General features: G+C 52.9%; 62 protein-coding genes (1 of these 62 running past the window's edge). 50 read left to right on the top strand and 12 right to left on the bottom strand.

Annotated elements, in window-relative coordinates; genetic code table 11:
* From Q1K76_RS06400 to Q1K76_RS06375, 6 genes are all read left to right on the top strand, one after another.
* Positions 1-314, top strand: partial view of a tetratricopeptide repeat protein gene (locus Q1K76_RS06400; RefSeq protein WP_300131936.1) — the 3' end only. It extends 1438 nt beyond the left edge of the window; 314 of the gene's 1752 nt are visible here — the last part of the coding sequence; the start codon falls outside the window, past its left edge; its stop codon occupies positions 312-314.
* Complete coding sequence (locus Q1K76_RS06395) at positions 311-1141, top strand: DUF4292 domain-containing protein (protein ID WP_300131933.1); 831 nt, start codon at positions 311-313, stop codon at positions 1139-1141. Before Q1K76_RS06400 ends, Q1K76_RS06395 begins: the two co-directional genes overlap by 4 nt.
* Positions 1138-2379 (top strand): peptidoglycan DD-metalloendopeptidase family protein, encoded by a 1242-nt coding sequence (locus Q1K76_RS06390; protein ID WP_300131930.1) that lies wholly within the window; start codon positions 1138-1140, stop codon positions 2377-2379. Before Q1K76_RS06395 ends, Q1K76_RS06390 begins: the two co-directional genes overlap by 4 nt.
* 18 nt (positions 2380-2397) lie before the next feature.
* Positions 2398-3330 (top strand): GNAT family N-acetyltransferase, encoded by a 933-nt coding sequence (locus Q1K76_RS06385; protein ID WP_300131927.1) that lies wholly within the window; start codon positions 2398-2400, stop codon positions 3328-3330.
* Positions 3331-3336: 6 nt separating this feature from the next.
* Positions 3337-4776: an oligosaccharide flippase family protein gene (locus Q1K76_RS06380; RefSeq protein WP_300131925.1), complete on the top strand. Its 1440-nt coding sequence runs from the start codon at positions 3337-3339 to the stop codon at positions 4774-4776.
* 74 nt (positions 4777-4850) lie between these two features.
* Positions 4851-5960 (top strand): glycosyltransferase family 1 protein, encoded by a 1110-nt coding sequence (locus Q1K76_RS06375; RefSeq protein ID WP_300131922.1) that lies wholly within the window; start codon positions 4851-4853, stop codon positions 5958-5960.
* A 21-nt stretch (positions 5961-5981) separates the two neighbouring features.
* Here Q1K76_RS06375 and Q1K76_RS06370 read toward each other — a convergent pair whose 3' ends face one another.
* Together Q1K76_RS06370 and Q1K76_RS06365 are read right to left on the bottom strand one after the other, a co-directional pair.
* Positions 5982-7007 carry a glycosyltransferase gene (locus Q1K76_RS06370; protein ID WP_300131919.1) on the bottom strand — a complete coding sequence of 342 codons (1026 nt, stop codon included), beginning with the start codon at positions 7005-7007 and terminating at the stop codon, positions 5982-5984.
* Positions 7008-7163: 156 nt separating this feature from the next.
* Positions 7164-7958 carry an AraC family transcriptional regulator gene (locus Q1K76_RS06365; RefSeq protein WP_300131917.1) on the bottom strand — a complete coding sequence of 265 codons (795 nt, stop codon included), beginning with the start codon at positions 7956-7958 and terminating at the stop codon, positions 7164-7166.
* 297 nt (positions 7959-8255) lie between these two features.
* Here Q1K76_RS06365 and Q1K76_RS06360 point away from each other — a divergent pair, with 297 nt between their 5' ends.
* Genes Q1K76_RS06360 through Q1K76_RS06350 form a run of 3 tightly spaced genes read left to right on the top strand, consistent with a single transcriptional unit; the run spans position 8256 to position 13896 of the window.
* A complete protein-coding gene (locus Q1K76_RS06360) occupies positions 8256-9386 on the top strand; it encodes an efflux RND transporter periplasmic adaptor subunit (protein ID WP_300131914.1) in 1131 nt (376 codons plus the stop codon).
* A gap of 2 nt (positions 9387-9388) precedes the next feature.
* Positions 9389-12529: an efflux RND transporter permease subunit gene (locus Q1K76_RS06355; protein ID WP_300131912.1), complete on the top strand. Its 3141-nt coding sequence runs from the start codon at positions 9389-9391 to the stop codon at positions 12527-12529.
* Positions 12526-13896: an efflux transporter outer membrane subunit gene (locus Q1K76_RS06350; RefSeq protein ID WP_300131909.1), complete on the top strand. Its 1371-nt coding sequence runs from the start codon at positions 12526-12528 to the stop codon at positions 13894-13896. Before Q1K76_RS06355 ends, Q1K76_RS06350 begins: the two co-directional genes overlap by 4 nt.
* A 172-nt stretch (positions 13897-14068) precedes the next feature.
* On the opposite strand, the gene Q1K76_RS06345 is transcribed toward Q1K76_RS06350, so the two are convergent.
* The 4 genes from Q1K76_RS06345 to Q1K76_RS06330 all read right to left on the bottom strand — a co-directional run bounded on the left by Q1K76_RS06345 (position 14069) and on the right by Q1K76_RS06330 (position 17139).
* Complete coding sequence (locus Q1K76_RS06345) at positions 14069-14836, bottom strand: TIGR03915 family putative DNA repair protein (protein ID WP_300132008.1); 768 nt, start codon at positions 14834-14836, stop codon at positions 14069-14071.
* 18 nt (positions 14837-14854) lie between these two features.
* The gene (locus Q1K76_RS06340; RefSeq protein WP_300131906.1) at positions 14855-16120 is read right to left on the bottom strand and encodes a putative DNA modification/repair radical SAM protein; all 1266 of its coding nucleotides are present in this window, start codon (positions 16118-16120) and stop codon (positions 14855-14857) included.
* 337 nt (positions 16121-16457) lie between these two features.
* Complete coding sequence (locus Q1K76_RS06335) at positions 16458-16868, bottom strand: type II toxin-antitoxin system HicB family antitoxin (protein WP_258326822.1); 411 nt, start codon at positions 16866-16868, stop codon at positions 16458-16460.
* 85 nt (positions 16869-16953) lie between these two features.
* Complete coding sequence (locus tag Q1K76_RS06330) at positions 16954-17139, bottom strand: type II toxin-antitoxin system HicA family toxin (protein ID WP_258326821.1); 186 nt, start codon at positions 17137-17139, stop codon at positions 16954-16956.
* Positions 17140-17419: 280 nt separating this feature from the next.
* Here Q1K76_RS06330 and Q1K76_RS06325 point away from each other — a divergent pair, with 280 nt between their 5' ends.
* Positions 17420-18364 (top strand): glycosyltransferase family A protein, encoded by a 945-nt coding sequence (locus Q1K76_RS06325; RefSeq protein WP_300131902.1) that lies wholly within the window; start codon positions 17420-17422, stop codon positions 18362-18364.
* Here the strand turns inward: Q1K76_RS06325 and Q1K76_RS06320 are convergent.
* On the bottom strand, positions 18356-19438 hold the full coding sequence (locus Q1K76_RS06320; RefSeq protein ID WP_300131899.1) for a M20 family metallo-hydrolase: 1083 nt from the start codon (positions 19436-19438) through the stop codon (positions 18356-18358). The genes Q1K76_RS06325 and Q1K76_RS06320 overlap by 9 nt on opposite strands.
* Before the next feature lie 286 nt (positions 19439-19724).
* Here Q1K76_RS06320 and Q1K76_RS06315 point away from each other — a divergent pair, with 286 nt between their 5' ends.
* The 3 genes from Q1K76_RS06315 to argB all read left to right on the top strand — a co-directional run bounded on the left by Q1K76_RS06315 (position 19725) and on the right by argB (position 23523).
* Positions 19725-21533 (top strand): long-chain fatty acid--CoA ligase, encoded by a 1809-nt coding sequence (locus Q1K76_RS06315; protein WP_087408008.1) that lies wholly within the window; start codon positions 19725-19727, stop codon positions 21531-21533.
* Positions 21534-21620: 87 nt separating this feature from the next.
* Positions 21621-22743 (top strand): peptide chain release factor 2 gene (prfB, locus tag Q1K76_RS06310; protein WP_143240896.1). Its coding sequence is split into 2 segments (ribosomal slippage): positions 21621-21683 and positions 21685-22743, totalling 1122 coding nucleotides; the frame shifts between segments, so codons are not numbered across the junction.
* Positions 22744-22749: 6 nt separating this feature from the next.
* Positions 22750-23523, top strand: a complete 774-nt coding sequence (argB, locus tag Q1K76_RS06305) for an acetylglutamate kinase (RefSeq protein WP_300131897.1) — start codon at positions 22750-22752, stop codon at positions 23521-23523.
* Between the two features lie 105 nt (positions 23524-23628).
* On the opposite strand, the gene Q1K76_RS06300 is transcribed toward argB, so the two are convergent.
* The 4 genes from Q1K76_RS06300 to Q1K76_RS06285 form a co-directional block, all read right to left on the bottom strand.
* Positions 23629-24087 carry a hypothetical protein gene (locus tag Q1K76_RS06300; RefSeq protein ID WP_300131895.1) on the bottom strand — a complete coding sequence of 153 codons (459 nt, stop codon included), beginning with the start codon at positions 24085-24087 and terminating at the stop codon, positions 23629-23631.
* Positions 24088-24624: 537 nt separating this feature from the next.
* Positions 24625-26793, bottom strand: coding sequence for a choice-of-anchor J domain-containing protein (locus tag Q1K76_RS06295; RefSeq protein WP_300131893.1), 2169 nt, complete (start codon positions 26791-26793; stop codon positions 24625-24627).
* A gap of 160 nt (positions 26794-26953) precedes the next feature.
* Positions 26954-29482 carry a M6 family metalloprotease domain-containing protein gene (locus Q1K76_RS06290; protein WP_300131891.1) on the bottom strand — a complete coding sequence of 843 codons (2529 nt, stop codon included), beginning with the start codon at positions 29480-29482 and terminating at the stop codon, positions 26954-26956.
* Between the two features lie 97 nt (positions 29483-29579).
* Entirely contained in the window at positions 29580-30773 is a 1194-nt protein-coding gene (locus Q1K76_RS06285; protein ID WP_258326814.1) for a putative sugar nucleotidyl transferase, read from the bottom strand.
* A gap of 137 nt (positions 30774-30910) precedes the next feature.
* Between Q1K76_RS06285 and Q1K76_RS06280 the strand changes: the two genes are divergently transcribed.
* The 36 genes from Q1K76_RS06280 (at position 30911) to rplQ (ending at position 51782) form a co-directional block, all read left to right on the top strand.
* The gene (locus Q1K76_RS06280) at positions 30911-31156 is read left to right on the top strand and encodes an acyl carrier protein (protein WP_289540975.1); all 246 of its coding nucleotides are present in this window, start codon (positions 30911-30913) and stop codon (positions 31154-31156) included.
* A gap of 25 nt (positions 31157-31181) precedes the next feature.
* The gene (locus Q1K76_RS06275) at positions 31182-32870 is read left to right on the top strand and encodes an asparagine synthase-related protein (protein ID WP_300131886.1); all 1689 of its coding nucleotides are present in this window, start codon (positions 31182-31184) and stop codon (positions 32868-32870) included.
* Positions 32871-32988: 118 nt separating this feature from the next.
* Positions 32989-33537, top strand: coding sequence for a dTDP-4-dehydrorhamnose 3,5-epimerase (gene rfbC / locus Q1K76_RS06270; protein WP_087408016.1), 549 nt, complete (start codon positions 32989-32991; stop codon positions 33535-33537).
* Positions 33538-33786: 249 nt separating this feature from the next.
* Positions 33787-34191 carry a 30S ribosomal protein S12 gene (gene rpsL, locus Q1K76_RS06265; protein WP_008862863.1) on the top strand — a complete coding sequence of 135 codons (405 nt, stop codon included), beginning with the start codon at positions 33787-33789 and terminating at the stop codon, positions 34189-34191.
* 168 nt (positions 34192-34359) lie between these two features.
* On the top strand, positions 34360-34836 hold the full coding sequence (rpsG, locus tag Q1K76_RS06260; RefSeq protein WP_087408017.1) for a 30S ribosomal protein S7: 477 nt from the start codon (positions 34360-34362) through the stop codon (positions 34834-34836).
* Between the two features lie 25 nt (positions 34837-34861).
* Positions 34862-36982, top strand: a complete 2121-nt coding sequence (fusA, locus tag Q1K76_RS06255; protein WP_087408018.1) for an elongation factor G — start codon at positions 34862-34864, stop codon at positions 36980-36982.
* Between the two features lie 20 nt (positions 36983-37002).
* Complete coding sequence (rpsJ, locus tag Q1K76_RS06250; protein WP_008862860.1) at positions 37003-37308, top strand: 30S ribosomal protein S10; 306 nt, start codon at positions 37003-37005, stop codon at positions 37306-37308.
* A gap of 21 nt (positions 37309-37329) precedes the next feature.
* On the top strand, positions 37330-37944 hold the full coding sequence (gene rplC, locus Q1K76_RS06245) for a 50S ribosomal protein L3 (protein ID WP_025278737.1): 615 nt from the start codon (positions 37330-37332) through the stop codon (positions 37942-37944).
* A complete protein-coding gene (rplD, locus tag Q1K76_RS06240; RefSeq protein ID WP_087408019.1) occupies positions 37944-38564 on the top strand; it encodes a 50S ribosomal protein L4 in 621 nt (206 codons plus the stop codon). The genes rplC and rplD overlap by 1 nt, the downstream gene beginning before the upstream one ends.
* Positions 38565-38581: 17 nt before the next feature.
* The gene (gene rplW, locus Q1K76_RS06235; RefSeq protein ID WP_087408020.1) at positions 38582-38872 is read left to right on the top strand and encodes a 50S ribosomal protein L23; all 291 of its coding nucleotides are present in this window, start codon (positions 38582-38584) and stop codon (positions 38870-38872) included.
* 7 nt (positions 38873-38879) lie between these two features.
* A complete protein-coding gene (gene rplB / locus Q1K76_RS06230) occupies positions 38880-39704 on the top strand; it encodes a 50S ribosomal protein L2 (protein ID WP_087408021.1) in 825 nt (274 codons plus the stop codon).
* Positions 39705-39724: 20 nt separating this feature from the next.
* Positions 39725-39994: a 30S ribosomal protein S19 gene (gene rpsS, locus Q1K76_RS06225; protein WP_025278741.1), complete on the top strand. Its 270-nt coding sequence runs from the start codon at positions 39725-39727 to the stop codon at positions 39992-39994.
* A gap of 44 nt (positions 39995-40038) precedes the next feature.
* Positions 40039-40449 (top strand): 50S ribosomal protein L22, encoded by a 411-nt coding sequence (gene rplV / locus Q1K76_RS06220; protein WP_087408022.1) that lies wholly within the window; start codon positions 40039-40041, stop codon positions 40447-40449.
* 7 nt (positions 40450-40456) lie between these two features.
* Positions 40457-41182: a 30S ribosomal protein S3 gene (gene rpsC, locus Q1K76_RS06215; RefSeq protein WP_087408023.1), complete on the top strand. Its 726-nt coding sequence runs from the start codon at positions 40457-40459 to the stop codon at positions 41180-41182.
* Between the two features lie 14 nt (positions 41183-41196).
* Entirely contained in the window at positions 41197-41628 is a 432-nt protein-coding gene (rplP, locus tag Q1K76_RS06210; protein WP_087408024.1) for a 50S ribosomal protein L16, read from the top strand.
* A 3-nt stretch (positions 41629-41631) separates the two neighbouring features.
* The gene (gene rpmC / locus Q1K76_RS06205) at positions 41632-41829 is read left to right on the top strand and encodes a 50S ribosomal protein L29 (protein WP_087408025.1); all 198 of its coding nucleotides are present in this window, start codon (positions 41632-41634) and stop codon (positions 41827-41829) included.
* A gap of 17 nt (positions 41830-41846) precedes the next feature.
* Positions 41847-42104 (top strand): 30S ribosomal protein S17, encoded by a 258-nt coding sequence (gene rpsQ / locus Q1K76_RS06200; RefSeq protein ID WP_087408026.1) that lies wholly within the window; start codon positions 41847-41849, stop codon positions 42102-42104.
* 2 nt (positions 42105-42106) lie between these two features.
* Entirely contained in the window at positions 42107-42472 is a 366-nt protein-coding gene (gene rplN / locus Q1K76_RS06195) for a 50S ribosomal protein L14 (RefSeq protein WP_008862849.1), read from the top strand.
* 21 nt (positions 42473-42493) lie between these two features.
* Complete coding sequence (gene rplX, locus Q1K76_RS06190; RefSeq protein ID WP_025278746.1) at positions 42494-42814, top strand: 50S ribosomal protein L24; 321 nt, start codon at positions 42494-42496, stop codon at positions 42812-42814.
* Positions 42814-43371: a 50S ribosomal protein L5 gene (rplE, locus tag Q1K76_RS06185; protein WP_025278747.1), complete on the top strand. Its 558-nt coding sequence runs from the start codon at positions 42814-42816 to the stop codon at positions 43369-43371. The genes rplX and rplE overlap by 1 nt, the downstream gene beginning before the upstream one ends.
* Before the next feature lie 3 nt (positions 43372-43374).
* Positions 43375-43644, top strand: a complete 270-nt coding sequence (gene rpsN / locus Q1K76_RS06180; RefSeq protein WP_008862846.1) for a 30S ribosomal protein S14 — start codon at positions 43375-43377, stop codon at positions 43642-43644.
* A gap of 58 nt (positions 43645-43702) precedes the next feature.
* Positions 43703-44098 carry a 30S ribosomal protein S8 gene (rpsH, locus tag Q1K76_RS06175; protein ID WP_087408027.1) on the top strand — a complete coding sequence of 132 codons (396 nt, stop codon included), beginning with the start codon at positions 43703-43705 and terminating at the stop codon, positions 44096-44098.
* 19 nt (positions 44099-44117) lie between these two features.
* Complete coding sequence (gene rplF / locus Q1K76_RS06170) at positions 44118-44672, top strand: 50S ribosomal protein L6 (protein WP_025278749.1); 555 nt, start codon at positions 44118-44120, stop codon at positions 44670-44672.
* Between the two features lie 19 nt (positions 44673-44691).
* The gene (rplR, locus tag Q1K76_RS06165) at positions 44692-45033 is read left to right on the top strand and encodes a 50S ribosomal protein L18 (RefSeq protein ID WP_087408028.1); all 342 of its coding nucleotides are present in this window, start codon (positions 44692-44694) and stop codon (positions 45031-45033) included.
* Between the two features lie 5 nt (positions 45034-45038).
* Positions 45039-45557 carry a 30S ribosomal protein S5 gene (rpsE, locus tag Q1K76_RS06160; protein ID WP_025278751.1) on the top strand — a complete coding sequence of 173 codons (519 nt, stop codon included), beginning with the start codon at positions 45039-45041 and terminating at the stop codon, positions 45555-45557.
* Positions 45558-45572: 15 nt separating this feature from the next.
* Positions 45573-45749: a 50S ribosomal protein L30 gene (gene rpmD / locus Q1K76_RS06155; protein ID WP_025278752.1), complete on the top strand. Its 177-nt coding sequence runs from the start codon at positions 45573-45575 to the stop codon at positions 45747-45749.
* A 31-nt stretch (positions 45750-45780) separates the two neighbouring features.
* Complete coding sequence (rplO, locus tag Q1K76_RS06150) at positions 45781-46227, top strand: 50S ribosomal protein L15 (protein ID WP_087408029.1); 447 nt, start codon at positions 45781-45783, stop codon at positions 46225-46227.
* A gap of 4 nt (positions 46228-46231) precedes the next feature.
* Entirely contained in the window at positions 46232-47554 is a 1323-nt protein-coding gene (gene secY / locus Q1K76_RS06145; protein ID WP_087408030.1) for a preprotein translocase subunit SecY, read from the top strand.
* Between the two features lie 17 nt (positions 47555-47571).
* Positions 47572-48354: a type I methionyl aminopeptidase gene (gene map, locus Q1K76_RS06140; RefSeq protein ID WP_258326810.1), complete on the top strand. Its 783-nt coding sequence runs from the start codon at positions 47572-47574 to the stop codon at positions 48352-48354.
* A 9-nt stretch (positions 48355-48363) separates the two neighbouring features.
* Positions 48364-48582, top strand: coding sequence for a translation initiation factor IF-1 (infA, locus tag Q1K76_RS06135; RefSeq protein ID WP_025278756.1), 219 nt, complete (start codon positions 48364-48366; stop codon positions 48580-48582).
* An 11-nt stretch (positions 48583-48593) separates the two neighbouring features.
* Positions 48594-48710, top strand: a complete 117-nt coding sequence (gene ykgO / locus Q1K76_RS06130) for a type B 50S ribosomal protein L36 (protein WP_008862836.1) — start codon at positions 48594-48596, stop codon at positions 48708-48710.
* 38 nt (positions 48711-48748) lie between these two features.
* Positions 48749-49129 carry a 30S ribosomal protein S13 gene (gene rpsM, locus Q1K76_RS06125; protein ID WP_087408032.1) on the top strand — a complete coding sequence of 127 codons (381 nt, stop codon included), beginning with the start codon at positions 48749-48751 and terminating at the stop codon, positions 49127-49129.
* Positions 49130-49138: 9 nt separating this feature from the next.
* The gene (rpsK, locus tag Q1K76_RS06120; protein ID WP_087408033.1) at positions 49139-49528 is read left to right on the top strand and encodes a 30S ribosomal protein S11; all 390 of its coding nucleotides are present in this window, start codon (positions 49139-49141) and stop codon (positions 49526-49528) included.
* 121 nt (positions 49529-49649) lie between these two features.
* Positions 49650-50258, top strand: a complete 609-nt coding sequence (gene rpsD / locus Q1K76_RS06115) for a 30S ribosomal protein S4 (RefSeq protein WP_087408034.1) — start codon at positions 49650-49652, stop codon at positions 50256-50258.
* Positions 50259-50266: 8 nt separating this feature from the next.
* Entirely contained in the window at positions 50267-51259 is a 993-nt protein-coding gene (locus Q1K76_RS06110) for a DNA-directed RNA polymerase subunit alpha (protein WP_087408035.1), read from the top strand.
* Positions 51260-51263: 4 nt separating this feature from the next.
* The gene (rplQ, locus tag Q1K76_RS06105; RefSeq protein ID WP_087408036.1) at positions 51264-51782 is read left to right on the top strand and encodes a 50S ribosomal protein L17; all 519 of its coding nucleotides are present in this window, start codon (positions 51264-51266) and stop codon (positions 51780-51782) included.
* A gap of 336 nt (positions 51783-52118) precedes the next feature.
* Here the strand turns inward: rplQ and Q1K76_RS06100 are convergent, their stop codons facing one another.
* Entirely contained in the window at positions 52119-53984 is a 1866-nt protein-coding gene (locus Q1K76_RS06100; protein WP_300131867.1) for a choice-of-anchor J domain-containing protein, read from the bottom strand.
* A gap of 211 nt (positions 53985-54195) precedes the next feature.
* Between Q1K76_RS06100 and eno the strand changes: the two genes are divergently transcribed.
* On the top strand, positions 54196-55479 hold the full coding sequence (gene eno, locus Q1K76_RS06095; RefSeq protein ID WP_300131865.1) for a phosphopyruvate hydratase: 1284 nt from the start codon (positions 54196-54198) through the stop codon (positions 55477-55479).
* The last annotated feature ends 158 nt before the right edge of the window (positions 55480-55637 follow it).

The following is a 55637-nucleotide window of genomic DNA, read 5'->3' as shown; positions in this document are numbered from 1 at the left end:
ACCTCGACAAGGCCGAGCGTATGAGTGCCCAGACGGTGAAGGCCGAACCCGACAACGCCACTTACCTCGATACCTATGCGTGGATATTTTTCAAGAAGGGCGACTATTCGCTGGCCCGCCTCTATATGAAAAATGCCATCGACAAGAGCCCCGAACCCAGTGCCGAGCTGTATGAACACTACGGCGACATACTGGCCATGCTGGGCGAGCTGGACGAGGCGGTGACCTATTGGCAAAAGGCCCTCGACCTGGGGAGCGAGTCGGCCGATGTGTTGAAAGAGAAAATCGAGCAAAAGAAATATATTGAGAAATGAAACCTATATACGTAGCGGTCTGTATCGTGTTGCTGTCGATGCTGGCAGGCTGTAAGGGAGGAAAGGAGCTGGCCACCCGCCAGCCGGTGTCGCAAGAGGTGCGTAACAGTTTCGAGACCCTCATGGCATCGTATCCCGAGTGGACCACCTTCTCGGCGAAGGGGTCGGCCGATGTAGGGCTGGGCAAAGGGGGCTCGCTGAGTACAAGCACACAGGTGCGCATGGTACGCGGCGAGTCGTTGCAGATTTCGGTGCGTGTCTTTTTGGGCATCGAGGTGGCGCGGCTCTACATGACGCGCGACAGCCTCTTTGTCATCGACAAGATGCAACGCCGGTATGTGGCCGAGTCGCTGGCCTCGATAGGGGCACGGCTCTCGCAGGAGCTCTCGCTGGCCACGGTGCAGGATGCCCTGCTGGGGCGCATCTTCCTGCTGGGCAGTAGCTCGTCGGCCTGTCGTATCGACGACTTCGAGGTTGTCGAGTCGGGGTCGTCGCGGTGGTCGCTGCAGCCTCGCAGCCAGGATGCCCGTTTCGGCTACCGGTTCGACCTGAACGGCACGAAGCTGCTCTCGACGCAGTTGAGCTCGGCCGACGGCAGCAAGTCGATTGTGTGCCATTATGCCGACTTTGTCAAGCAGGGGACGAGCGACAATTTCCCCACCACCATGCAGTTGTCTCTCACGGGGCTGAACCTGCCGTTGTCGCTCAACCTGGGTTATGACGCCTCGTCGATTTCCTGGAACGGGAAGGTAAGCATCGAGAAGCTCGACCTGTCGAGGTATACACGTGTCACGGCTACGCAGTTGTTAAAGGAGTTGTCGATATGAAAAGGTGGTTAGTCTTATGTTGCATAATCGGGTTGGGGGCTTCGACTCTCTTCGCCCAAACCCTCGAGATGGAGAAGCTGCGCCGCAATCGGGAGCAGACGCTGAAGGAGCTGAACGAGACCAACAAAAAGCTCGACAAGACGCTGCGCAGCGCCAAGAGTTCGCTCAACGAGCTGAACAGCATCACGGCCGAAATCAAGCAGCAACGCAACCTGATAGCCAAGATCAACAAGGAGATTGCCGTCATCAACCGCAAGCAGCGGGCGGTAAAGGATACCATCTACCTGCTGCAAAAGGACCTGACGGCCAAGAAGCGCAGCTATGCCAGTGCCGTGAAGCGCATGGGACACCGGCGGTCGGAGTATGACGAGCTGATGTTCATCTTCTCGGCCTCGTCGTTGAGCGAGTCGTACAGGCGGGCTCGTTACCTGAAGGAGTATTCGGCCTGGCGCAAGCGGCAGGCCGCCGAGATAACCGAGCGCAAGCAGCAGCTCGAGGAGTTGCAGAAGGAGCTGGCCAAGAGCATGGCCGAGAAGAATGCCATACTCAAGGAACGTAGCGCCGAAGCCGAGGTGCTGAAGAAGCAGGAGGGGAGCAAGCGCAACCTGATTGCCGGCCTCAAGAAACAGGAGAAACAGTTGAAACGCGAGATAGACCGCAAGCGGAAACAGGCCGAGGCCCTGGACCGCAAGCTCGAACAACTCATTGCCGAGGAGGAGCGCAAGTCGTCGGACCGCGCCAACAAGGCCGACGGGCAGACCTCGACCGCCAAGCGCTCGACCAAGGGCTACAAGATGACCAAGGAGGAGCTGGCCCTCTCGGGCAGCTTCGAGAAGAACAAGGGCAAACTGCCCTTCCCCCTCTCGGGCAGCTACAAGATTGTGGCCCACTTCGGCCGTCAGCAGCACCCCGAACTGCGCTACGTGCAGACCGAAAACAGCGGTATCGACATCGAGACTACACCGGGCACCAAGGCACGGGCCGTCTTCAACGGGGTGGTGTCGCGCATCTTCGTTACCCCGGGATACAACAGCACCATCATCGTGCGGCACGGTAACTACCTGACCATCTACGCCAACCTGAGCGAGGTCTATGTACGGGCCGGCGAGAAGGTGAAGACCGGGCAGAACCTGGGGAAAATCTATTCCGACTCACAGGACGGCAACCGCACCATCCTCACCTTCCAGCTCTGGAAAGAGCGTAAGAAGCTGAACCCCGAGTCGTGGCTTAATCTGTAAAAACGAAAAGGCATGGGTATGGAGATACACCGGTATACGGCGGCTTATCACCGCGACTGGAACGATTTTGTCAACGAGTCGTCGAACGGGACCTTTCTGTTTCTGCGGGAATACATGGAGTATCATGCCGACCGCTTCAGCGACTATTCGCTGCTGGTCTACGACGATAACAGGCTGCTGGCCCTGTTGCCGGCCAACCGCCAGGGCGACGTGCTCTATTCGCACGCCGGCCTCACCTATGGCGGGCTCATCGTGACTACCCGCAACACTACGGTGCAGGTGCTCGAAATCATGCAGCTCATTGCCGACTTCCTGCGCAAGGAGCGTTTTGTCAAGTGGGTCTACAAGTGTGTGCCCCATATCTACCACCGTTATCCGTCGGAGGCCGACCTCTATGCCCTCTTCCGGCTCAATGCCCGGTGGGTGGGATGCAACATCTCGTCGACCGTGCAGCAGGATCGTCCGCTGCGCTTCCGGGCCGACCGCCGCAGCCGCATCAAGAAGGCCGAGCAGGCCGGACTGCAGGTGGTCGAGACGACCGACTTCGCCCCCTTCTGGGCCATTCTGGAGGCCAATCTGCAGGAGCGGTTCCACGTGAAGCCGGTCCACTCGCTGGCCGAAATCGAATTGCTGCACAGCCGTTTCCCCGACCGCATCCGTCACTTGGTGACGATGCGCGGCAACGAGGTGCTGGCCGGCAGTGTCATCTACGACACAGGTATCGTGGCACATGCCCAGTACACCTCGGCTTCGCATGAGGGGAAGAGCTCGGGAGCCCTCGACCTGCTTTATGGGAAAATCATCGGCGAGGTGTTTGCCGACCGCAAGTGGTTCGACTTCGGGCAGTCGACCGAGGATATGGGCCACTACCTCAACGAGGGGCTCATCACCCAGAAGGAGGGGTTCGGATGTCGGGCCATCGCCTATAACATTTACGAGATAATTTTATAACCAGCCATGAACAGCGGGGAGGACAAGAAGATATACCGCACCATCGTGAAGGCTACCGGCCTTTTCGGGGGGACGCAGGTGTTCACCATCCTCTGTTCGATTATCAAGACCAAACTGGTAGCCATCTGGCTGGGTGCCGAGGGGGTAGGCATTATCGGGTTGTATAGCAACACGGTTGACATGATTTCGGCCCTGACCCGGCTGGGCATCGGCACCAGTTCGGTGCGCGACCTGTCGCGGGCCTTCAAGTCGGGCGACCGTAACCGGTTTGCCAGCCTGGTGAAGGTGGTGCGCCGCTGGGTGTGGTTCACCGGTCTGCTGGGGGCGGTGCTTATGCTCACCTTTGCCCCGGTGCTGAGTCGCTACACCTTTGGCGACTCGCAACACATCTGGGGTTTTGTCTTCCTGTCGTGCACGCTGTTGTTTACCGCACTTACCGAGGGCGAGCGGGCCATCATTCAGGCCTCGAACCGCCTGCGGGTGCTGGCCCGTTGCTCGGTGCTGGGGTCGGTGCTGGCACTGCTGCTGTCGTTGCCGTTGTTCTACTTCTACGGCATCTCGGGCATCGTGCCCGCTATTGTCGCCCACACCTTTGCCATCGTTCTGGTGACGGTGCTGTTGGGCCGTCGCATGAAAATCGAGCCGGTTTCGATTGACTGGCGCGAGACCTACCGTCAGGGGCGGGGCATCGCCGCACTGGGCATCTACATGACGGTGAGCGGCTTCATCACCACGCTCTACTCCTATCTGTTCGTGGCCTGGCTCAACAGCCACAGCGGCACCGGCGAGGTGGGGTACTACCAGGCCGGTTACACGCTGGTGATGCAATATGTGGGGCTGGTTTTCACGGCCATGTCGATGGAGTATTACCCCCGGCTTTCGGTCGTTTGCGAAGACCGGGCTCTGCTCTCGGAGCATGTGTCGCGACAGGTCGAGACCTCGCTGCTGATACTGGTGCCCTTCATCTCGCTCTTTATCGTTTTGCAAACGCTGATTATACATATATTATATACGGCCGATTTCCTGGCAATCGGGGGGTACATCTCGTGGGCGGCCCTGGGCATGCTGTTCCGCGCCTTCTCGTGGAGCGTCAGTTTTGTGCTGCTGGCCAAGGGGGCAGGTCGCCTCTACCTCATTACCGAAGTGCTGGCCGACTCGCTGATGTTCGTTCTCTACCTGTTGGGATATACCCGGTGGGGACTGGTCGGGGTGGGGGTAGCCTATCTGCTGGCCTATCTCTGTTCAGGAACGGGTATCTACCTGCTGTGCCGTGTCAAGTACGGGTTGCGTGTGCCCCTGCGGGTATTCGGGCTGTTGGGGCTGAGTGTGGCCGGGTGTGCCGTCGTGCTGCTTTTGTGGCAGGGCGGTCAGGCGATTGGGGCCTGGGTAGCCACGGCGATGTGGGTGCTTCTGGCCGGCTGGCAGTTGAAACGGAGGCTGTTGTAGGTGCCATGCAATAAAGCGGGGCGAACAGGCGTTTTTCAAGTAAGAAGATAGTATTTCGAGGAGGGTATGAAAGCATGAAGATATTGTTGGCAGGCGATTACAGCAATTACCACCGGGCCCTGTCGCTGGCGTTGCGGCGCATGGGGCACGAAGTGACGGTGGCCTCCGACGGGTCGCGTTGGATGAATACGGCCCGCGACATCGACACCTCGCGTCCGTTCAGGAACAAGGTGGGCGGGCTGTTGTTGTGGGTCAAACTGAATACCCTGCTGCGGTCGCGGTTGGAGGGGTATGACATCGTACAAATCAATTCCCCCGGATTCGCCTCCTTGCAGCCTTGCCGGCTACGCCAGCTCTTCGACCGCCTGCTTGCCAGGAACGGGGCGGTCTATCTCACCGCCATGGGCACCGATACCTACTACATCGACTTTTGTCTGTCGGGCGCGTTGCGGTATACCGAGTGGCAGATAGGCGACCGGCCCTCGCCGCTTGCCCTGGCCCAGCCCGACGAGCTTCGGCGCTGGCAAGCTCCGGTACTGACCGACTATACCCGCTATGTGTATGAGCATGTGCGGGGGGTGGTGAGTGCCCTGTATGAATACAACGAGTCGTGCCGCCGGGTGGTCGACTCCTCGCGGTTGGCCTATGCCGGCATCCCCATCGATACCGATTCGTTCACGATGGCCCACGGCGACGAGATTCCCTCGCGGGTAAAGCTCTTTCTGGGGGTACACCGCGACCGCATGGTCGAGAAGGGTACCGACCGCATGTGGGCTGCCGCCCGAAGGGTGGCCGAGCGTCACCCCGACAAGTGCGAACTGGTCTTTGTCGAGAACCGTCCCTATCGCGAATATGTAGAGCTGATGCGGTCGTCGCATGTGGTGCTCGACCAGCTGTACAGCTACACGCCGGCTACTAACGCGCTGCTGGCGATGGCCCAGGGGCTGGTGGTGGTGAGCGGGGCCGAGCCCGAATATTACGATTTTATCGGGGAGAAGGAGAACCACCCGATTGTCAATGCCATCCCCGACGACGAAAAGCTGGAGGCACAGCTCGAGGAGCTGGTGCTTCACCCCGAGCGTCTGCCCGAGCAGGCGCGTCGCAGCCGCGAGTTTGTGGTGAAACACAATCGCGACGAGGTGGTAGCCCGGCGTTTTCTCGACTTTTGGGCCCGATGCCGATAGGGATGTTCTCCAACAAGTTTCTTAAAAATGTTTCTTGATCCACTCTTTCCCTCGCGAGAGGAGCAGCAGCGTGCCGTCGGTCCACGGCCGCCTTTTCCAGCGTAAAGCGATTTTCATCAATCGGAATATCAGCGGCAGCCGGGTAGCTGTCGTCACCATGTCGTAGTCGCAGCGGTAGACCTCCTCGATGAAGGCCCACCGTTCGTCGGCGGGGTAGTGCCCCTCGGCCGAGTAGAGGGCGTAAATCGACTGGTAGATGAGGTGCGCCCGCTCCTCCAGCAGGTAGCGGTCGTACTCCCGGTTGTCGATACCGAGCCGGGCAATGAGCTCTTGCCGCAGAGCGTAGGCCTCGCGGGCGTAGGCCGACAGTGCCTTGTAGGGGAGCAGCCGGTGGGTGAGCGATGCCGCCGTGGGGCGGTGAATATAGAGGTAGTCGGTGTGGGCGATTTGGGCTATCGAGTGGCAGTGCTTCACAAATTCCAGTACAAACAGGTGGTCTTCGCCATAGGAGTAGCGAGGGTCGAAACGAAGGTGGTGCTGCTCGATAATCTCACGTCTGAACAGTTTGTTGCAGGGCCCTTTGGTGGTGTCGTGTATCTCGGCATCGGCAAAGAGGAGGCCCCGTTCGCAGTCGGTCCGGGCCGAGCGGGTGCGGTCGAACCCGTGCGACTCTGTTCGTCCCGACGGCTCATGGAGCAGCGTTATGCCTGCGATGACCAGGTCGGCTGGAGTCGAGAGCAGGTGGGAGAGATAGGTGGGGGTCACACGGTCGTCGGCATCGACAAAGGCGATGTATTCGCCCCGTGCCTCGGTCAGTCCCCGGTTGCGGGCCGCCGATACCCCGGCGTTGCGCTGGTGAAGGGCCACGATGCGGGGCTCTCGGGCCGCATATCGGTCGATGAGGGCTGCCGAGCCGTCGGTCGAGCCGTCGTCGATAACCAGAATTTCGAACGACGGGTAGTCCTGGTGCAGCACGCTGTCGAGGCAGGCCGGCAGAAACTGCTCGGCATTGTAGACCGGTATGATGACAGAGATAAGCGGATTCATAAGCCTGTGGGTCCGTGGATATCACGCGGTACGGGCCCGAGACAAAAGTAACGATTTTTTTCAGAAAAACGAACTATCGACCGGAGGGCGTGTGCCGGGAACAGGCTTATTGGTCGTCACTCTTTTCCTTCGTCTTGGCGGGTAAGTCGTCGACCGTCACTCGATGCCCGTCTTGTTCTGCCGGCGGTAAGCCATGGGCGAAATCTGTTTCTGTTTCTTGAAAAACTTGCAGAAGGAGGCCTGGTCCGAGAAGTGAAGCCGCTCGGCAATCTGCCCGATGGAGATGCGGTCGTCTTCGAGCAAGGTCATGGCCTGGTGCGTAATTTCATCGCAGATGACGGCGTGAGGTGTTTTCCCCACCATCTCGCGCGCCACCCGGGTGAGGTGTTTGGTCGAGATGCAGAGAGCGTTGGCATAGAACTCGATGTGGTGCTCCTCGGCAAAATGTTTCGAGACAAGCGTCATGAAGTTGAGGGTGATAAAGTCGCGCTTGCTCACATAGGGCGGCATGTCGTTGGGGTTCTCCTGGTGCGAGAGCATGCAGTTGCCCAGCTCGAGGCTGAAGCTCTTGAAGTAGACACTGGCCAGTTCGCGGCGGTAGTAGTGCGAGGGGTTGGCGATAGTCTCTTTCAAAAGGTTGAGCTGAAGTTCGAGCCGGTCGATTTCGCTCGGCGAGAAGTGCCAGATGCGTATGTTGGGGTGCTCGAGCGAGTAGTGCAGGGGGCCGGGGCGCAGATTCTTGAGCGATTCGCTGGCAAACTCGAACGAGATGAAGAGGCACCATCCCCGCAGGTCGGACGAGGTCGAGTCGATGCGGGCCGTGGTGGTCTCCATGATGTCGAAATAGGAGTGGGCTCCAAGTTCGTAGGGGCGGTCGTTGAGGGTCAGGCTCATACTTCCCTGGCAGAGCATCATAAACATGCGGTTGCCCGTGATGGTGAGACCTTCCAATTTGTAAAACTGTTCGGGAGAAACAAGCAAAATCAGATTCCCTATCCGGCAACTCTCCGGGAAGAGGGAGGATAACACTTTTTGAGTCATGGTGCGATTGATATATACGATATTAAATCGTTACAAAAATAGGGCAAAATGTCTCTAAATTACAATTCTATACGTCAAATAGACATACGATTTCCTAATAAATTCTAATGGGGTGCTATTTGGACAAATCCTTGCGCCGATTGTCTAAGCAGTAGCCGGACAACACCATCTATTTTTACACCGGGAAATAACAAAATTAACTAAAAAATGAAGGTAAAAAGATTTTTAGTATGGGGTTTGTGCTGTGCCGGCATGTTGGCGGGATGTCAGCAAAAGGCCGGCATGCAGAGTAGCGGCGATACTTATCCGCTACTGACGGTAAAGCCGGAAGACCGACAACTCTCGGTGAAATACTCGGCTGTGATAGAAGGTAAACAAGATGTGGAGGTGCGCCCGCAGGTATCGGGCACCATCACCCGGGTGCTGGTCGAGGAGGGTGCCCATGTGCGCAAGGGCGAGGTGCTCTTTGTTATCGACCAGGTGCCCTATAAAGCCGCTTTGCAGAAGGCGGTCGCCGCAGTGGCTACGGCCGAGGCCAACGAGGCTACGGCCAAACAGACTCTGGAAGGGAAGGAGCTGCTCTTTGCCGACCGGGTGATTTCGAACTTTGAACTGCATACGGCCCAGAACGAGTACAAGAGTGCACAGGCTGCCTTGCAGCAGGCACAGGCCGAACTGACCGATGCGCAGAACAACCTCTCGTATACCGAGGTGAAGAGCCCCGTCGACGGCTATGCCGGCATGACCTCGTTTCGTATCGGGGCACTGGTGAGCTCGTCGATGACCGAGCCGCTCATCCGGGTATCGGACAATTCGCAGATGTATGTCTATTTCTCCCTCACCGAGAAACAGGTGCTCGCGCTCACGGCGCAATACGGGTCGCTCGACAAGGCCCTCGCCTCTTTCCCCGAGGTGTCGCTCGAGCTGAACGACGGCTCCGTGTACGGGACCAAGGGTCGGGTCGATGTCATCAGCGGCATGATCGACAAGACCACCGGCACGGTGAGCCTGCGGGCCGTATTCGACAACAAGGACAAACGGCTGTTGAGCGGCGGGTCGGCCAATGTGATTGTACCCTACGACCGCAAGCAGTGTATCGTCATACCGCAGGGCGGAACCTACGAGATACAGAACCGTGTGTTTGCCTACAAGGTGGTCGACGGGAAAGCGGTGTCGACTCCTATCGAGGTATTTGAGATAAACGACGGCACCGAGTATATCGTGGAGAGCGGTTTGCAATCGGGCGACGTGATTGTATCGGAGGGTGCGGGCCTGTTGAAAGAGGGTACCGTAGTCGACCCTGCGGCCGCCGCACAAGAGGTTAAAGAGGAGGATTGACCATGAAGCTGCAATATTTCATAGACCGGCCCATCTTGTCGATGGTGATTTCGGTCGTCATCCTCGTAGCAGGATTGATCGGGCTCTTTGCCCTGTCGGTGGAGCAATACCCCGACATCGCCCCGCCTACCATACGGGTATCGACCACCTATAGCGGCGCCAATGCCGAGGCGGTGCAGAAGAGTGTGATTGTGCCGCTCGAAGAGGCTATCAACGGCGTGGAGAACATGACCTACATGACCTCGACCGCCAGCAACACGGGCAGTGCCGAGATTACGGTCTACTTCAAACAGGGCAGCGACCCCGACATGGCGGCCGTGAACGTGCAGAACAAGGTCTCTACCGCCACCTCGCTGCTGCCGGCCGAGGTGACCAAGGTGGGCGTAACCACCATGAAGCGGCAGAGCAGCATGCTGAAGATTTTCGGCCTCTACAGTCCCAACGGCACCTACGACGAAGCGTTTCTCACCAACTACCTGAGCATCAATATCAAGCCGCAGATACAACGTATCTCGGGCGTAGGCGAGGTGAATGTGATGGGTGGCGACTATGCCATGCGTATCTGGCTGAAGCCCGACGTGATGGCCCAGTATGAGCTGGAGCCGAGCGACGTGGAGGCGGCCCTCGCGAGCCAGAACATCGAGGCCTCGACGGGAGCTATCGGCGAAGATTCGAAGAATGTCTATCAGTATACCCTCAAATACCGCGGACGTCTCGAGAAGGAGCAGGAGTTCGAGGAGATTGTCATCAAGGCCTTCGACGACGGCCGGGTGTTGCGGTTGAAAGATATTGCCACGGTCGAGCTGGGCTCGCAGAGCTACTCCTACACCGGCCGGGTGAACGGTGCGCCGGGTACGACCTGTATGATTAACCAGACGGCCGGAACCAATGCCAACGAAATCATCACCAACATCGACCAGTTGCTCGACGAGTTGCAGGAGAACCTGCCCGAGGATATGGAGATTGTGGAGCTGATGAGTACCAAGAACTTCCTCGACGCCTCGATCAACGAGGTAATCAAGACGCTGCTCGAGGCCATCGTGCTGGTGGTGCTGGTGGTTTACGTGTTCCTGCAGAACCCGCGGTCGACGCTTATCCCTACCGTCAGCATCTTCGTGTCGCTTATCGGTACCTTTGCCGTGCTCTATCTGGCCGGGTTCAGCATCAACCTGCTCACCCTCTTTGCCCTGGTGCTGGCCATCGGTACGATAGTCGACGATGCCATCATCGTAGTCGAGGCGGTGCAGGTGAAGTTCGACGAGGGGTATCGCTCGCCCTACAAGGCCTCGATCGATGCCATGAGCGGAATCTCGTCGGCCATCGTCACCTCTACGCTGGTGTTCATGGCGGTGTTTGTGCCGGTGTCGTTCATGGGGGGTACCTCGGGCGTGTTCTACACCCAGTTCGGTATCACCATGGCGGTAGCCGTGGGTATCTCGGCCATCAACGCCCTCTCCCTATCGCCGGCACTCTGTGCGCTGCTGTTGCGGCCCAACGAGATTCTGGTCGACGGGAAGAAGCCCGAGTTCTCGACCCGGTTCCGGCTGGCCTTCGATGCGATATTCAAACGCCTCGTGTTCAAGTATAAGGAGGGGGCCAAGTTCTTTATCAAGCACAAGTGGCTGGTGTGGACCTCGTTTGCCGCCTCGGTGGGGCTGCTGCTCTATCTGATGGCAACGACCAAGACCAGTCTGGTGCCCTCGGAAGATACCGGCTCCATCTTCGTGAGCCTCGATACCCCTGCCGGCAGCACGCTGGCCGAGACGGCGAGCATCATGGACAAGGTGGAGGCCGAGCTGAAGCAGATACCGCAAATCGACAACTTCAACAACGTGGCCGGTTTCGGTATGGGTACGGGCAGCGGCTCGTCGCACGGTATGTTTATCGTCAAGCTGAAACCTTGGGACGAGCGTCCCGGCAAGGAGAACAGCGTCGACGCTATCTCGGCCGAGATTTACCGGCGCACGGCCCATATCAAGAATGCCCGGTTGTTCGTCTTCTCGCCTCCCATGATTTCGGGTTACGGCACGGGAAACAGCTTCGAGCTCTATCTGCAGGACCGTTCGGGCAAGGGTATCGATGCCTTGAGCCAGGTGACCGACAACTTCCTGGCCAAGCTGAACCAGCGTCCCGAAATCGAGATGGCCTACACCTCGTTCAGTGCCAACTTCCCCCAGTACCGGGTCGATGTCGACGAGGCTCAGTGCCAGCGGGCCGGCATCACCACCGACAAGGTGCTCTCGGTGCTCTCGGGTTACTTCGGCAGTATCTACGCCTCGAACTTCAACCGGTTTACCAAATTGTACCGGGTTATCATTCAGGCCCCGTCGGACAGTCGCAAGAGTCTCCAGTCGCTCGACAATATCTTTGTGAAGACCTACGACGGCATGGCCCCCGTGAGCCAGTTTGTGAAACTCTCCAAGACCTACGGGGCCGAGTCGCTCACGCGGTTCAACATGTTCTCGTCGATTAACGTGCAGGGCATGCCAGCCAGCGGATACAGTTCGGGCGACGTGATCAATGCCGTGAAGGAGGTGGCGGCGCAAACCCTGCCTACCGGTTACGGTTACGAGTTCTCGGGTATGACCCGTGAGGAGGAGCAGATGGCCGATTCGCACGACACGGTAATCATCTACGGCATCTGTATTCTCTTCATCTACCTCATACTCTGTGCGCTCTACGAGAGCCTGTTTATCCCCATGGCGGTTATCCTGTCGGTACCGTTCGGCCTGATGGGCAGCTTCCTGTTTGCCCGGATGTGGGGTATCGAGAACAACATCTATTTGCAGACGGGCCTGATTATGCTCATCGGGTTGTTGTCGAAGACGGCCATCCTGCTCACCGAGTATGCCACCGAGCGGCGCAAGGAGGGGATGTCGCTGGCCCAGGCAGCCATTTCGGCAGCCGGTGTGCGGTTGCGTCCTATCCTGATGACGGCCCTGACGATGATTTTCGGTCTGCTGCCGTTGATGTTTGCATCGGGTGTCGGGGCCAACGGTAATACGTCGCTGGGTGTAGGCACCGTGGGCGGTATGCTCATCGGTACGGTAGCCCTGCTGTTTGTAACGCCCGTATTCTTCATTACCTTCCAGTATATCGAAGAGCGGGTGATGGGTAAACGAAAAGAGGACAGAAAGTTATGAAAAAGATAATGTGTATAGCAATGTGTGCCTTGCTGCTGAGCAGTTGCCACATCTACCGTAAATATGAACGGCCCCAAGAGCTGCCGGTCGACAGCCTCTTCAGGGGGGCCGAGTCGTACACGACCGACGACTCGCTCACCCTGGGCGACCTCCCCTGGGAGGAGATTTTCCAGGATACGTTGTTGCAGAACCTCATTCGGTTCGGCCTCGACAACAATACCGATTTGCAGACGGCCTTGCTGCGGGTCGACCAGGCCAAGGCGCAGTTGACGGCTGCCCGGCTGGCCTTCTTGCCGTCGCTCACCCTCTCGCCGCAAGGCTCGATAAGCAGCACCGATGGAGCCAAGGCGGTGAAGAGCTACGAGATTCCGGTGCAGGCCAGTTGGGAGATAGACCTATTCGGCAACCTGCTCAACGCCGCGCGGGGTTCCCGCTCCACGCTGTTGCAGCAGGAGGCGTATCGGCAGGCGGTGCAGTCGGAGGTGATAGCCACGATTGCCAACGACTACTACACGCTGATGATGCTCGACGAGCAGGTCGAGCTGAGCCGGTCGACCCTGGAACTGTGGAAAGAGCAGGTGCGCATCATGGAGTCGCTGTTGAAGGTGGGCGAGGAGACCGAGAATGCTGTCACCCAGGCGCGGGCCAACCTGTATGAACTGGAGGCCACCCACAACGACCTGCTGCGGCAGCAGCGCGAGGCCGAGAATGCCCTTTGTACCGTGCTGGGGGTGACACCCCGGACCATCGAGCGGGGGCAGTTGGCCGGGCAGCAGTTCCCCGAGATTTTCAACGTGGGGGTACCGTTGCGGTTGCTCTCGAAACGGCCCGATGTGCGTGAAGCCGAGATGACCTTGGCCAGTGCCTACTATACGACCAACCAGGCCCGCTCGGCCTTCTATCCCAACCTCACCCTCACGGGCAGTGCGGGGTGGACCAACGCGCTGGGACAGGTGGTGACCAATCCCGGCGGATGGATTCTCTCGGCCGTGGCCTCGCTGACCCAGCCGATTTTCAACCGGGGAAAACTGATTTCGAACCTGCGGGTATCGAAAGACGAGGAGCAAATTGCCTTGCTCAACTACAAGCAGACGCTGCTCGATGCCGGGCAGGAGGTGAGCGACGCGCTCTATGCCGTCGAGTCGGCCCAGCGCAATCTGGAGATTCACCAGAAGCAGTGCCGCGAACTGGAGCGCACGGTCGAAACTTCGGAAGCTCTCTACAAAACGGGCAATGCCACTTACCTCGAACTGCTCACGGCCCAACAGTCGTTGCTGAATGCCCGGCTGAACCTGGTGTCGGACAGTTTCACCCACTGTCAGTCCATCATCACCCTCTACAACGCCTTGGGGGGTGGCAGCAACTGACGGTGACAGACCCGCAGAGGGTTGAGGGGGAGCCTGTTTGAGTGCCCCCGCTTTCGATAGAGCTGTTTTAGTGATGATTGATAAAAAGGTGGTGCAGCGACAAACCGAGACTTGTGCTCTCGTTTGCCGCTGCACTTGTTTTATCGGGAGGCCGCACGCAGGAGCGAGGCCGTCACTTGTTTTTTTCGGTGAGGTATTTCCAGTATCGCACGGGCATGTCTTTCCGCTGTTTCCGGGGATTGAGCCGGTCGCGTATGCAGACGGCCTTGAAGTAGGTGCGCCACAGCTCCTGGAACAGTTTTTCGTCGTCGGCCATGAGCGACTCGTCCAGCTTGCCGGTGACGAAGTGGGACAGGCTCTCGTCGAAGGTCACCTGAGTGACCTCGTGCTGGTCGTAGTAATAGCCGTAGTGGCGCCTCTTGTCGTAGAGGACAAAGGGCTGGTCGGCAAAGCGGTCCTTGAAGTGGGCTATGGCCAGCGGCAAGACGTTGTATTGCGGCTCCATGATGCCGAAGTAGGTGCCGTCGGCCGCCTTCTGGAAGCGGATGAACTGCATCATGCGCAGACGCTCGTACAGCACCTTGCGGAAGGTGTTGGTGACAAACAGAATGTCGTCGTCGGCCAGGTTGTTCTCGAGGCTTACGGGGCTGTCGATATTCTTGCAGATGTAGCGAAACAGGTGCAGGTCCAGTTCGGGCAGCTCCGAGAGGTAGCTTACGGTGAGGCACGAGAGAGCATCCTTCGACAGCTTCTTCTCGAGCGCCTTCCACACCCGGCCCGCCTTCGCTTCGTCGGTGATGACCGGGTGCACCTCGTCGTAGAAGAGGGGGAGCGGCTCGTCGGTGCCCTGAATCGCCTGCGGGAACGAACGGCGGGCGTAGGCGTCGAACACGACGGTGAGCATGCCGTCGAACGTGCGGTCGTATTGAAAGATAATCAGAGACACGGCGGAGTATCGTTAATCGTGGAACAGGGGTAGTTGCAACTGGTGGTCGTCTCGCCGCTTCGAGGTCGACGGGGTGAGCAGTCGCCTTACGTTCTCGGGGCGGAGTTCGTTGACGGTAGGTGACGTCAGCTCGCCGCAGGTGATGAAGTATTTGGCTTTCTTCATCACTACCCCCATCTTCTTCAGATGCGAGCTGTTGATGCGATTGAAGCGGCGGGAGTTGACGATGAGGGTGGCCGATTTCACCCCGATGCCGGGAACCCGGAGGATGAGTTCGTAGGGAGCCTTGTTGATGTCGACCGGGAAGACTTCGGGGTGACGTAGGGCCCACGCCAGCTTGGGGTCAATCTCGAGGTCGAGGTCGGGGTTGGCATCGTCGACAATCTCGTCGACCTTGAACTGGTAGAAGCGCAAGAGCCAGTCGGCCTGGTAGAGGCGGTTTTCGCGTACCAGAGGAGGCTGCTTCAGCATGGGGAGCCGGGTGTCGTAGGTGTTGACATGGATATAGCCCGAGTAGTAGACACGTCGCATGGTGGGACGGGCGTAGAGGGCCGACGACAGCCGCAGGATGTCGCGGTCGTGGTCGGGGGTAGCCCCCACAATCATCTGCGTGCTCTGCCCGGCCGGGACGAAACGAGGGGCGTGCCTGAAGAGTTTGCGCTCCTCTTTCGAGGCGAGGGTCTGTTGCTGGATGTAGGCCATGGGCTCGTAGACGCTTTTGAAATCTTTTTCGGGAGCCAGCAGTTTCAGTGAGCATTCGTTGGGAATCTCGATGTTCACGCTCATGCGGTCGGCATATTTGCCGGCCTCGTTCACCAGTTCGCGGCTGGCTCCGGGAATACTTTTCAGGTGGATGTAGCCGTTGAACCGGTGGATGGTGCGCAAGTCTTTCACGACGGCTACCAGACGCTCCATGGTGTAATCGGGGTTACGCACCACGCCCGAGCTGAGGAACAGTCCCTCGATGTAGTTGCGCCGGTAAAATTCGATGGTGAGCTCCACCAGCTCCCGCACCGAAAAGGTGGCCCGCGGAATATCGTTGCTCCGTCGGTTGATGCAGTAGGCACAGTCGTACATGCACGAGTTGGTGAGCATCGTTTTCAGCAGCGAGATGCAACGACCGTCGTCGGCAAAACTGTGGCATATACCTATCCCGCCCACCGTATTGCCCAACCCTCCCCGGGTGTTGGACCGTACGGTGCCGCTCGACGAACACGATACATCGTATTTTGCCGATTCGGTAAGTATCTTCAGTTTCTTCAGCGTCTCTTCGGTCATGGCGGCAGATGAGTATAAGTTGGTTACATCGTTGTGAATCAATGGGGTGACGGTGGTTTTTTAAAAAGAATAAGCCAAACGGCATCGCCCCGATTGCTGCAACTTTCCCGGAGGATAAAGTTACACCGTTTTTGCCGTATCGGCGACAATTTTAAGAAAAGAATTTATAATTGGGATGGGGAAAGATAAACGCATGGCTTCTGTCTTGATAGAAGCCTGATTGGCTATCGAAGATTTATGACAGAAGGAAGGTCAGGATGGTTGAGGGGAGTATCGAATAGAATAAAAAAATCCCACCAATCTGGCAGGATTTTCTGTCTATTTCCTTATTTCCAAATTATACGAATTTTATTCCCCCGATTTCGTGGGCAAATTCATGCAGGGATTTCTCAATCTTTTCGATGGTCGTTTTTGAGGGCTTCCTTCGGCCTGTTACATAATGACTCAACTGCCCTTGATTGACACCCGTGATACGAGCCAAACCTGCCAACGAAAAGGCGTAGGCATAGTAATTAAGGAAAGATGCTATGTCATAAGTAAAATTAAACTCTACGTCAGGAAACTTTTTCCCATTCATTTGATAAACTTCTTTCATCTCATCAACGGCTGCCAAAAAATCATTTTTGGTTTCTTCAACGCTTTTTCCTTCTCCAATGCAACCGAATTCGCAGTTGTTGTCAGGAATGAATGCTGAATAGGTGCCGTCAACTCCCCGTTCAATAACAACGCTGATTTCTTTCTTTGCCATATTCTTGTATTTTACCTTGATAACTGACTGATTTATCAAGTATAGTAATTAAAAATAGTAAAATATATATAGTGTAAGATATGGGTTACTCAATCCCCGCATCCCTTTTAATGCTTTTCAATGTACCCGGTTTCACCTCTTCTGATTTATGGTGGCTTGTTTGAAAATATTTTCCTGTTTTGGGGCTATACCATGTTGGGTGAGCTCCATTATTTTTTATCAGTTCACAACCGGCTTTTTTTAGAAGTCGTTCAAGTTCATTGTATTTCACTCCAACCTCCTTTCTTTTGTGATATTGAGCATATAATCGTCATACACAACATGCGATAGTCACAATGCAAAGATACGAATATCAATATCATTTGCAACCTTTTTGATATTATTTTTAATATCATTTTTGACTTTTTCCTTTGTCTCTATTCCGCATAGATTACATTATGTACAAGTAGCAGTGCATTATTCCCGTTTTTCTCATATATATGAGATATGCTTCAGTATAAAAATCAAGTGAGTTTGTTTTTCTATTTTCGACTTTCGTTATATTTGTAACGATGAAACCGACAAGCATAGCCATAGTGGTGCCCGTCTATAATCGGGAGAAGGAGTTGGTGCGGACGTTTGCCTCGATTGTAGCGCAGACCTACCGGCCCCTGCATGTCGTGCTGGTCGATAACGGGTCGACCGACGGGTCGCTGGCGCTGTGCCGGGAGCTGAAAGCCCGTTACGAGAGCGACAACTTCGAAGTGACGGTGATCCAGGAGGCGAAGCGGGGCCCTTCGGCGGCCCGCAACCGGGGGGTGTCGTGCGTGCGGGAGGAGTTTGTCTCGTTCTTCGATAGTGACGATACCTACGTGCCCGAGGCTATCGCCCGGTATATGCAGGCTTTCGACAGCCATCCGCAGGCCGACATCGTGGGGTGTACGGTCGAGATGGTGCCCGAGGAGGGCCGTCCCTATCGGGCCAAGGCGGTATTCTCTAACCGGGTGGAGCCCCATCTGTTCCATTGCACGCTGGGTACACAGCGCTATGCGGTGCGTACGGCGTTGGTGCGGGCCGTAGGCGGATGGCGCGAGGAGTATATGCGTTGGGAAGATTGGGAGCTGGGGCTGCGCCTCTTACTGGCTACCGACCGGGTGGTGTGGATCGAGCGGCCGCCGCTGGTCCATGTCTATCTGCATGCCGACAGCATTACCGGCTATCGCTATGCCCCCAACAGTGACGATATTTTGCAGGCTATTGCCCATGCCCATGCCGATGTGGAGCAGAGCAACCATCCCGACAAGCGTCGTCTGCACCGGCTCTTGCTCTACAAGCAGATGGTAGTGGCCGGTCTGTGCCGTCGCGAGAAGAGCCCTCGAGGGCCCGAAATTTATCACTGGACCCTCGACCAGGTTCGCGACGACAGCACCTTGCGGTGGTTTCTGCCGCTGGTCTATCGTTATGTGTCGTGGGGAGGGCGCGGTTCGGCTATTCTGGCCGAACGGCTGTTACACTGATTTTTTTTCGAATTGCAGGTTGTCGAGCAGACAAGTGTAGAGCTCGATGGCTTCGCGTATCTCGTCGAGGAGGATATACTCGTCGGCCGTGTGGGAGCGCGACGATTCGCCCGGTCCTATCTTGACCGAAGGGAAGGGCATGAGCGCCTGGTCCGAGAGGGTAGGCGACCCGAAGGGTTCGCGTCCGGTGAGTACGCACCGTCGCACGAAGGGGTGTCGTGGCGATATGGACGACGAGTTGAGCCGCAGCGAGCGGGGGGTGAAGGTCACGTCGGGGAAGTTCTCGCGCAGGATTTCGACCGCCTGGGCGTTGGTGTAGCAATCGGTAGTGCGCAGGTCGATGACGAAGTTGCAGCGGTCGGGCACCACGTTGTGCTGCGTGCCGGCCTCTATCTGGGTGACGGTGAGTTTCGTCCGTCCCAGCCACTCCGAGACGAGGGGGAACTCGAATCGCCGCAGCCGTTCGATAGCCTCGGTGGCTTTGTAGAGGGCGTTGATTCCCTCTTCGCGGGCAGCGTGTCCCGACCGCCCGTGCGTGGCACAGTCGAGCACCAGCAGCCCCTTTTCGCAGATGGCCGGTTGCATGGCCGTAGGTTCGCCCACGATGGCCAGATCGACAGGGGGCAGCTCCTGCAAGGCCCGGGCGATGCCGTTCGCTCCCGAAACCTCCTCTTCGGCCGAAGCCAGGAAAATCAGGTTGTAGGGTTGCTCGCTGTCGGCCAGGAACAGGAAGGCGGCGAGCAGCGATACCAGACTGGCTCCGGCGTCGTTGCTGCCCAGACCGTAGAGGCGACCTTCCTCTTCGGCAGGTTCAAAAGGGTTGCGGCTCCAGCTGGCCACCGGTTTCACGGTGTCGATGTGCGAGTTGAGCAGGAGGGTCGGTTTCGCCGGGTCGTACTTCCCGGCCAAGGTCCATACGTTGTTGCCGATGCGGTGCGGGGTGAATCGGTTTTTTTCGAGCGTTTCGCACAGGAGTTGGGCTGCCTGTCCCTCCTCCCGGCTGACCGAAGGGGTGGCAATGAGCCGGTGCAGCAGGTCGGTGGCTATGTAGTAGAGTTCGTCTTTCGAATACATGGTGGTTACGAGTTTATGCAAAAGTAGTTTATTTTTATCTCTTTCAGTAACTTCTTGTACAAATTGTAGGGAAAGGTCGAAAAAACGAGGATAAAATATTAACAGTAATTAACTATTTGAATTTGAGGGGATAAATCGTCCGAAATGTTGATAAATAGATAGGAAGTCTTGCGTTTTTGCTATGTCGAGTTGGCAAAATGAAAGTGCCCAATCTGCTTAAAACTTATTAAAATGGTCATAGAGTCAATATAATGCGTAACTTTGCAGCGGATTTATAACTGAATTTATGGTAAATCAACTTACCGCTTTGGTTCGCAAACAGGCTGCCAAATACGGAAACCGTGAGGCGTTCAGCCATAAGGACTATGAGCACAATCAATGGGTTCCTACCTCTTGGAACCGTTTCTCTGAACAGGTATCGTACATAGCGCAAGCTATGGTTCTCTTAGGTATTCGCGAGCAAGAAAACATTTCGACATATACACAAAACAAACCCGAAGGTCTCATCGTGGATTTTGCGGCATTCGACAACCGTGCGGTAGTCGTTCCGCTCTATCCCACCAGTTCGCTCGACCAGATTAAGTACATCATCGACGAAGCCGAGGTGCGCTTTCTGTTTGTGGGCGGGCAGGTGCAGTACGACAATGCCATTGTGGCCCTGCGTGAGTGTCCTACGCTCGAGAAACTCATTCTTTTCGACCCTGCCATCAAGCGGACTGCCGACGACCATACGTCGATCTATTTCGATGACCTCATGGAGCAGGGCCGTCTGGCCGGTGCCGATGTGGTAGCCGAGGTAGAACGCCGTCGCAATGCCGGTACGCCCGACGATTTGGCCACGCTCATCTACACCTCGGGTACGACCGGCGAGCCCAAAGGGGTGATGCTGGCTCACTCGAATTACGACGAGGCCATGCGCATTCACCTGCAACGGTTGGTGACTTGCTCCGACAGCGACGTATCGCTCTGCTTCCTGCCGTTGACCCACGTCTTCGAGCGGGCTTGGTCGTACTACTGCCTGACGGTAGGCATGCGCATTGCCATCAACGTAGACCCCAAGGATATACAGAATACCATTCGCGAGGTGCGTCCTACCATCATGTGCAGCGTGCCCCGTTTCTGGGAGAAGGTCTACTCGGCCATCCAGGACAAACTGTCGAAGACGAAGGGGATGACCCGTCGTCTCACCGAACGGGCTTTTGCCATCGGACGCCGTCGCAATGTGGAGTATCTGCGTGTAGGAAAACGGGTTCCGCTGTGGCTCGAGTGTCAGTACAAATTCTACGACAAGTTCGTATTCTCGAAAATCCGTCGAGCCGTAGGGGTGGAGAACGGCAATATCTTCCCCACCGCCGGGGCTCCGCTCTCCGATACCATCAACGAATTTCTGCACATCTGCGGCATCAATATCGTCTATGGCTATGGTTTGTCGGAGACGACGGCCACGGTGAGCTGCTTCGACCTGACCGGCTACGAGTTCGGTACCGTAGGCTCGCTCATGCCCGATATTCAGGTGAAGTTGGGCGAGAACAACGAGATACTGGTGAAGGGCAAGACCGTGATGAAGGGCTACTATCGCAAGCCCGAGGAGACGGCCCGCGTCTTTACCGAGGACGGCTGGTTCCGCACGGGCGATGCCGGCAAGATAAACGACGAAGGGGCTTTGGCCTTGACCGAGCGTTTGAAAGACCTCTTCAAGACTTCGAACGGGAAATACATTGCCCCGCAGGCTCTGGAGACCCGCCTGGGCGAAGACAAGTATATCGATCAGGTAGCCGTCATCGGCGACCAGCGCAAGTATGTGACGGCCATCATTATCCCGGCCTTCGAGGCCCTGAAGGAGTATGCCGCTCAGAAGCACATACAGTACCGCACCCTCGAGGATCTGGTGAAGAACCAGAAGATTCATGCTCTTATCTCGGAGCGTATCGACGCGCTGCAAAAGAACTTTGCCCGCTTCGAGCAAATCAAGCGTTTCACGCTGCTGCCGAGAGCCTTCAGCATGGAGAAAGGCGAGTTGACCAACACGCTCAAGATACGCCGGTCGGTCATCAACCTGCTCTACAAGGAGGAGATAGAGGCGATGTATGCCTAAAAACGAAAACCGAAATTTGGTAAATAGCACAAGGGTGTATAATTTTGTACACCCTTTTTTCGTATAACAGAAACAAGTGATAAAGATATGATTACACAAGAACAATTAAAAGAGACAGAAGAACGCAAGTTGGCGTTGAGGAGGTATCTTTGACATCGATTCGAAGAAAATCGAGGTAGAAGAAGAGGAGTTGCGCACCCATGTGCCCGACTTCTGGGAAGACCAGAAGAAGGCCGAAGCGCAGATGAAAAAGGTAAAATCGTTGCACTTCTGGATAGACAGCTATACCGAAATCGAGAAATCGGTCGAGGAGTTGAAGCTGGCCTTCGACTTTGTAAAAGAGGGTATCGTTTCGGAAGAGGAGGTCGACGAGATTTATCACCATACGATGACGCTGATTGAGAATCTCGAGTTGCGCAACATGCTGCGTCGCGAAGAGGACAAGTTGGGCGTGGTATTGAAAATCAACTCGGGTGCCGGTGGTACCGAGGCGCAAGACTGGGCTTCGATGCTCATGCGCATGTACTTGCGCTGGTGCGAACAGCACAACTACAAGACCTCCATCTCCAATATTCTCGAGGGCGATGAGGCCGGTATCAAGTCGGTGACGATACAGATCGAGGGCGACTATGTCTACGGTTACCTGAAGAGCGAAAACGGCGTGCACCGTCTGGTGCGGGTATCGCCCTACAACGCTCAGGGCAAGCGCATGACCTCGTTTGCATCGGTATTCGTGACGCCGCTGGTCGACGATACCATCGAAATCAACATCAACCCCGCCAACATCTCGTGGGATACTTTCCGTTCGAGCGGTGCCGGTGGACAGAATGTGAACAAGGTGGAGTCGGGCGTGCGGTTGCGTTACCAGTTCAAAGATCCCTATACGGGCGAAGAGGAGGAGATTCTGATCGAGAATACCGAGACCCGCGACCAACCCAAGAACCGAGAGAACGCCATGCGCCAGTTGCGCTCTATCTTGTACGACAAGGAGTTGCAGCACCGTATGGCCGAGCAGGCCAAGATTGAGGCCGGCAAGAAGAAAATCGAGTGGGGGTCGCAGATACGCAGCTATGTGTTTGACGACCGCCGGGTGAAAGACCACCGCACCAACTACCAGACCTCCGACGTGCAAGGCGTGATGGACGGCAAGATCGACGGTTTTATCAAAGCCTATCTGATGGAGTTCGGTGGTGACGAAAGCAACGCATAAACCGGTATGGAGAAACTTACGCTGATAAAAGTGGGCGGTAAGATTGTGGAGGAGCAGGCTACGTTGAGTCGCCTGCTCGCCTCGTTTGCCGCCATACCCGGCCGCAAGGTGCTGGTGCACGGAGGCGGCCGATCGGCCACGGCCATGGCGTCGCGGCTGGGTATCGAGAGCCGTATGGTGGGCGGTCGTCGCATCACCGACAAGGCCATGCTCGAGGTGGTGACCATGGTCTACGCCGGCCTGGTGAACAAGAATATCGTGGCCGGCCTGCAGGCCCAGGGAGTAAATGCGCTGGGTATGACGGGGGCCGACATGAATATCCTGCTGTCGGACAAACGTCCGGTGGGCGAGGTCGACTACGGTTACGTGGGCGATGTGCGTCGCGTCGACGCTGCCGCCCTGTCGGCACTCATCGAGATGGGTGTCGTGCCCGTAATCGCTCCGCTTACCCACGACGGGCGAGGCTCAATGCTCAATACCAACGCCGATACCATGGCCGGCGAAACCGCCAAGGCGCTGGCCTCGCGTTACGAGGTATCTCTGGTCTACTGTTTCGAGAAACGGGGCGTGTTGCGCGATGAGAACGACGACAACAGCGTAATTGCCGAGATGACCCGACAGCAGTTCGAGACCTACCGGGCCGAAGGCGTGGTGCAGGGCGGTATGATACCCAAACTCGAAAATGCCTTCGATGCCATTCGCCACGGGGTGCGCGAGGTCATTATTACCCGGGCCGATGCTATCGGGCAGCCTCACGAGGGTACCCGCATCGTGGAGTAAAAGACGATTTTATTGATAGAGAATAAAATACGAGGGCTGCCCGAGAAAGGGCAGCCCTCGCTGTAGGATAGGTTCGTTTATTTAAATTTGCCCCCTCTGTGCTTGTTATTGACCTATCCAGTTCCATCCGGCTGGGGTATATTCCGACGATAAGATGACGACACCCTTCTGGTTCCCCAAAAATTCGATTACCCGGAAATAACCGCAGTGGTTCTGAATGCGAGTTTCGCTTTCCCAAGCCTGGTGCACGAAATAGAGGTGTCCCAGTTCCGGAACACAGAACGACTCGCCCTCTTCGGGTACGCCGAAGGCACTCAGGTCGATTGTCTCGGTGCGTTGTACTCCCAGGTCGGTGAAGGTGGTCATGCGGCCTGCTACACCTTCGATTTTCCCCTCGTTCCAGGTGATGGCAATGTTTTTGTTGAGAAATTCAAAGCCCTCTTCGTAGTCAACCAGTCCCCTTGTCCATATGGTATCGACATTGGTGGGTTGATCTTCTTCGCAAGCGGCGAATGCGAATACCATGCACATGAGAAGCACGATACGAAATGTTGAATACTTCATAGTATAAAATGTTGATTAAAATCCGACCGGTCCCAAAATCGGAATGTTTATGTGTGTGTTACAGACGAATATAAAAGAGCGCGGACCCAAACTTTTTCATTCTTTAAAACCTTAGAAAATCGTATAAAAACCACGATATTAAGTCGGAACGGGCGCAATAAGTGCACAGAACTTTCTCTCTGCGGTATGCCCGAATTTCTCAGATCTGTAGAAACAAAAAGTTAACGCTGTTTTATAAATGTCTTATTGAATGTTGTCCCCTTGTTTATATGTCCCCTTATATAATCATTTTGGTTTTGTCATTAGTTATTTGCAAATATAAATAAATTCTTTTGACAAATCGAAACTTATGGCAAGATATTTTTCCCTTTCGTGTCAAATAGGTATGTATGGGAGGATAGCGGTTGTCGATTGGGAAAAATTTCCGGGATTGTCGTGAGTCGTGCAAAGGTCCTCGAGTGCGGACCGTAAAGATATGAGAAAGCCTGGGAGGATGGCCCGTTGCCGAGCTCTCTTTCTCCCAGGCTTCCGATAGTGTTATTGCTTGATGAATTTGGCCTTTTCGCAGCCGCCATCGGCATATTGGGCTACGGCAACGTAGATGCCGCTCTCCAGGTCGATGTCGAGCGAGGTCGTTCCGCTTGTCGAGAGGTCGGCAGTAACCAGGTTTATCCCCTGCATGTTGTAGACAGCCAGTTTGCCGGTTCTATTTTGGGCGTGGATAAATTCCAGTTCGCCCGATGTGTTGGCTACATAAAGTCCGCTCAGTATCGAGGCCGAGGTGATACCCGAAACGTTTTTGTCCTGAATGATTTCGATGGTAATCGGGTCGGCATAGAGGGTCTCTACGGTCAGCGTTGTCGTGCGTTGCGAGGTTCCCTCGGGGAGAGCTTCGAATGTAATGGGTATCGAGATTTCGGTTGAGGCACCGTCGACCGGAGTTCCCGGTGTGAGCCACGAATCGGCTGCGGTGCAGTCGATACCGTCGGCCATGAACAAGGTCGAGTAGACCGTGACAGACGAGCTGCCTGCCGTTCCGGGAATCTCGACGGGGCTTTCGCATCCGAGGCTCGACATGGAGGCATTGCACAGCGACATGGCCAGAGAATAGCTGCCCATCGAGGAGATGTCGACCATATCCTCTTCACCCTCTTTGGAAAGGAGACGGTATACATAGGCACCGGCGTCGAAGGTTTGTTCGACGCTGTTCGAAACCACGCCGACAACTACGTCGTCGCGGTCAAATCCGTCGAAAATATAGGCCATAGGTTCGTCGATGAGGAGCCGTTGCGGCATGGGGGTTCCGTTCACCTCTTTGAGAAACTCGAAATGCATGCCATATCCATAGTATCCACCCAGTTCGGTAGCCTCTGCGTCGGAGGCTTTGAGCGAAGCGATAGCCAGTGTGTCGCCCAGCTCCCCTGTTTCGGTAAGAGCTACGGCTCTCAGGAAGAACTCGGCATCGTCGGGTGCCTCGAAGGTGGCCAGAATGAGGTCGACACCCGAGATGAGCATCGGGGAGCAAGGTTTCTCAAAGATGTTCATCACGGCCTTGGTGGTGATGTGGTAACCTCGCATATCGAGTTCGCAACTGCCGAAAACGTAGTTTCGGGGAGCCGGCACGTCGTTATAGGAGAGCACGGTGAGCCGGTTGTTATTGACATCGAGATTGCCGATGGTCATGGCCCGGCCTGCCGTTAGAGTGCCGTTCCAGGTGTAGAAACTTTGGCGCGAACCGGACGTAGCGGTGAGAGAGGGCACCGAGTGTGTGCCTATGGAATAGTTGGCCGTGTAGGTCGGGGTGTCGTAGTTTTCGCCGTCGCAATCCCATTGATACGACAAGGCTTCGTTGGAGTAGTTGTTCCACACGAGATCTTTGAATGCGGGTGCAAAAATCGAGGTTGTCGAGAAGGCTTCCCACTTGTAGTTGACACCCGAGAGGAACGTTCCTTGCGGACGGTTGTAGATGGCGGTAGGCAGCATGGGGCGTACATACACTTCGTCGAGTTGCATCGAGTCGCCGTATACTCCTTCGTATTGGAAAGCGATTAATACCGTCTTCCCTGCATAATCGCTGATGTCGATTCTGAACCGGCGGAAATCGGAGATTTCCAGTTCTTCGTCGGTATATTCCAGGTCGGCCACATCGAGCAGCAAATCCCATGATTCACCGCCGTTGTCCGAGATTTTTATCTTCATGGTGGCGGCGATACCGTCGTCTTTGTTATAGAAATTATAGAATACGTAGCAGGGGAGGTAACTCAAATCGAAGAAGAGATAGTCTTCTTCTTTGACGGTGATGGGCTTGGTGATAAGCCACTCGTCCGACTCTTCGTATTCGTCGTATTGGATATAGGCAATGTATTGGCTTTCGGGGTTCAGCGGAAGCCCTTTTGCGATGCTGGGTTCGGTGATGTACCAACTGTACCAGAGTGCATCGGGGTCGTCGTAGTTAGGGTGTGTATTGATGCTGGTCCAGCCTTCGGGCAGCCATTCGAGCGCATCGGGGTCGTCGATATGGTTGGCAAATTCTTCAAAGCCTTCGGCCAAGGTATATTCTTCGTCGGCAGCCGGCATCGCCTCTTTTTGAGCGGTATATACAGGAGCCAGGTTCTCTTTCCGATTGGCAAAGGCCTTGAAGCGGCGTTTGCCGTCGAGAGTCTCTTTTACTGCGATTTTACGCCCGTTTTGCTCATAGGTTTTCAAAGTTCTGGCGGCCTCGGAGCGTATGCTCTTTCTAGCGGTCTGAATTATTTCGACTCTTCGTTGAGCCGGGTTTTCATCGAAAGATTGTGCGGCTGTCGAGGGTAACAGCGTGAGGGAGCACAAGGCTCCGACAAGTAGTAAATTTTTCATGCTTTTCCGATTAAAGGGTTAAAGGTGATATGATTGCTTTGAAAGTTTCGTCGCCGACACGTATGATGAACAGACCGCTCGGCAACGTGAGAGAGAGGGAATCGGCGGTTAATTGCCGTTTCAGGAGAACTTGTCCGGTCATCGATACGATGGTTACCGGGTCGCCGGGTTGACCGTATATATGCAGTATATTCCGATTTGTAGCGATATGGCGCATGCCCGACGTCTCGATCTTGTCGATTGCGGAGGTGTTGCCTACCTTGAATTTTATCGATTCGTCGGAGCGGGTGTAGGTGTTTTGGGCTTGTATCTTGAAGAGGTATTTGCTCTGTCGGTTCAGCCCGGTGAACGAATAGTGATTGTCGGTGACCCCGGTGATGATTGCAGGCTCTGCATGAGAGGCGACCGGTTTTTTGGGCGCTGTCGATTTTTCGCCCGAATAGAGCGAGAGGTTCGACAACGCGAGGTTCGAGAGACTCTCGATTTTGAGGTATCCCGAGTCGATTGACGTGTTGAAAGTTTGGGAGATGAGAGTCTTTGAGGTAGGGCTTTTCAGGGAGAAGATGATTTTTTCTCCTGTGAAATCGGCGTTTTCGCAAAGTGTGATAACGAGCCCGTCGTAGTAGCTGCGGGTGGTTTGGGCCTCAAATTCGAGAGTGAAAGTTCCGTCGCCGCTGAAATCGAGCCGGGGCGAGACCATGTATCCCTTGGCTTTGATACAGCAACGTCCGCCGCATTGGCCTATTCGCTCGCCGGTCCAACCCGGTTGTTGTGTGTAGGAGTCGAGGCTTTGTGAAATTTCGGTCGTGTCGGGCATCAAGTAAGTACCGCTTGCGAAACCCGAGAACGACTCGCCTAACAGCAAGGTATTCAGGGGGTATTGTTCGGACAAAGTTACGGTGTAGGAATCGGCTCCGTCGATTGCGCCCCAAGTAGCCGTGAAACCGTCGTCGGTCACGTCGGTTACGCCCAGTTGGTCGGGGGTGGCCAGTCGGTCGATCATGAAATGGAAATAGACGGTGTCGTTCGATTCGCGAATGTCGATAATCGGTTTGTTCAAAGCTCCTTCGCTATACAATTCGGGTGCGGGATTACTGTCTTCGGTAAAATAGGTATTGTAGGTTGTGCCGGGGAACAGGTCGCCTTCCGGGTTGGTGAAATTGCCGTCGGCCGGTACGATTTGCACCCGTTCGTGTCCTTCGGTGTTGTTGACGGTGTTGTTATCCCAGGCCACAGGGTCATAGTCGATGTGTACAATCATGAGTCCGTGCCCGGCGGCATATCGGTCCCAGCCTGTCTGTTGCCGGTTTTCGAGGGTGAAAAATTCGTTTTCGTTATGGGGCGACCGCATGAGACAGGCCCGATTCGAGCGGTTGAGCGGCGGGAGGGCGATGTGGGCTTGTGGCTCTTGCAGTTCTTGCAGGTCGAGCCAGCCGCAGCTGTATCGTTCGAAAGCCGAGTAGCCTACGGGAGTTTTGCTGTCGTTGTTGTAGCTGCCCATGTCCATGAGGCTCCAGGTTCCCATGCCGAAGGTGTCGCCATACTCGGTGTTGTAGATGTCGGGGAGTCCCAGACAGTGGCTAAATTCGTGGCAGAAGGTTCCTATTCCGCTCAGGATTTCGCCTGTTTCTCCACTTAGTTCCGAGGAACAGGCAAAGGTCGAAATCTTTTTCCCGTCGAGGGTGAGGGAGTGACCAAACTCGTCGAGGGTACCGGCAGCGGGCCAAATGGTGTTCTCGTCGGCTCCGTTCGATTCGGCATGTCCGGCATAGATGACATATACCAAGTCGACTGTACCGTCGTTGTCGAAATCATAATCGGCAAAGTTGACATCGCATTTTTCGTGAGCTTCGGTACAGGCCTCGGTAATCATGGCCGCCAGGTTGAGGTCGTTCCCGTAAAAATCGTTCTCTCCGTAGTATTTCATGTCGTGAGAGAGGGTGACCGGCCCTACCACATCGAACGAGGGCATGAATACACCGTTCGACTGGTCTATAAAGTAGTCGCGGGCGCTGCCGGTGGCTCCGTTTTCGGCATAGCCCTTTTGGTTCATTTGGGCCTCGAAAGCCTCGCGTGTACCCACCGGCGAGAATTTTATGTCGGCATATTGGGCCAAAATGATGAGGCCCCGCACTTCGCCCCGGTTGGGAAAGTCGAATGCCCGGGCTAAACGTTGGCGTCTGTTGATGCGTTTTTGCTGTATAGCCTGGCGATATGAGCTTTTTGTGCGAAGACTGTCGACGAACGCCTTTTCGCGGGATGTACGGTCTTGTGGATTGCGTGCTATATAGGTATGCGTGCGCGAAGTCCCGGGCACATCGAGGTATCTGAAGAAGCCGTCGTCGCCTTTCCCGACAGGGATACGGTCGAGGGTCTGGTAGTAATGCCCATGCTCGTCGCCTGTGAGCGAAATGGTGAGCACTGTACCGTCGGGTTGGATGTACTCGACTACGTGGGGGTAAGCCGGTATGGCTTTGCTGCTAAGTGAAGATGCAAAAAACAGCACCCCTAAAGCAATCTTTGAAGTAACTCTTTGCATAAGTATGATGATTCTGTTGCAAATATATTACTTTTCGTGACATTTTGTTCAGTAGAGGTGCTGTTTTTTGTAATTTAGTTTAATTCTATTTTATGCACTACTTCAATTGTTCGGCCTGATTGTAGATAGCTTCGAAAATAGTCTTGTCGGCTTCGGTGAGCGAGCGTCCCCGACGGGCCATCATTTTCTCGGCAATGGCGTAGAATTTAGGTAGTTGCACGTCGGTGAAGCCGGCCGTGCCGCCCTCGCTGAACGAGGCGACGAAGTTGCGGGGGAACCCGGCACCGTGAATGTTGACTCCCACGCCTATCACCGTAGCGGTGTTGAACATGGTGTTGATGCCGGCCTTGGAGTGGTCGCCCATGATGAGGCCGCAGAATTGCAGGTGGGTGCGCAGGAAGCGGCGGGTGGGGTAGTTCCACAGTTTTATTTCGCTGTAATCGTTCTTGAGGTTCGAGGCTACGGCGCCGGCGCCCAGGTTGCACCATTCGCCGATGACGGCGTTGCCCAGGAATCCGTCGTGTGCCTTGTTGGAGAAGCCGAACATCACCACGTTGTTCAGTTCGCCGCCCACCTTGCAGTAGGGTCCCAGGGTGGTGGCTCCGTAGATTTTGGTACCCATGTTGACAAACACATGTTCGCAGGCGGCGAAGGGGGCCCGTATGCAACTGCCCTCCATCACCTCGCTGTCGGCACCCAGGTAGATGGGGCCGTTGGTCACGTTGAAGATGGCGCACTCGGCCTTGGCTCCGGGCTCGATGAATATCTTGGGGGTTCCGTCGGCAAAGCAGGGGTCGCCGATGACGCGGTTCGACGGGCTGAGCGGCTGGCTGGTGCGGCCGCGGGTGATGAGTTTGAAATCGGCCTCGAGACACTCGCCGTTGAGCAGGAAGATGTCGTAGAGGTGGTGAATGTAGCGGGGCTCTTGCTCGCAAGCGAGCGTGGCGGTGTGACGCCCTTCGCGGAAGTCGGTTTCGCTGCCCCGGAAGGCGATGACCGTATCCTGGTCGACCAGCGCCTCGCCCGGCTGCAACCGGTCTATCTGGGCAACCAGTGTATCGTCGGGGATGAGGTGACCGGCGATGAAGAGGTTGTCGGGGGCGATGACGGCCGGATATTTCCCGGCCATATATTCGGGGGTGATATAGGAGTAGCTGCCGGGCAGCAGGCGTTCCCACTTTTCTCTCAGGGTGAGGATACCCACGCGTATGTCGGCGACGGGGCGGGTAAAGGCCAGGGGCAGCAACTCGAGGTGCTGCTGGGGCGTGTCGAAAAGAATGATATTTTTCATAATCGTATGTAATGGATTGATAGACCAAAGGTAATGTAAATCTTGTGGAAAATCAAAATCTCGGGCGAGCTATTGCCTCGTAGCCGGTCGATTGAACAAATGGCCCGGTGTGGTCGTTTATGGGAAAAAAGAAGGATATGGAAAAGAATCGCTTTGTGCAACTGGTTGCCGGTATGCTGTACCGGACGAACCGGGATACGCTCACCTTGAATACCCGCTACAAGGGACTGAAAGAGTGGAATTTTTTGTTTGAAGTTTCGTTGGCCATGATGCTCGAGGAGGAGTATCACGTGGAGGTGACCCCCGAGGATTTCTCAAGTACGGGAACTCTCGACGAATTGTTCCAACGGGTGTGTGCCCCCGGTCTGGCCGGCAAGGAATAAAACGAGAGCAGGGAGGCGAACGGATATGAGTGGCTTGTCGGGAATTGTAGGAGAGGTAGATCAGTTGGAACAGGTATTGCGACACATGTCGGAGGCCCAGAATCATCGGGGACGCGAGACGCCGGTGGGGTGGGTCTCCACCTTTGTCGATGCCCGGGTGGGATTGATGCACAATCGCATGAACACCATCGACCCGGCCCGGGCTCCGAGTCAGCCTTACGAAGATGCCGATACGGGGCTGGTGGTGATGCTCGACGGCGAGATATTCAACTACGCCGAGGTGCGTGACCAACTGGCCAACTATTACACTTTTGCCACCGGGTGCATGTGCGAGGTGGTGGCCAAGGCTTACGACCGTTGGGGCGATAGCAGCTTCGATCGCTTCGAGGGCTATTTTGCCCTGGTCGTTTACAATCGGTTTTCCGAAGAGTTGTTGCTGTGTCGCGACCGTTTCGGCATCAAGCCGCTCTACTATGCCACCCGGTGGGGAAATCTTTATTTTGCATCGGAGGTGCGGGCCCTGTTTGCCGGGGGTGTCAGGCCCCTGCTGTCGGCCGAGCGGTGGGCCGGTTATCTGGCCTACTCGACTTATGGTTCGCCCTATGAGACCTTTTGGGAGGGGGTGCACCAGTTGCCGGCCGGTTTTTTGCTGCGCTACAACGGTTATTCGCTGGTCGAAAAGCGTTGGTACGAATTGGAGAATCGGGTCGAAGCCTGGCGCAACGAATCGCCCGAACGTAGAGCCGAAGCCTTTCGAGAGCAGATGCGCCGCAGTGTAGGGTATAGCCTCATGGGCGAGATGCCCAAGGGCCTTTCGCTCGATGGAGGCATGGAGTCGGCCCTCTTTATAGCCTTGATGAAAGGGACGGGGACCCCTCGCTATCTGAAGAGTTACATGCCCTATCGCGGGAAGTTGCACCAGAGCGGAGTGCTGTGGGGGGCCGAGCAACTGTCGGCTACAGCTGTGCCGCTCGAACAGGTTTCCATTACCCCTGCGATGTTGTTGAAGGAGCTCGATTTTCTGTCCCGTTGGCAAGAGGAACCTGTCGACGGAATGGAGATGGTGGCTCGGTCGGCCTTTCTCCGGGTGATGCGCAAGCGGGGGCTGGCGGTGGTCAGTGGCGGTTGGGGGTTGGCCCACTTTCTGGGCGATGCCGTTCTGCCGGGCGACCGATATACGTCGCTGGTACCCTCGGAGGTATTGTCGGCCGACTTTCGGCAACTGGCCCGCAAGCCTCTGTACCGGAGGCTGTTCGATTCGGAAAACAGCCATTTGAAGTTTTGCGACTTGTGCTATGAGCGCATTCCCCACCTGTTGCGGTGTGTCGACAAGATGAGCATGTATTATGGCGTGCAGATACGCAATGCCTTTTTGAACCACAATCTCATAGAGATAGCCTTTGCCTTGGCCGGCGACAGCCCTTCGGGACGGGCGCGCAGGCAGTGGTTCGACCACGAGGTGGTAACCCCTTTGCTTTCGGGAGAGGTGAGGCTGGCGCCAGAGAGCGAGGCGGAGGAGCCGATGCTGCCTGCCGAGATGAAGCGGTGGGCCGACGAGGTAGTGCTCGACCTGCGTTACGGGCGGGTATCGGAGTGGTTCGACCACACTCGTCTGGAACGGGCCTGGCGACACGAAGAGGATGAACTCTTTGCCGACCCGGCGAAGGTGTGGAAACTGCTTTCGCTCTGCCTGCAGTTGAAGAGTCTGGGCTGACCGATGGCCGGGCGGGCAGGAGAGGCGATTGGCACCGCCGCAGGCGCGCAAAAATAAATGGCTCCGTCGTAACTCTTTTTCTTGACTTTCACTACCTTTGCATCCAAAATCAATCGTGATGAAATTTATAGAGCAAAAGTTAAAGGGAGCCTTCGTCATCGAGCCGCAAGTGTTCGGCGACAGTCGGGGCTATTTTATGGAGAGTTACAAAAAGGAACTTTTCGACCAATATGTAGGACCGGTCGATTTCATACAGGATAACGAGTCGCGGTCGAGTTACGGTGTGTTGCGCGGTCTCCATTTCCAAAAGGGTGAATATTCGCAAGCCAAACTGGTGCGGGTGACTCAAGGTCGTGTGTATGACGTGATTGTCGACCTGCGCCGCTCGTCGCCCACCTTCGGCCAGTACATCGGGGTAGAACTCTCCGACGACAACAAGCGCCAGCTCTTCGTGCCGCGCGGATTTGCCCACGGCTTTACCGTATTGAGCGAGACAGCCCAGTTCTGCTACAAGGTCGACAACGTGTATGCCCCTGAGCATGAGGCTACATTGCTCTACAACGACCCGCATGTGGGTGTGGTGTGGCCGGTGAAGCCCGAAGATATGCTGCTCTCGCCGAAAGATATGAAGGGGCTCGGGTTCGATGAAATCGAGACATTCGAGTAACAGGCGGGAATATAAATCACTGTTGTCGGTCGTTTGTGACTTGACGATAAAATGGTGAAAAATAATCCGAATATATTTGGTTTTTAGTGATTTAGTGCTTATCTTTGCACCACTTTTGATGCTGTAAAAGGTCGAAGCGTTTATATAATCGATTGATTATGTGAAAGCTATGACCAATTTTAGCGTCTTGGACAGAGAGAATAAGAAGGAAAATTATAAGTAAAAAGATTTTTAAAAAAGTTCTAAGAAATGCCTACGATTCAACAATTAGTAAGAAAAGGACGGGTTGTATTGGAAGACAAGAGTAAATCTCCTGCATTGGATTCATGTCCGCAAAGACGTGGTGTATGCGTGAGAGTTTACACGACGACTCCTAAGAAACCTAACTCTGCCATGCGTAAAGTTGCTCGTGTACGTTTAACCAACGGTAAAGAGGTGAACTCTTACATCCCGGGTGAAGGTCACAACCTGCAAGAGCACTCTATCGTACTCGTTCGTGGCGGTCGTGTGAAAGACCTCCCTGGTGTACGTTATCACATCGTACGCGGTACGTTGGATACTGCCGGTGTAGGTGGCCGCACGCAACGTCGCTCGAAATATGGCGCCAAGAGACCTAAAGCAGGAGCTGCACCTGCCGCAAAAGGTAAGAAATAATCGATACCTTTGAGAAAAAGCCAGCAAAGAGATTAAAAAGAATTAGTGTCAAACACTGGTTCGCGTTTATTGGATAGGCTGATTGGGTTGAGTAAATGAAATCGGCGGATTTCGTTGAAGATGTAAAGAACAGCAACCAAAAACAAGAACGACAATTTATTGTAAAAAATGAGAAAAGCAAAACCAAAGAAACGGGTTGTATTACCAGATCCCGTATTCAATGATGTAAGGGTTTCGAAATTTGTGAACCACTTGATGTATGATGGCAAGAAAAATACTGCCTACTCTATTTTCTACAGCGCACTGGAGATTGCGAAATCGAAGTTGCCCAACGAGGAGAAATCGGCCCTCGAAATCTGGAAGAAAGCCCTGGAAAATATTACACCTCAAGTAGAGGTTAAGTCTCGCCGTGTGGGTGGTGCTACTTTCCAAGTACCTACGGAAATCCGCCCCGATCGTAAAGAATCTATTTCAATGAAAAATCTTATTATCTATTCTCGTAAGAGAGGTGGCAAAACGATGGCCGACAAACTGGCTGCCGAAATTGTCGACGCTTTCAACGAGCAGGGTGGTGCATTCAAACGTAAAGAAGACATGCACAAGATGGCCGAGGCCAACCGTGCATTCGCTCATTTTAGATTTTAATTGAATAAAATAAGGAATAAAGAAAATGGCAAAATCTGACGCTCATTTGAAATATACCAGAAATATTGGTATTATGGCACACATCGATGCCGGTAAGACAACGACTTCGGAACGTATTCTGTACTACACGGGGTTGACGCACAAAATCGGCGAGGTGCACGACGGTGCCGCTACCATGGACTGGATGGAGCAGGAGCAGGAGCGCGGTATCACGATTACGTCGGCCGCCACTACCGCTTTCTGGAACTATAAAGGCGAGAAATACAAAATCAACCTGATTGATACTCCGGGGCACGTCGACTTTACCGTTGAGGTAGAGCGTTCGTTGCGTGTGCTCGACGGTGCTGTGGCTACATTCTGTGCAGTAGGTGGTGTTGAGCCCCAATCTGAAACCGTATGGCGCCAGGCCGATAAATACAATGTACCGCGTATCGGTTATGTAAACAAGATGGACCGTTCGGGTGCCAACTTCTTTGAGGTGGTTCGCCAGCTGAAAGATGTACTGGGTGCAAACCCCTGTCCCATCCAAGTACCTATCGGTGCTGAGGAGACTTTCAAAGGCGTAGTCGACCTGATTCGCATGAAAGCCATCTACTGGCACGACGAAACGATGGGTGCCGACTACAGCCTGGAGGAAATTCCCGACAGCTTGAAAGCCGAGTGCGACGAGTGGAGAGACAAGATGCTCGAGAAAATCGCCGAGTGCGACGATGAGCTGATGGAGAAATACTTCGCCGATCCTTCGACGATTACCGAAGACGAAATCGTCCGCGCTATCCGCAAAGGTACGCTGGCCATGCAAATCGTTCCTATGATTTGCGGTTCGTCGTTCAAGAACAAAGGTGTACAACCGCTGCTCGATGCCGTTTGCGCATTCTTGCCCAGCCCGGTAGATACGCCGGCCGTGGTAGGTCACGACATGAACGACCCCGAGAAAGAAGTGGTACGTCACCCCTCCTTCTCTGAGCCTATGTGTGCATTGGCCTTCAAGATCGCAACCGACCCCTATGTAGGCCGTCTCTGCTTCTTCCGTGTATATTCGGGCGAAATCGTTGCCGGTTCTTACGTACTCAACTCCCGTTCGGGTAAGAAAGAGCGTGTATCGCGTCTGTTCCAAATGCACTCGAACAAACAGAATCCCAAAGAGTCGATCGACTGCGGCGATATAGGTGCCGGTGTAGGTTTCAAGGATATCCGCACGGGCGATACGCTCTGCGCCGAAGACGCTCCTATCGTACTCGAGGCTATGGACTTCCCCGCACCTGTGATCGGTATCGCTGTTGAGCCCAAGACTCAGAAAGACCTCGACAAGCTGGGTATCGGTCTGCAGAAACTGGCCGAAGAGGATCCTACCTTTACCGTAGCTACCAACGAGGAGACGGGACAAACGGTTATCAGCGGTATGGGTGAGCTCCACCTGGAGATCATTATCGACCGTCTGAAACGTGAGTTCAAGGTAGAATGTAACCAGGGTCGTCCCCAAGTTACCTACAAAGAGGCTATCACCAAACCGGTTGAGCTCCGCGAGGTATTCAAGAAACAGACGGGTGGTCGTGGTAAGTTTGCCGACATCATCGTACGCGTAGAGCCCTCGACTCGCGAAGAGGCCGGTCTCGAATTCGTAGATGAAGTAAAAGGTGGTAACATCCCCAAAGAGTTCATCCCCTCGATTCAGAAAGGTTTCACTACGGCTATGAAGAACGGTGTATTGGCCGGCTTCCCGGTAGACAGCCTGAAGGTAACCGTACTCGATGGTTCGTTCCACCCCGTAGACTCTGACCAGTTGTCGTTCGAACTCTGTGCCATCCAGGCCTTCAAGAAAGCCTGCGAAAAAGCCGGACCCGTATTGCTCGAGCCTATCATGAAGATCGAGGTAGTAACCCCCGAAGAGAGCATGGGTGATGTAATCTCCGACTTGAACAAACGTCGTGGACAAATCGAAGGTATGGAGTCGAGCCGTTCGGGCGCCCGTATCGTGAAAGCAACGGCACCTCTGGCCGAGATGTTCGGTTATGTAACCGCCCTGCGTACCATCACTTCGGGTCGTGCCACCTCGACGATGTCGTTCTCGCACTATGCCGAGGTAAGCTCGTCGATTGCCAAGAATGTGTTGACCGAAGTAAACGGTAGAGTAGATTTATTGTAATTAAACCATCAAATATCAATATGAGCCAAAAAATCAGAATTAAATTGAAGTCTTACGACCACAACTTGGTTGACAAGTCGGCCGAGAAAATCGTAAAGACGGTGAAAGCTACGGGCGCAGTAGTGAGCGGGCCTATTCCTCTTCCTACTCACAAACGTATCTTCACGGTAAACCGCTCGACTTTCGTAAACAAGAAATCGAGAGAGCAATTCGAGTTGTCTTCGTTCAAGCGTCTTATCGACATCTACAGCTCGACGGCCAAGACCGTAGACGCCTTGATGAAATTGGAGTTGCCCAGCGGCGTGGATGTAGAAATTAAAGTGTGATTCAACAAAAATTAAGTAGAAATGCCAGGATTATTAGGAAAAAAAATCGGAATGACATCCGTTTTCAGTGCCGAGGGTAAAAATGTACCATGCACTGTTATCGAAGTTGGTCCTTGCGTGGTTACGCAAATCAAAACCGTTGAAAAGGATGGTTACGAGGCAGTACAAGTAGGTTTTATCGACAAGAAAGATAAACACACTACGAAGCCCGAAGCCGGCCATTTCAAGAAAGCAGGCGTAACGCCCAAGAGACACTTGGCCGAGTTCAAATTCGATACCGAATACAAATTGGGCGACACGATTGCCGTCGATTTGTTTGAAGGTGCGGATTACGTAGATGTAATCGGCGTATCAAAAGGTAAAGGTTTCCAAGGTGTAGTTAAGCGTCATGGTTTCGGCGGTGTAGGCCAGACCACTCACGGTCAGCACAACCGCTTGCGTGCCCCCGGTTCTATCGGTGCATGTTCGTATCCTGCCCGTGTGTTCAAGGGTACTCGTATGGCCGGCCAGATGGGTAACAGCCGTGTAACCGTGCAAAACCTTCAAGTGTTAAAAGTAATACCCGAGCACAATCTTTTGCTCATCAAAGGATCGGTACCGGGCAGTAAAGGTTCAATCGTAATAATTGAGAAATAATGGAACTGAGCGTATATAACATTAAAGGTGAGGACACCGGTAAGAAGGTTGTTCTGGACGACTCCGTATTCGGAATCAAGCCCAACGATCACGCCGTATATCTCGATGTGAAACAATACTTGGCCAACCTGCGTCAAGGAACTCACAAATCCAAAGAAAGAAGCGAAGTATCGGGTAGTACCCGCAAACTGAAAAGACAAAAAGGAACGGGCGGCGCTCGTAGCGGTGATATCAACTCGCCGGTTATGATCGGTGGTGGTCGTGTATTCGGTCCCAAACCCCGTGACTACCGTTTCAAACTGAACAAGAAAGTGAAAGAACTCGCCCGCAAGTCGGCATTGACTTACAAGGCTCAGGAGAATGCCATCGTAGTGGTAGAGGACTTCTCTTTCGATGCCCCCAAGACCAAGGAATTCGTAAACTTGCTGAAAAATTTGCAAGTTGCTGATAAAAAGTCACTTTTGGTTTTATCGGAACAAAATAAAAACGTATATTTGTCGGCCCGTAATCTTACGGGAACAAATGTGGTAACGGTTTCGGAGCTCAACACCTACAAAGTATTGGACAACAAGGCTTTGATTTTGACGGAGAGCACGGTAGCCGCTATCAATAACTTTTGATGTAAGGAGGCTTAAATATGGGAATTATTATTAAACCTATCGTAACAGAGAAAATGACGGCCATGGGCGAGAAATACAATCGCTATGGTTTCCGTGTGGACCCGAAGGCCGACAAGTTGCAAATCAAGAAAGCCGTAGAAGCGATGTACAACGTGACGGTCGTATCGGTAAACACGATGAACTATCGTGGCAAAAACAAAAGCCGCTACACCAAGACCGGTCTCATCTCGGGTAAGACGGCCGCTTATAAGAAAGCCTTGGTTACATTGAAAGAAGGAGAAACTATTGATTTTTATAGCAATATCTAATTAAACAATGGCAGTAAGAAAATTAAAGCCCACAACACCGGGGCAAAGACACAAAGTTATTGGTGCATTTGATAATATCACTGCTAGCGCGCCAGAAAAATCTCTTGTAAGAGGTGTCAGAAAATCGGGTGGTCGTAACAATGAAGGGCATCTGACGATGCGCTACATTGGCGGCGGTCACAAGAGAAAATACAGATTGATCGACTTCAAGAGAAACAAAGACGGTGTACCCGCTACTGTAAAGACGATCGAATACGACCCGAACCGTTCGGCCCGTATCGCTCTCTTGTTCTATGCAGACGGTGAAAAACGTTACATTATTGCACCCAACGGCTTGGAAGTTGGAGCAACCTTGATGTCTGGCGAAAATGCAGCTCCTGAGGTAGGAAATGCGTTGCCCTTGAAAAACATACCTATCGGTACTGTTATTCACAACATCGAGTTGCGTCCGGGTCAAGGAGCCTTCCTGGTTCGCTCGGCCGGCACGTTTGCTCAGTTGACTTCGAGAGAAGGCGATTATGCAATTATCAAATTACCTTCTGGAGAAACCAGAAAAATCCTCGCAACCTGTAAAGCCACGATCGGCAGCGTAGGAAACTCGGATCACGCCCTCGAACGCTCGGGTAAAGCCGGACGCTCGCGCTGGTTGGGCCGTCGTCCTCGCAACCGTGGTGTCGTGATGAACCCTGTAGATCACCCGATGGGTGGTGGTGAAGGTCGTGCATCAGGTGGACACCCCAGATCGAGAAAAGGCTTGTATGCAAAAGGTTTGAAGACCAGAGCTCCGAAGAAACACTCTTCGAAGTATATAATTGAAAGAAGGAAAAAGTAATCTGATAAATTGACAACAACATGAGTCGTTCATTAAAAAAAGGCCCATATATCAGTGTGAAGCTGGATAAAAAAGTTGCCGCCATGGAGGCATCAGGCAAAAAGTCTGTGATCAAAACATGGTCGCGTGCATCTATGATTTCACCCGAATTCGTAGGGCATACTTTTGCAGTACACAATGGTAATAAATTTATTCCCGTATATGTTACCGAAAACATGGTAGGCCACAAGCTCGGCGAGTTTGCTCCTACGCGTACATTCCGCGGCCATGCAGGTAACAAGAAAAAATAAGGCCTGAGGGAATGCGAGTTTTAATACAATTAAAGAATTGAAAAATGGGTGCAAGAAAAAGAGAATCAGCCAATAGAAGGAAGGAAGCTCTGAAAACTCAATATTTCGCCAAGTTGAACAATGTTCCTACCTCTCCCCGTAAAATGCGCTTGGTAGCCGATATGGTAAGAGGTATGGAGGTATTCAAAGCCTTGGGCGTATTGAAGTTCTCGAACAAGGAAGCTTCGCAAAGACTGGAAAAACTGTTGCGTTCGGCCATTGCCAACTGGGAGCAAAAGAACGAGCGCAAGGCCGAAAGCGGAGAACTGTACATCTCGACAATCTATGTAGATTGCGCAGCAATGTTGAAGCGTCTTCGTCCGGCTCCGCAAGGACGAGGTTACCGGATTCGCAAACGTTCGAATCACGTAACATTGTTTGTCGATACAATAAATAAAAACAATAACAAAAACTAATTGCTGGATGGGACAGAAAGTAAATCCGATAAGTAACCGTTTGGGAATCATCAGAGGTTGGGATTCCAATTGGTATGGCGGTAAAAACTATGGTGACAGGTTGTTGGAAGACAGCAAGATCCGGAAGTATTTGAATGCCCGTCTTGCAAAAGCCAGCGTTTCACGCATAGTTATAGAACGTACGTTGAAGTTGATCACTATTACCGTGTGCACGGCTCGTCCGGGTCTGATCATCGGTAAAGGCGGTCAAGAGGTAGACAAGCTCAAGGAAGAGTTGAAGAAGATTACCGACAAGGACGTACAGATCAATATCTACGAGGTAAAACGCCCCGAACTCGACGCCGAAATCGTGGCCAGCAACATCGCTCGCCAGATCGAAGGCAAAATCGCTTACCGTCGTGCCGTGAAGATGGCCATCGCTTCGACGATGCGCATGGGCGCCGAGGGTATCAAAGTACAAGTGTCGGGTCGTTTGAACGGTGCCGAAATGGCTCGTTCCGAAATGTACAAAGAGGGAAGAACCCCCCTGCACACATTGCGTGCCGATATTGACTATGCCTTGGTAGAAGCTCTTACGAAAGTAGGCATCATCGGTATCAAGGTTTGGATCTGCCGTGGCGAAATCTACGGAAAGAAAGACCTGGCTCCCGCGTTCACCAACAACGCCAAAGAGGCACGTGGTGGAAACGGAGGACCGAAAAAGGGCTTCAGAAAACCCAAAACTAACCGCTAAACGAAAATTGAACTATGTTACAACCGAAAAAAACTAAATTCAGAAGACAGCAAAAAGGTCGCCAAAAGGGCAATGCCCAAAGAGGCAACCAGCTGGCTTTCGGCTCTTTCGGCATCAAGTCGTTAGATACGAAATGGATTACAGGTCGTCAAATCGAGGCCGCTCGTGTTGCTGTAACACGTTACATGCAACGTCAAGGTCAGATTTGGATCCGTATATTTCCCGATAAACCTATTACTAAGAAGCCGGCCGATGTACGTATGGGTAAAGGTAAAGGTAATCCCGAGGGATTCGTATTCCCCATCACGCCGGGTCGTGTTATTATCGAGGTAGAGGGTGTACCTTATGAGATCGCCAAGGAGGCTCTGCGCCTGGGTGCCCAGAAACTCCCGATTACTACTAAGTTCGTTGTTCGTCGTGACTACGACGCCAGTCAAAATGTGTAAGTTATGAAAAAAGCAGAAGTAAAAGAATTAGGCTCCAAGGAATTGCAAGAGAGATTGGATGCAGCCGTAGCCGCACTCAACCAGATGGAGATCAACCACAGCATCTCGCCGTTGGACAGTCCTGCTAAAATAACTCACGAACGCAGGATGATTGCGCGCATGAAAACCGAGTTGCGCAAACGTGAACTTAATAAAAAATAATCAGCCACATATCTAAGATGGAAAGTAGAAATTTAAGAAAAGAGAGAGTCGGTGTGGTTTCCAGCAACAAGATGGAAAAGACGGTTACCGTGACCGTGAAATGGAAAGAGAAACACCCGATCTATGGTAAATTCGTGAACAAGACGAAGAAATACCATGCTCATGACGAGAAGAACGAATGCAACATCGGTGATACCGTGCGGCTGATGGAGACTCGTCCTTTGAGCAAAACAAAGAGATGGAGAGTAGTAGAAATCATCGAAAGAGCTAAGTAATTATGATACAACAAGAATCAAGACTTACAGTAGCTGATAACAGCGGAGCTAAGGAAGCTCTTTGTATTCGCGTGTTGGGTGGTACCGGCCGTCGCTATGCGTCGGTAGGCGACGTGATTGTCGTAGCGATCAAAAGCGCTATCCCCTCGAGCGATGTGAAAAAAGGCGCCGTATCGAAAGCCATTATCGTGCGCACGAAAAAGGAAATCCGTCGTCAAGACGGCTCGTATATCCGCTTCGACGACAATGCCTGTGTATTGTTGAACAATGCGGGTGAGTTGCGCGGTAGCCGTATCTTTGGCCCGGTAGCCCGTGAGCTGCGTGCCGTAAATATGAAAATCGTGTCGTTGGCACCCGAAGTACTTTAATCGAATAAAGCGAAAGATTAAATGAGCAAGTTACATATCAAAAAGGGAGATACAGTCTATGTAAACGCCGGTGAAGACAAAGGCAAGACCGGTCGTGTACTGAGCGTGTTGGTAAAAGAGCAACGTGCCATCGTAGAAGGTATCAACATGGTATCGAAGAGTACCAAACCCAATGCCAAAAACCCCCAGGGAGGTATAGTGAAGAAAGAAGCTCCTATTCATATTTCGAACTTGAATCCTCTGGATCCGAAGAGCGGAAAAGCTACCCGTATCGGCCGGAAGAAAAATGAAGCAGGCGTTTCAGTACGTTATTCCAAAAAATCAGGAGAGGAGATTAAGTAATGAACAACACCGCAAATCTGAAGAAAGAATATCTTGAAAGAATCGTGCCCGCCTTGCAGAAGGAGTTCAACTACTCGTCGATCATGCAGGTGCCTGTTTTGAAAAAGATCGTGATCAATCAAGGTCTTGGCGAAGCAACGGCCGACAAGAAAATCATCGAAACCGCCATCAACGAGTTGACGGCCATCACCGGTCAGAAAGCAGTGGCAACCCTCTCGCGCAAGGATATCTCGAATTTCAAGCTGCGTAAGAAGATGCCCATCGGTGTGATGGTAACCCTCCGTCACGAGCGCATGTACGAGTTCCTGGAGCGTCTGGTACGCGTGTCTCTTCCCCGTATCCGCGACTTCAAAGGTATCGAAAGCAAACTCGATGGACGAGGCAACTACACCCTCGGAATTCAGGAGCAAATCATTTTCCCTGAAATAAATATCGATAGTATTACCAAAATTATGGGAATGAATATTACCTTTGTAACCTCAGCCAAAACCGACGAGGAAGGGTATGCTCTTCTCAAAGCATTTGGCTTACCTTTTAAAAACGCAAAAAAAGACTAAGATATGGCAAAAGAATCGATGAAAGCTCGTGAAGTGAAGAGAGCCAAGCTGGTTGCCAAATATGCCGAAAAGAAAAAACAACTCAAGGCAGAAGGCAATTACGAGGCCCTTCAACTGCTGCCGAAAAACGCATCGCGTGTACGTCTGCACAACCGTTGCAAGATCACCGGTCGTCCCAAAGGATACATCCGTCAGTTTGGGATTTCCCGTATACAATTCCGCGAAATGGCTTCGGCAGGTCTTATCCCGGGTGTAAAGAAAGCAAGCTGGTAATTATTTTTAGTGTTAAATATTGTCCGGAGACTCCGGATCAATTTAAACAAATTTTTATATGACAGATCCAATAGCAGATTATCTGACAAGATTGAGAAACGCCATCAAAGCTCATCACAGAGTAGTTGAAGTGCCTTCCTCGAGATTGAAAAAAGAAATCACGAAAATCCTTTTTGAAAAAGGCTACATTCTCAATTACAAGTTTGTAGAAGACGGTCCCCGAGGCACCATCAAGATTGCCTTGAAGTACGACCCCGTAAACAAAGTGAGCGCAATCCAAAAGCTGATTCGTGTATCGAGTCCGGGTTTGCGCCGTTATACCGGCTACAAAGACATGCCGCGTGTATTGAACGGTTTGGGTATTGCAATTCTCTCCACCTCGAAAGGCGTGATGACCAACAAAGAGGCCAGCGACCTGAAGATCGGCGGTGAGGTATTATGTTACATTTACTAATTAAAAGGAGGTATATATTATGTCAAGAATAGGAAAATTGCCCATAGTAGTACCCGCCGGAGTTACCGTTACTATCTCCGGAAATGAGGTAAAGGTAAAAGGACCCAAAGGGGAGCTGTCGCAGACCGTATCGCCCGAAATTAAAGTTGAAATGGTAGACGGGGCTATCCACGTGACCCGGCCTAATGATGAGAAACAAACCCGTGCCCTCCACGGTCTCTACCGTGCTCTTATCCACAACATGGTGGTAGGTGTTTCCGAAGGGTATAAGAAAGAGATGGAACTGGTGGGCGTAGGCTACCGTGCCCAAAGCCAAGGCCAGGTGCTCGAGCTCTCGCTGGGCTACTCGCACGCCATCTTCTTGAGACTTCCTGCCGAAATCAAGGTAGAAGCCAAATCGGAGAGAAACAAAAACCCGTTGATTATTCTCGAATCGTGCGACAAGCAACTGATCGGCCAGGTATGTGCCAAGATTCGTTCGCTGCGCAAGCCCGAACCTTACAAGGGTAAAGGTATCAAGTTCGTTGGCGAGGTAATCCGTAGAAAATCGGGTAAATCGGCAGGTGCCAAATAATCATTAAACAGGTATTATCATGACAACGAAGATAGAAAGAAGACTCAAAATCAAAACCCGCATACGCGGTAAAGTTTCCGGCACGGCCGAGCGTCCCCGTATGACGGTGTTTAGAAGCAATAAGCAAATATATGTGCAATTGGTCGATGACCTCACCGGCAGAACTCTTGCCGCCGCCTCGTCCAGAGGCATGGAAGCCGCTCCCAAAAAAGAGATGGCTGCCAAGGTAGGTGAAGCTATCGCCAAGAAAGCACAGGAAGCCGGTATTACCACGGTTGTATTTGACCGCAACGGTTACCTGTATCATGGGAGAGTAAAAGAATTAGCTGATGCTGCCCGCAACGGTGGCCTTAAATTTTAATCGTCATGACAGGAAAAATAAATAGAGTAAAATCGACAAACGACATCGAGTTGAAAGACCGTCTGGTTGCCATCAACCGTGTAACGAAAGTAACCAAAGGTGGCCGTACGTTCAGCTTCTCGGCTATTGTCGTAGTGGGCAACGAAGCCGGTATCGTAGGCTGGGGCCTGGGTAAAGCGAGCGAGGTAACTACCGCAATCGCCAAAGGTGTGGAAGCTGCCAAGAAGAACCTGGTGAAAGTACCGGTTCTCAAAGGTACCATCCCCCACGATCAGCTGGCCAAATTCGGCGGTGCCCTCGTATATATCAAACCTGCTTCTCCGGGTACCGGAGTAAAGGCCGGTGGTGCCATGCGTGCCGTGCTTGAGAGCGTAGGTATTACCGACGTGCTGGCCAAATCGAAAGGTTCGTCCAACCCCCACAACCTGGTGAAAGCCACGATTGCTGCCTTGTGCGAACTGAGAGATGCGGCTACCGTAGCTCAAAACAGAGGTATCTCTGTAGAAAAAGTCTTTAAAGGTTAATACGGAGGAGAAGCAATGGAAAAGATAAAGATCAAACAAGTAAAGAGCCGCATCAACTGCCCCGCTGTACAGAAGAAGACACTTGATGCACTGGGCTTGAGAAAACTCAACCATGTCGTAGAACACGACGCTACCCCCCAAATCCTGGGTATGGTAGAGAAGGTAAAACACCTGGTGAAAGTAGTTGAGTAATTTTATCCATCGATTAAAAAAAAGTAACAATATGGACTTGAGTAATTTAAAACCCGCCGAAGGGTCAACCAAAACAAGAAAGAGAATCGGTCGCGGACCGGGTTCGGGTTTGGGTGGAACTTCTACCAGAGGTCATAAAGGAGCAAAGTCGCGTTCGGGTTACAAACGCAAAATCGGTTTCGAGGGTGGTCAGATGCCTCTCCAACGCCGTGTTCCGAAATTTGGCTTCAAGAATATAAATCGTGTAGAATACAAAGGCATCAACCTCGAGGCTCTGCAATCGCTGGCCGATAGCCAGAAATTGGAGAAGATCGACATCGAAACACTTGTGGCTGCCGGATTTATTTCTTCGAATCAGTTAGTGAAAATTCTTGGTAAAGGTGCTCTTACGGCCAAATTGGAAGTTTGCGCTCACGCATTCTCCAAAACTGCCGAAGCTGCTATCGTTGCCGCAGGTGGAACAGTAGTCAAACTCTAATACAATGAGAGCAATAGAAACTATAAAAAACATTTGGAAAATCGAAGACCTCCGCAAACGTATCATCACCACTATCCTGCTGGTGCTGGTATACCGCGTGGGGTCATACGTCGTGCTTCCGGGTATCGATCCTGCCAATCTGGATGCCTTGCGCAACCAGACGAGCAAGGGTCTGATGCAGTTGCTCGATATGTTTTCGGGAGGTGCATTCTCCAACGCTTCGATTTTTGCCTTGGGAATTATGCCTTATATCACCGCCTCGATTGTGATTCAATTGCTGGGTATGGTGATGCCCTCGTTCCAGAAGCTGCAACGCGAAGGCGAGAGCGGTCGTACGAAACTTAACCAATACACCCGCTATTTGACCGTTATCATTCTGCTCCTGCAAGGTCCCGCCTACTTGGTGAACCTGAAAGTACAGATGGGTTCGGCCTTATTCCCCTCCGGTTGGTTGTTTATAGTTTCTTCTACAATCGTGCTTGCTGCCGGTAGTATGTTTATCATGTGGCTGGGCGAACGTATCACCGACAAAGGTATCGGTAACGGTATTTCGTTTATCATCCTGGTCGGTATCATCGCCCGTCTGCCGCTGGCTTTCGCCGCCGAGTTTACCAGCCGTCTGGCTTCGAAACAAGGTGGTTTGGTGATGTTCCTGGTCGAGATCGTCTTCCTGCTGGCCGTTATCGCCGCAGCAATTCTGCTCGTACAAGGCACCCGGAAAGTCCCCGTACAATACGCCAAACGTATTGTGGGTAACAAACAGTACGGCGGCGCTCGCCAGTATATCCCCTTGAAGGTCAACACGGCCGGTGTGATGCCTATCATCTTTGCCCAGGCCATCATGTTTATCCCCATCACCATTGCCGGGTTCAGCGTGACCAACGCAAGTTCGTTCTGGCAATCGTTCATGTCGATGACGGGATTCTGGTATAACTTCGTGTTTGCATTCCTTATCATCGTCTTCACCTACTTCTATACGGCAATCACCGTGCAACCCACGCAGATGGCCGAGGATATGAAACGCAACAACGGCTTTATTCCCGGTGTGAAACCCGGTAAGAAGACTGCCGACTACCTCGACTCGATCATGTCGAGAATCACGTTGCCCGGTTCTATCTTCCTGGCTATCGTGGCTATCATGCCGGCCTTTGCCCAGATTTGCGGTGTAAGCGCCGAGTTCTCTCAGTTCTTCGGCGGAACGTCGCTGCTCATTCTGGTAGGTGTAGTGTTGGATACTTTGCAACAAATCGAAAGCCATTTGATGATGCGCCATTACGACGGTCTGATGAAATCGGGCCGCATTAAAGGTCGTAGCGGAGCTTATTAAAACAAGGAGTATAGATAATGATTTATCTTAAAACAGACGAAGAGATAGAGTTGATGCGGGAGAGTAATCTCTTGGTGGGCATGACCCTGGGCGAAATGGCCAAGTGGGTAGCCCCCGGGATTACCACCCTCCGGCTCGACAAGATAGCCGAGGAGTTCATTCGGGATCACGGGGCCGAACCCGGGTTCCTGGGTTACGCCGGCTATCCCAACTCTCTTTGCATCTCGGTCAACGAGGTAATTGTACACGGCATTCCCAACAGCTACGCCCTGCGCGAGGGCGACATCGTGTCGATCGACTGCGGCGTAGTGAAAAACGGCTTCAACGGCGATTCGGCCTATACCTTCTGTGTAGGTGAGGTTGCCCCCGAAGTGAAACAGCTGCTCAAGACCACCAAAGAGTCGCTCTATCTGGGTATCGAGCATGCTGTCGAGGGAAAACGCATAGGCGATATAGGCCATGCCATTCAAACCTATTGCGAAGCTCGTGGTTATTCTGTAGTGAGGGAGTTGTGCGGACACGGTGTAGGCAAGCACCTGCACGAAGAGCCCAATGTCCCCAATTACGGACGTCCCGGTACCGGCCCGCTGCTCAAGAACGGCATGTGTATTGCCATCGAGCCCATGATCAACCTGGGTTCACGCAATATCGTCATCGAGCGCGACGGTTGGACCACCCGCACACGCGATCGCAAACCCGCTGCTCACTTCGAGCACACGATAGCAATCAAAGGAGGGAAGGCCGATATACTCTCTTCGTTTGAATATGTAGAGCAAGTTTTAGGAGACAAATCAATTTAACTATAATTTATGGCGAAGCAAGCTGCAATAGAACAAGATGGTGTAATCGTGGAGGCATTGTCGAATGCCATGTTCCGCGTAGAGTTGGAAAACGGGCATGAGATAACCGCCCATATCTCGGGAAAGATGCGTATGCACTTCATCAAGATACTCCCGGGTGATAAGGTGCGGATCGAAATGTCGCCCTATGATTTGACCAAAGGAAGAATTGCTTTTAGATATAAATAAAAAACAACAATATGAAAGTAAGAGCATCATTGAAAAAACGTACGCCCGATAGCAAGATCGTGAGAAGACACGGCCGTTTGTACGTAATTAACAAGAAAAATCCTAAGTATAAACAACGTCAAGGATAAATTTATTATTATTTTTGCAAATTAAAAGATTCTAATATATGGCAATAAGAATTGTTGGTGTAGACCTGCCGCAAAATAAGAGAGGAGAGATCGCCTTGACCTATATCTATGGTATCGGTCGTAGCGCGGCTAATTCCATTTTGAGTAAAGCCGGCATTGACAAAGACATCAAAGTGAAAGATTGGACCGACGACCAGTCGGCAAAAGTACGTGAAATCATCAGTACCGAGTATAAGGTGGAGGGTGACCTTCGTACCGAAATACAGCTGAACATCAAACGTCTGATGGACATCGGTTGCTACCGGGGTATCCGTCACCGTATCGGTTTGCCTGTGAGAGGCCAGAGCACCAAGAACAACGCTCGTACGCGTAAAGGTAAAAAGAAAACCGTTGCAAATAAGAAAAAAGCTACTAAATAATAAGTAAGTATGGCAAAAAAAACAGTCGCAGCAAAGAAGAGGGTTGTAAAGGTTGATGCCGTTGGCCAGGCCCATATCCATTCTTCGTTCAACAACATTATTGTAACACTTGCCAACAGCGAAGGTCAGGTGATTTCGTGGTCGTCGGCAGGTAAAATGGGCTTCAGAGGCTCTAAGAAAAATACTCCTTACGCCGCTCAAATGGCCGCACAAGATTGTGCAAAAGTGGCTTATGACCTGGGCTTGAGGAAAGTGAAAGCCTATGTAAAAGGCCCCGGAAACGGTCGTGAATCGGCTGTAAGAACTATTCATGGCGCTGGTATCGAAGTAACCGAGATTATCGATGTAACTCCGCTGCCGCACAATGGTTGTCGTCCTCCTAAGAGAAGAAGAGTTTAATTTTTCTTTATTTGTAAACAGAGAATCCCGAACAGTGAATAAGATTGCATAATAATCCTCTCTGCAATCGCGGCTGCACTCTTCTCGGTTCGCAATATTTAATAATTAAAAAATTTTAGAAATGGCAAGATATACCGGACCTAGAACAAAAATCGCTCGTAAATTTGGCGAAGCTATTTTTGGCCCCGATAAAGTTCTTACGAAAAAGAACTATCCCCCGGGACAACACGGCATCAACAAGAGAAGAAAAACTTCCGAGTATGGCGTTCAGCTTCGTGAAAAGCAAAAAGCCAAATACACTTACGGTGTATTGGAAAAACAATTTAGAAACCTCTTCGAGAAGGCTTCTCGTACCAAAGGTGTGAAGGGTGAAGTGCTCCTTCAACTGCTCGAAGCTCGTCTCGACAACGTGGTATTCCGTTTGGGCATCGCCCCCACGCGTGCCGCTGCCCGTCAGCTCGTGCTGCACCGTCACATTGTTGTCGACGGCAAAGTGGTGAATATCCCGTCGTATTCGGTAAAACCGGGTCAAGTAGTTGGCGTTCGTGAGAAAGCCAAATCGCTCGAGGTTATAGCCGATGCACTTGCTGGATTCAATCACAGCAAATATCCTTGGTTAGAGTGGGACGAGAGCTTGAAGAGCGGTAAATTGTTGCATTTGCCCGAAAGAGCCGATATCCCTGAAAACATTAAAGAACAGTTGATCGTTGAGTTGTATTCTAAACAATAATTGATTCCATGGCGATATTAGCATTTCAAAAACCCGATAAAGTATTAATGCTGGAAGCGGACAATTTTTTCGGTAAATTCGAATTTCGTCCGTTGGAGCCCGGCTACGGTGTTACCGTGGGTAACGCCTTGCGCCGTATCCTCCTTTCCTCGCTTGAAGGTTTTGCGATTACGTCGATTCGTATCGATGGCGTAAAGCATGAGTTTTCTACGATTCCCGGTGTGATCGAGGACGTGACAAACGTGATTCTGAATCTCAAAAAGGTTCGTTTCAAACAGGTCGTTGAAGAAATCGAGAATGAAAAAGTAACCATTACTGTTTCGGGTACGGACGTGTTCAAGGCAGGTGACATCGGTAAATCGCTTACCGGTTTCGAAGTTTTGAACCCCGATTTGGTTATTTGCCATTTGGATTCAAGCGCAAGTTTTCAAATAGATATCACCATCAACAAAGGCCGTGGCTATGTTCCCGCCGATGAGAACCGCAACCCCGCCGACGATGTGAATGTAATTCCTATCGATTCGATCTATACCCCGATTCGGAATGTGAAATATTCTGTTGAAAATTTCCGCGTAGAACAGAAAACGGACTACGAAAAACTGATTCTTGAGATTACAACCGATGGTTCCATTCACCCCAAAGAGGCGTTGAAAGAGGCTGCCAAAATCTTGATTTACCACTTCATGTTGTTCTCTGACGAGAAAATCACGCTCGAGACCAACGATGCCGATGGTAATGAAGAGTTCGACGAGGAAGTATTGCACATGCGCCAGTTGCTCAAAACCAAACTGGTCGACATGGACTTGTCGGTACGCGCCCTCAACTGCTTGAAGTCGGCCGATGTCGAGACCCTTGGCGATCTGGTGGTATTCAACAAAACCGATTTGTTGAAGTTCCGCAACTTCGGTAAGAAATCGCTCACCGAGCTCGATGAGCTCTTGGCCAACTTGAACCTTTCGTTCGGAATGGATATCTCGAAATATAAATTAGATAAAGAGTAAAACGATGAGACATAATAAGAAATTCAACCACTTGGGTCGTACCAAAGCTCACCGCGACGCTATGTTGTCCAATATGGCTACTTCTTTGATTCTCCACAAAAGAATCTTCACCACGTTGGCCAAAGCCAAAGCGCTGAGAATGTATGTCGAGCCCCTGATCAATCGTGCCAAAGAAGATACTACCGCTTCGCGTCGTGTAGTATTCCGCTACTTGCAGAGCAAACAGGCTGTTACCGAACTGTTCAAAGAGATTTCGGTTAAGATTGCCGACCGTCCCGGAGGATATACCCGTATCTTGAAAACGGGCAACCGTTTGGGCGACAACGCCGTTACTTGTATGATCGAGCTCGTTGACTACAACGAAAACATGCTCAAAGAGAAAGCCGCTAAGAAAGCAACTCGTACCCGTCGTTCGAAAAAGAGCGCCGCTCCTGCTGCTGCCGAGGCTGCTGCTCCCGCTGCTGAAGCTCCTGCAACTCCGGCCGCCGAGGCCCCTGCTGCCGAGGAAAAAGCTGCAGAATAAGAGGATCGATTTATTGCTATATAGTAAAAAGCTCTCCGAGTGTTCGGGGGGCTTTTTATTTTTCTGTCGGGGTGGTAGTGCTTGTCCGGGAAACGGCTGTAGAGATAGGGGCAGACAGTCTTGTCGGGTTTGGGGAGAGGCTGTTGTATAGGATTATTTGGCGGTCATTCGACGGTTGTATGGGGCATTTGCCTACGTTTGGGTGGCGGCTTTGGGGTGATTGGTCTTACGGATATAGGACTAAAACAAGGGCTGTACCACCCCGACGTAACGGTTCGGCAGGTACAGCCCTTTGTGGCGGAATCGGTCTCCCTCACGGAGACCGATTGCAATCGATTATTTCACGATTACCTTTTGCGTAGTTTGTCCCACACGGGCTATGTAGATGCCCGGTGTCAACGGCAGGCGATATTCGGGAGCCGCTATCGTCTGCTGGGTCACGAGGTGGCCGTCGATGGTAAATACCTCCACGCGCTCGTGGGTGGCTCCGGCGATGATTATCTCGCCTTGGCCGCCGGCGATGAATACCGAGGCCGATGTGGCTGTTTCGATAGCACTGGCGCCATAGTTGTCGATGCGCAGGTTGTCGATAAAGATATAGGGATAGAGTGCGTGGAGCGAGGTAAACTCCAGTTGTATGGTCTGGCTTTTGTAAGCCTCGAGCGAAGCCTCTACCTTCAGCCATCCCTCTTGGTCGCCGAGGTCGCAAATCTGGAACGATTTTACCTCCTGTACAGTTCCGTTGGCGATTGCAGAAACCCTCAACGTATTGATGTCGCGATCTTCACCATCTACGATATTGTAGGTATAGAAGGTAAGTGTCGGAGTTTCGAGACCGCTCAAGTCTATTTTGCCGGTTACGAAGGTAGCCGAGTCTTGCAGGTAGGAGCCCTCCGAGCCGAAAAAGCCGTTGTCGCCATCTCGCGATTCGATGCCCGTTTCGTTGGTAAATCCTTTCCAGGTGGCCAGATTGTCGCTGTAAAGCCCTATGATAGTAGCCGGTGTTCCGTTGGCAAATGATTCGACGAACGGGGTTGCATAGGCCGGACCGAGAGGCAGCAACGGGGAGTTCATGAAGTCTGAGATACCGCCTCGGGTCTCGGCTACGAGGGCATATTGCACAAACGATTGTGTCGACACGTCGTCGGTCGCCTGGAAGGTATAGGAGTCGCCGGTAATACCGTCGAACAGGAGTGTGGCCAGGCCGTCGCCGCCGTAGATGCGGTAGGTCACGAAGGCCGGGTCGAGTGTGTTGTTGCGGATGTCGGTGGTAACGGGTGTCCATTTCAGAATCACCTCACCCGGTTTGCTCCCTTCGGTCAGGCTGATTCCGGTGGGATTGGAGGGTTCCAGCACTCCTACGAAGGCGCTTGTTTCGATGGCGGGACTTTCGCCCGAACCGTTCACGGCAATGGCCGAGTAGGTGTAGCGCGAGCATTCGGGCACTTCGTCGACATAGGTAAGTTCTGCTCCGGGAGCCGGGGAGTCAAAGGTGTGTATGAGGCTGTCGTTGCGCATGAGGCGAACACTCTCGAGGCTCTCGAGGGCATCGCCGTTCAGGTCGAGGGTGGGGGCGGTGAGGGCGATGTCGGCCTTTAACTCACCATTGGTGCGGGTAGTTGCTGTCAAGTCCGACGGAGCAGCCGGAGCCGAGGCCCCTTTGGCTTCGCCCACACTCAGGTTTTTCAGACTGATCGAGAGCATATCGGCATCGCTGCACCCGTGTATGCCGATATAGTAGGTACCGCTTTCGCTCGGTGAGAGGGTGCCGCTGTAACTCTTGTAGACGGTGTGTGCGACCTGCATTTTTTCGATGATGGTCTCGGTCATGGATTCGGGAGTATTCTCTTTGCCATACATCACCTCAAAGCTCTCGTTGTAAGAGCCGTTTCCGGTCATTACTTCAATCGAGAAGTTGTAGATTTTTCCCCCTTCGAGGGCCAGAGCCGGGGTTATCAGCCAGTCATTCATGGCCTCATTCGAGTTGTACGAGATTTGAACCGATCCCAGATAGGGGCCCCAGGTTACTCCGTCGTTGTTTACATCGACAATGGTGTAGTCGTTTACGAAAGCATCGTTAGCGAAACTCTCCGCGTAGGGCGGTGTTATTGGTTCGGTTGCGGCTTGCGGTTGAGCAACTGTTGCCAGCGAGAAGGTAGCACATAGCAAAAGTGTAGAAATTTTCATGCGATGAATTTTCATACAGTTTACGGTTTAAGGGTTAGTATTAAGATATTTTGGTTTAGTGTATAATGGATTTGAAGCCTATCTGCACATCTTTTCTACAAATGTATATACATGCAGCGCCAAACGGTTTTGTCGTATAGTTAATAATTATTAAACAGTCCTCCTCCGATAGGGAAAAGTAGAGTAAGGAATGTTCTGTATAAATCACCAATTAAATCAAATGGATATGGAAAAGATTGCAAACATTCAAGCTCGGGAGATTCTCGATTCACGAGGTAACCCCACGGTCGAGGTCGATGTAGTGCTCGATTCGGGTGTTAGAGGCCGTGCCGCTGTTCCTTCGGGCGCATCGACCGGGGCACATGAGGCCCTCGAATTGCGCGACGGCGATAAATCGCGCTATGGTGGAAAAGGTGTGCAGAAGGCTGTGCATCATGTCAACGATGTGATTGCAAAAGCTCTCAAAGGGGCCGACCCTTTCGAGCAGAGTCGTATCGACCGGCAGCTGATCGACCTCGACGGTACCCCCTCGAAGTCGAAGCTGGGAGCCAATGCCATCCTGGGTGTCTCCCTGGCTGTGGCCAAAGCGGCTGCCGCTCAATTGGGTATCCCTCTGTATCGTTATATCGGTGGGGCCGATACCTATGTGATGCCCGTCCCCATGATGAATATCATCAACGGCGGCTCGCATTCCGATGCTCCTATTGCTTTTCAAGAGTTTATGATTCGTCCCGTAGGGGCATCCTCTTTTAAGGAGGGGTTGCGCATGGGGGCCGAGGTGTTCCAGGCCTTGAAGAAGGTGCTGCATGGCAAAGGGTTGAGTACCGCCGTGGGCGACGAAGGAGGCTTTGCCCCTGCCTTGCCGGGTACCGAGGCTGCCATCGAGACCATACTCGATGCCGTGAACCAGGCCGGCTATATGCCGGGGCGCGATGTGCGCATTGCTCTCGACTGTGCGTCGTCCGAGTTTTATGTCGATGGATTCTACGACTATACGCGTTTCGAGGGACCCGGAGGTGTCAAGCGCACGACTCAACAGCAGGCCGAATACCTGCAAGACCTTATCATGCGCTATCCTATCGACTCGATCGAGGACGGCATGAGCGAAGACGATTGGGAAGGTTGGCGTCTCCTCACCGATTTGATTGGCGACAAGTGTCAGCTCGTAGGCGACGACCTCTTTGTGACCAATGTCGACTACCTGGCCGAGGGTATTCGCAAGCATTGCGCCAACTCCATATTGGTAAAATTTAATCAGATAGGCACCCTTACCGAGACGCTTCGGGCCGTACAGTTGGCGCAGCGCAACGGGTACACGGCTGTCATCTCGCACCGTTCGGGCGAGACCGAAGATGCCACTATTGCCGATATTGCCGTAGCGACCAATGCCGGGCAGATAAAAACCGGGTCGCTCAGCCGTTCCGACCGCATGGCCAAATACAATCAACTGCTCCGTATCGAGGAGGAGCTGGGTAGCGTAGCCCAATATGGTTATAAAACGATTGTCTAATTCCGCTCTGTTTTCGTTCCGGGGAGGCAGGCTTTTGGCATAGTCGCAAAAAATCGCGAAAAAAAGTTTGTTTGTAACGGAGTGAAAATGGGTGAGTTGAGAGAAAAGTATGTTTTATAGCATAAAAAAGTCGTCAAAAAATTTGGAGGGAATATATA

The organism is uncultured Barnesiella sp. (genome assembly GCF_946496565.1).
Taxonomy (GTDB): domain Bacteria; phylum Bacteroidota; class Bacteroidia; order Bacteroidales; family Barnesiellaceae; genus Barnesiella; species Barnesiella merdigallinarum.
This window is presented reverse-complemented; position numbering and strand designations above follow the sequence as displayed.

Excerpts from the sequence above, each read along its gene's own strand:
- secY (WP_087408030.1), top strand. The coding sequence starts at position 46,232 with ATGAGAGCAATAGAAACTATAAAAAACATTTGGAAAATCGAAGACCTC.
- rpsD (WP_087408034.1), top strand. The coding sequence starts at position 49,650 with ATGGCAAGATATACCGGACCTAGAACAAAAATCGCTCGTAAATTTGGC.
- Q1K76_RS06355 (WP_300131912.1), top strand. The coding sequence starts at position 9,389 with ATGAAGCTGCAATATTTCATAGACCGGCCCATCTTGTCGATGGTGATT.
- rpsE (WP_025278751.1), top strand. The coding sequence starts at position 45,039 with ATGACAGGAAAAATAAATAGAGTAAAATCGACAAACGACATCGAGTTG.
- rplB (WP_087408021.1), top strand. The coding sequence starts at position 38,880 with ATGGCAGTAAGAAAATTAAAGCCCACAACACCGGGGCAAAGACACAAA.
- rplX (WP_025278746.1), top strand. The coding sequence starts at position 42,494 with ATGAGCAAGTTACATATCAAAAAGGGAGATACAGTCTATGTAAACGCC.
- Q1K76_RS06275 (WP_300131886.1), top strand. The coding sequence starts at position 31,182 with ATGAGTGGCTTGTCGGGAATTGTAGGAGAGGTAGATCAGTTGGAACAG.
- ykgO (WP_008862836.1), top strand. The coding sequence starts at position 48,594 with ATGAAAGTAAGAGCATCATTGAAAAAACGTACGCCCGATAGCAAGATC.
- Q1K76_RS06390 (WP_300131930.1), top strand. The coding sequence starts at position 1,138 with ATGAAAAGGTGGTTAGTCTTATGTTGCATAATCGGGTTGGGGGCTTCG.
- Q1K76_RS06280 (WP_289540975.1), top strand. The coding sequence starts at position 30,911 with ATGGAAAAGAATCGCTTTGTGCAACTGGTTGCCGGTATGCTGTACCGG.
- rpsJ (WP_008862860.1), top strand. The coding sequence starts at position 37,003 with ATGAGCCAAAAAATCAGAATTAAATTGAAGTCTTACGACCACAACTTG.
- map (WP_258326810.1), top strand. The coding sequence starts at position 47,572 with ATGATTTATCTTAAAACAGACGAAGAGATAGAGTTGATGCGGGAGAGT.
- rpsG (WP_087408017.1), top strand. The coding sequence starts at position 34,360 with ATGAGAAAAGCAAAACCAAAGAAACGGGTTGTATTACCAGATCCCGTA.
- Q1K76_RS06285 (WP_258326814.1), bottom strand. The coding sequence starts at position 30,773 with ATGAAAAATATCATTCTTTTCGACACGCCCCAGCAGCACCTCGAGTTG.
- rpsQ (WP_087408026.1), top strand. The coding sequence starts at position 41,847 with ATGGAAAGTAGAAATTTAAGAAAAGAGAGAGTCGGTGTGGTTTCCAGC.
- rpmC (WP_087408025.1), top strand. The coding sequence starts at position 41,632 with ATGAAAAAAGCAGAAGTAAAAGAATTAGGCTCCAAGGAATTGCAAGAG.
- rplV (WP_087408022.1), top strand. The coding sequence starts at position 40,039 with ATGGGTGCAAGAAAAAGAGAATCAGCCAATAGAAGGAAGGAAGCTCTG.
- infA (WP_025278756.1), top strand. The coding sequence starts at position 48,364 with ATGGCGAAGCAAGCTGCAATAGAACAAGATGGTGTAATCGTGGAGGCA.
- Q1K76_RS06385 (WP_300131927.1), top strand. The coding sequence starts at position 2,398 with ATGGAGATACACCGGTATACGGCGGCTTATCACCGCGACTGGAACGAT.
- rpsC (WP_087408023.1), top strand. The coding sequence starts at position 40,457 with ATGGGACAGAAAGTAAATCCGATAAGTAACCGTTTGGGAATCATCAGA.
- Q1K76_RS06320 (WP_300131899.1), bottom strand. The coding sequence starts at position 19,438 with ATGTATTCGAAAGACGAACTCTACTACATAGCCACCGACCTGCTGCAC.
- rplN (WP_008862849.1), top strand. The coding sequence starts at position 42,107 with ATGATACAACAAGAATCAAGACTTACAGTAGCTGATAACAGCGGAGCT.
- rpsK (WP_087408033.1), top strand. The coding sequence starts at position 49,139 with ATGGCAAAAAAAACAGTCGCAGCAAAGAAGAGGGTTGTAAAGGTTGAT.
- Q1K76_RS06325 (WP_300131902.1), top strand. The coding sequence starts at position 17,420 with ATGAAACCGACAAGCATAGCCATAGTGGTGCCCGTCTATAATCGGGAG.
- rplE (WP_025278747.1), top strand. The coding sequence starts at position 42,814 with ATGAACAACACCGCAAATCTGAAGAAAGAATATCTTGAAAGAATCGTG.
- rplF (WP_025278749.1), top strand. The coding sequence starts at position 44,118 with ATGTCAAGAATAGGAAAATTGCCCATAGTAGTACCCGCCGGAGTTACC.
- rplD (WP_087408019.1), top strand. The coding sequence starts at position 37,944 with ATGGAACTGAGCGTATATAACATTAAAGGTGAGGACACCGGTAAGAAG.
- fusA (WP_087408018.1), top strand. The coding sequence starts at position 34,862 with ATGGCAAAATCTGACGCTCATTTGAAATATACCAGAAATATTGGTATT.
- Q1K76_RS06370 (WP_300131919.1), bottom strand. The coding sequence starts at position 7,007 with ATGAATCCGCTTATCTCTGTCATCATACCGGTCTACAATGCCGAGCAG.
- rplO (WP_087408029.1), top strand. The coding sequence starts at position 45,781 with ATGGACTTGAGTAATTTAAAACCCGCCGAAGGGTCAACCAAAACAAGA.
- Q1K76_RS06110 (WP_087408035.1), top strand. The coding sequence starts at position 50,267 with ATGGCGATATTAGCATTTCAAAAACCCGATAAAGTATTAATGCTGGAA.
- Q1K76_RS06375 (WP_300131922.1), top strand. The coding sequence starts at position 4,851 with ATGAAGATATTGTTGGCAGGCGATTACAGCAATTACCACCGGGCCCTG.
- rpsL (WP_008862863.1), top strand. The coding sequence starts at position 33,787 with ATGCCTACGATTCAACAATTAGTAAGAAAAGGACGGGTTGTATTGGAA.
- Q1K76_RS06335 (WP_258326822.1), bottom strand. The coding sequence starts at position 16,868 with ATGGCAAAGAAAGAAATCAGCGTTGTTATTGAACGGGGAGTTGACGGC.
- Q1K76_RS06290 (WP_300131891.1), bottom strand. The coding sequence starts at position 29,482 with ATGCAAAGAGTTACTTCAAAGATTGCTTTAGGGGTGCTGTTTTTTGCA.
- argB (WP_300131897.1), top strand. The coding sequence starts at position 22,750 with ATGGAGAAACTTACGCTGATAAAAGTGGGCGGTAAGATTGTGGAGGAG.
- Q1K76_RS06360 (WP_300131914.1), top strand. The coding sequence starts at position 8,256 with ATGAAGGTAAAAAGATTTTTAGTATGGGGTTTGTGCTGTGCCGGCATG.
- rplQ (WP_087408036.1), top strand. The coding sequence starts at position 51,264 with ATGAGACATAATAAGAAATTCAACCACTTGGGTCGTACCAAAGCTCAC.
- rpsH (WP_087408027.1), top strand. The coding sequence starts at position 43,703 with ATGACAGATCCAATAGCAGATTATCTGACAAGATTGAGAAACGCCATC.
- rplC (WP_025278737.1), top strand. The coding sequence starts at position 37,330 with ATGCCAGGATTATTAGGAAAAAAAATCGGAATGACATCCGTTTTCAGT.
- Q1K76_RS06315 (WP_087408008.1), top strand. The coding sequence starts at position 19,725 with ATGGTAAATCAACTTACCGCTTTGGTTCGCAAACAGGCTGCCAAATAC.
- rfbC (WP_087408016.1), top strand. The coding sequence starts at position 32,989 with ATGAAATTTATAGAGCAAAAGTTAAAGGGAGCCTTCGTCATCGAGCCG.
- rplW (WP_087408020.1), top strand. The coding sequence starts at position 38,582 with ATGGGAATTATTATTAAACCTATCGTAACAGAGAAAATGACGGCCATG.
- Q1K76_RS06380 (WP_300131925.1), top strand. The coding sequence starts at position 3,337 with ATGAACAGCGGGGAGGACAAGAAGATATACCGCACCATCGTGAAGGCT.
- Q1K76_RS06340 (WP_300131906.1), bottom strand. The coding sequence starts at position 16,120 with ATGACCGAAGAGACGCTGAAGAAACTGAAGATACTTACCGAATCGGCA.
- Q1K76_RS06350 (WP_300131909.1), top strand. The coding sequence starts at position 12,526 with ATGAAAAAGATAATGTGTATAGCAATGTGTGCCTTGCTGCTGAGCAGT.
- rpsM (WP_087408032.1), top strand. The coding sequence starts at position 48,749 with ATGGCAATAAGAATTGTTGGTGTAGACCTGCCGCAAAATAAGAGAGGA.
- rpsN (WP_008862846.1), top strand. The coding sequence starts at position 43,375 with ATGGCAAAAGAATCGATGAAAGCTCGTGAAGTGAAGAGAGCCAAGCTG.
- rpsS (WP_025278741.1), top strand. The coding sequence starts at position 39,725 with ATGAGTCGTTCATTAAAAAAAGGCCCATATATCAGTGTGAAGCTGGAT.
- Q1K76_RS06300 (WP_300131895.1), bottom strand. The coding sequence starts at position 24,087 with ATGAAGTATTCAACATTTCGTATCGTGCTTCTCATGTGCATGGTATTC.
- rplR (WP_087408028.1), top strand. The coding sequence starts at position 44,692 with ATGACAACGAAGATAGAAAGAAGACTCAAAATCAAAACCCGCATACGC.
- eno (WP_300131865.1), top strand. The coding sequence starts at position 54,196 with ATGGAAAAGATTGCAAACATTCAAGCTCGGGAGATTCTCGATTCACGA.
- rpmD (WP_025278752.1), top strand. The coding sequence starts at position 45,573 with ATGGAAAAGATAAAGATCAAACAAGTAAAGAGCCGCATCAACTGCCCC.
- Q1K76_RS06395 (WP_300131933.1), top strand. The coding sequence starts at position 311 with ATGAAACCTATATACGTAGCGGTCTGTATCGTGTTGCTGTCGATGCTG.
- rplP (WP_087408024.1), top strand. The coding sequence starts at position 41,197 with ATGTTACAACCGAAAAAAACTAAATTCAGAAGACAGCAAAAAGGTCGC.
- Q1K76_RS06100 (WP_300131867.1), bottom strand. The coding sequence starts at position 53,984 with ATGAAAATTCATCGCATGAAAATTTCTACACTTTTGCTATGTGCTACC.